51 protein-coding genes (1 of these 51 running past the window's edge) are annotated in these 57,671 nt (G+C 44.1%); 22 read left to right on the top strand and 29 right to left on the bottom strand.

Annotation, left to right across the window (positions count from 1 at the left end):
* The 5 genes from JMX70_RS11855 to JMX70_RS11875 form a co-directional block, all read right to left on the bottom strand.
* On the bottom strand, nt 1-553 hold a 553-nt coding region (locus JMX70_RS11855; protein WP_201590568.1), incomplete at its 3' end, for a GTP-binding protein.
* 220 nt (nt 554-773) lie between these two features.
* Entirely contained in the window at nt 774-2,900 is a 2,127-nt protein-coding gene (gene fusA, locus JMX70_RS11860; RefSeq protein WP_191692399.1) for an elongation factor G, read from the bottom strand.
* 407 nt (nt 2,901-3,307) lie between these two features.
* Entirely contained in the window at nt 3,308-3,781 is a 474-nt protein-coding gene (gene rpsG, locus JMX70_RS11865; protein WP_068405119.1) for a 30S ribosomal protein S7, read from the bottom strand.
* Nucleotides 3,782-3,986: 205 nt separating this feature from the next.
* Nucleotides 3,987-4,361, bottom strand: coding sequence for a 30S ribosomal protein S12 (gene rpsL / locus JMX70_RS11870; protein WP_011281154.1), 375 nt, complete (start codon nt 4,359-4,361; stop codon nt 3,987-3,989).
* A gap of 438 nt (nt 4,362-4,799) precedes the next feature.
* Entirely contained in the window at nt 4,800-6,014 is a 1,215-nt protein-coding gene (locus tag JMX70_RS11875) for an EcsC family protein (RefSeq protein WP_227671263.1), read from the bottom strand.
* A 528-nt stretch (nt 6,015-6,542) separates the two neighbouring features.
* On the opposite strand from JMX70_RS11875, the gene JMX70_RS11880 reads away from it, so the two are divergent.
* Together JMX70_RS11880 and JMX70_RS11885 are read left to right on the top strand one after the other, a co-directional pair.
* Entirely contained in the window at nt 6,543-7,778 is a 1,236-nt protein-coding gene (locus tag JMX70_RS11880) for a beta-ketoacyl-ACP synthase II (RefSeq protein ID WP_198328637.1), read from the top strand.
* Between the two features lie 2 nt (nt 7,779-7,780).
* Entirely contained in the window at nt 7,781-9,487 is a 1,707-nt protein-coding gene (locus JMX70_RS11885; protein WP_201592331.1) for an anthranilate synthase component I family protein, read from the top strand.
* 115 nt (nt 9,488-9,602) lie between these two features.
* Here the strand turns inward: JMX70_RS11885 and hisC are convergent, their stop codons facing one another.
* The 8 genes from hisC to JMX70_RS11925 all read right to left on the bottom strand — a co-directional run bounded on the left by hisC (nt 9,603) and on the right by JMX70_RS11925 (nt 17,672).
* Complete coding sequence (hisC, locus tag JMX70_RS11890; RefSeq protein WP_201592335.1) at nt 9,603-10,736, bottom strand: histidinol-phosphate transaminase; 1,134 nt, start codon at nt 10,734-10,736, stop codon at nt 9,603-9,605.
* An 85-nt stretch (nt 10,737-10,821) separates the two neighbouring features.
* Complete coding sequence (gene hisD, locus JMX70_RS11895; protein ID WP_201592338.1) at nt 10,822-12,126, bottom strand: histidinol dehydrogenase; 1,305 nt, start codon at nt 12,124-12,126, stop codon at nt 10,822-10,824.
* Between the two features lie 302 nt (nt 12,127-12,428).
* Complete coding sequence (gene hisG / locus JMX70_RS11900) at nt 12,429-13,124, bottom strand: ATP phosphoribosyltransferase (RefSeq protein ID WP_102077686.1); 696 nt, start codon at nt 13,122-13,124, stop codon at nt 12,429-12,431.
* 95 nt (nt 13,125-13,219) lie between these two features.
* Entirely contained in the window at nt 13,220-14,488 is a 1,269-nt protein-coding gene (murA, locus tag JMX70_RS11905; protein ID WP_144297769.1) for a UDP-N-acetylglucosamine 1-carboxyvinyltransferase, read from the bottom strand.
* A gap of 104 nt (nt 14,489-14,592) precedes the next feature.
* Complete coding sequence (locus tag JMX70_RS11910) at nt 14,593-14,844, bottom strand: BolA family protein (protein ID WP_082894293.1); 252 nt, start codon at nt 14,842-14,844, stop codon at nt 14,593-14,595.
* A gap of 100 nt (nt 14,845-14,944) precedes the next feature.
* Nucleotides 14,945-15,919: an alpha/beta hydrolase gene (locus JMX70_RS11915; RefSeq protein ID WP_201592341.1), complete on the bottom strand. Its 975-nt coding sequence runs from the start codon at nt 15,917-15,919 to the stop codon at nt 14,945-14,947.
* A 270-nt stretch (nt 15,920-16,189) separates the two neighbouring features.
* Nucleotides 16,190-16,978 (bottom strand): BON domain-containing protein, encoded by a 789-nt coding sequence (locus tag JMX70_RS11920; RefSeq protein ID WP_201592343.1) that lies wholly within the window; start codon nt 16,976-16,978, stop codon nt 16,190-16,192.
* A gap of 244 nt (nt 16,979-17,222) precedes the next feature.
* Nucleotides 17,223-17,672 (bottom strand): YraN family protein, encoded by a 450-nt coding sequence (locus tag JMX70_RS11925; RefSeq protein ID WP_191692408.1) that lies wholly within the window; start codon nt 17,670-17,672, stop codon nt 17,223-17,225.
* Nucleotides 17,673-17,830: 158 nt separating this feature from the next.
* Here JMX70_RS11925 and rsmI point away from each other — a divergent pair, with 158 nt between their 5' ends.
* Nucleotides 17,831-18,790 (top strand): 16S rRNA (cytidine(1402)-2'-O)-methyltransferase, encoded by a 960-nt coding sequence (gene rsmI, locus JMX70_RS11930; RefSeq protein ID WP_201592345.1) that lies wholly within the window; start codon nt 17,831-17,833, stop codon nt 18,788-18,790.
* A 57-nt stretch (nt 18,791-18,847) separates the two neighbouring features.
* On the top strand, nt 18,848-19,867 hold the full coding sequence (locus JMX70_RS11935; protein ID WP_201592347.1) for an adenosine kinase: 1,020 nt from the start codon (nt 18,848-18,850) through the stop codon (nt 19,865-19,867).
* Between the two features lie 292 nt (nt 19,868-20,159).
* Here JMX70_RS11935 and JMX70_RS11940 read toward each other — a convergent pair whose 3' ends face one another.
* Together JMX70_RS11940 and nfuA are read right to left on the bottom strand one after the other, a co-directional pair.
* The gene (locus tag JMX70_RS11940; RefSeq protein WP_068405138.1) at nt 20,160-21,464 is read right to left on the bottom strand and encodes an O-acetylhomoserine aminocarboxypropyltransferase/cysteine synthase family protein; all 1,305 of its coding nucleotides are present in this window, start codon (nt 21,462-21,464) and stop codon (nt 20,160-20,162) included.
* 390 nt (nt 21,465-21,854) lie between these two features.
* Nucleotides 21,855-22,538, bottom strand: coding sequence for a Fe-S biogenesis protein NfuA (gene nfuA / locus JMX70_RS11945; protein ID WP_068405139.1), 684 nt, complete (start codon nt 22,536-22,538; stop codon nt 21,855-21,857).
* A 404-nt stretch (nt 22,539-22,942) separates the two neighbouring features.
* On the opposite strand from nfuA, the gene JMX70_RS11950 reads away from it, so the two are divergent.
* The 5 genes from JMX70_RS11950 to JMX70_RS11970 all read left to right on the top strand — a co-directional run bounded on the left by JMX70_RS11950 (nt 22,943) and on the right by JMX70_RS11970 (nt 28,407).
* Nucleotides 22,943-23,932 (top strand): alpha/beta fold hydrolase, encoded by a 990-nt coding sequence (locus JMX70_RS11950; protein ID WP_201592349.1) that lies wholly within the window; start codon nt 22,943-22,945, stop codon nt 23,930-23,932.
* Nucleotides 23,933-24,061: 129 nt separating this feature from the next.
* On the top strand, nt 24,062-24,697 hold the full coding sequence (locus tag JMX70_RS11955) for a glutathione S-transferase family protein (RefSeq protein ID WP_201592351.1): 636 nt from the start codon (nt 24,062-24,064) through the stop codon (nt 24,695-24,697).
* Between the two features lie 270 nt (nt 24,698-24,967).
* Nucleotides 24,968-26,032 (top strand): bifunctional nicotinamide-nucleotide adenylyltransferase/Nudix hydroxylase, encoded by a 1,065-nt coding sequence (locus tag JMX70_RS11960; RefSeq protein ID WP_201592353.1) that lies wholly within the window; start codon nt 24,968-24,970, stop codon nt 26,030-26,032.
* A gap of 129 nt (nt 26,033-26,161) precedes the next feature.
* Entirely contained in the window at nt 26,162-27,559 is a 1,398-nt protein-coding gene (locus JMX70_RS11965; protein WP_201592356.1) for a nicotinate phosphoribosyltransferase, read from the top strand.
* Nucleotides 27,553-28,407, top strand: a complete 855-nt coding sequence (locus JMX70_RS11970) for an SGNH/GDSL hydrolase family protein (protein ID WP_201592359.1) — start codon at nt 27,553-27,555, stop codon at nt 28,405-28,407. Before JMX70_RS11965 ends, JMX70_RS11970 begins: the two co-directional genes overlap by 7 nt.
* Before the next feature lie 116 nt (nt 28,408-28,523).
* Here the strand turns inward: JMX70_RS11970 and JMX70_RS11975 are convergent, their stop codons facing one another.
* Nucleotides 28,524-28,802, bottom strand: a complete 279-nt coding sequence (locus JMX70_RS11975) for a type B 50S ribosomal protein L31 (RefSeq protein ID WP_068405148.1) — start codon at nt 28,800-28,802, stop codon at nt 28,524-28,526.
* Nucleotides 28,803-29,164: 362 nt separating this feature from the next.
* Nucleotides 29,165-29,599 carry a COG4315 family predicted lipoprotein gene (locus JMX70_RS11980; protein WP_068405150.1) on the bottom strand — a complete coding sequence of 145 codons (435 nt, stop codon included), beginning with the start codon at nt 29,597-29,599 and terminating at the stop codon, nt 29,165-29,167.
* A 608-nt stretch (nt 29,600-30,207) separates the two neighbouring features.
* Here JMX70_RS11980 and JMX70_RS11985 point away from each other — a divergent pair.
* Nucleotides 30,208-31,749 (top strand): FAD-dependent oxidoreductase, encoded by a 1,542-nt coding sequence (locus JMX70_RS11985; RefSeq protein ID WP_201592363.1) that lies wholly within the window; start codon nt 30,208-30,210, stop codon nt 31,747-31,749.
* A gap of 102 nt (nt 31,750-31,851) precedes the next feature.
* Here the strand turns inward: JMX70_RS11985 and JMX70_RS11990 are convergent, their stop codons facing one another.
* A complete protein-coding gene (locus JMX70_RS11990) occupies nt 31,852-32,529 on the bottom strand; it encodes an LOG family protein (protein WP_201592366.1) in 678 nt (225 codons plus the stop codon).
* Nucleotides 32,530-32,925: 396 nt separating this feature from the next.
* On the opposite strand from JMX70_RS11990, the gene JMX70_RS11995 reads away from it, so the two are divergent.
* Nucleotides 32,926-33,813 carry an alpha/beta hydrolase family protein gene (locus JMX70_RS11995; RefSeq protein WP_201592368.1) on the top strand — a complete coding sequence of 296 codons (888 nt, stop codon included), beginning with the start codon at nt 32,926-32,928 and terminating at the stop codon, nt 33,811-33,813.
* A 54-nt stretch (nt 33,814-33,867) separates the two neighbouring features.
* Here JMX70_RS11995 and JMX70_RS12000 read toward each other — a convergent pair whose 3' ends face one another.
* Entirely contained in the window at nt 33,868-34,566 is a 699-nt protein-coding gene (locus tag JMX70_RS12000) for a putative quorum-sensing-regulated virulence factor (protein ID WP_201592378.1), read from the bottom strand.
* A gap of 190 nt (nt 34,567-34,756) precedes the next feature.
* On the opposite strand from JMX70_RS12000, the gene JMX70_RS12005 reads away from it, so the two are divergent.
* Entirely contained in the window at nt 34,757-35,365 is a 609-nt protein-coding gene (locus JMX70_RS12005; RefSeq protein ID WP_201592379.1) for a M23 family metallopeptidase, read from the top strand.
* A gap of 49 nt (nt 35,366-35,414) precedes the next feature.
* Here JMX70_RS12005 and dtd read toward each other — a convergent pair whose 3' ends face one another.
* Nucleotides 35,415-35,867 (bottom strand): D-aminoacyl-tRNA deacylase, encoded by a 453-nt coding sequence (gene dtd, locus JMX70_RS12010; RefSeq protein ID WP_201592380.1) that lies wholly within the window; start codon nt 35,865-35,867, stop codon nt 35,415-35,417.
* 128 nt (nt 35,868-35,995) lie between these two features.
* Here dtd and asd point away from each other — a divergent pair, with 128 nt between their 5' ends.
* Nucleotides 35,996-36,829: an archaetidylserine decarboxylase gene (gene asd, locus JMX70_RS12015; protein WP_191691972.1), complete on the top strand. Its 834-nt coding sequence runs from the start codon at nt 35,996-35,998 to the stop codon at nt 36,827-36,829.
* Nucleotides 36,830-36,916: 87 nt separating this feature from the next.
* On the opposite strand, the gene JMX70_RS12020 is transcribed toward asd, so the two are convergent.
* From JMX70_RS12020 to fadB, 5 genes are all read right to left on the bottom strand, one after another.
* Nucleotides 36,917-37,522 carry a DUF1287 domain-containing protein gene (locus tag JMX70_RS12020; RefSeq protein WP_201592381.1) on the bottom strand — a complete coding sequence of 202 codons (606 nt, stop codon included), beginning with the start codon at nt 37,520-37,522 and terminating at the stop codon, nt 36,917-36,919.
* A gap of 103 nt (nt 37,523-37,625) precedes the next feature.
* Nucleotides 37,626-38,270: an HD domain-containing protein gene (locus JMX70_RS12025; protein ID WP_201592382.1), complete on the bottom strand. Its 645-nt coding sequence runs from the start codon at nt 38,268-38,270 to the stop codon at nt 37,626-37,628.
* 240 nt (nt 38,271-38,510) lie between these two features.
* A complete protein-coding gene (locus tag JMX70_RS12030) occupies nt 38,511-39,086 on the bottom strand; it encodes an isochorismatase family protein (RefSeq protein WP_191691966.1) in 576 nt (191 codons plus the stop codon).
* Between the two features lie 247 nt (nt 39,087-39,333).
* Nucleotides 39,334-40,506: an acetyl-CoA C-acyltransferase FadA gene (gene fadA, locus JMX70_RS12035; protein WP_201592384.1), complete on the bottom strand. Its 1,173-nt coding sequence runs from the start codon at nt 40,504-40,506 to the stop codon at nt 39,334-39,336.
* 144 nt (nt 40,507-40,650) lie between these two features.
* Nucleotides 40,651-42,810 (bottom strand): fatty acid oxidation complex subunit alpha FadB, encoded by a 2,160-nt coding sequence (gene fadB / locus JMX70_RS12040; RefSeq protein WP_201592386.1) that lies wholly within the window; start codon nt 42,808-42,810, stop codon nt 40,651-40,653.
* 702 nt (nt 42,811-43,512) lie between these two features.
* Between fadB and JMX70_RS12045 the strand changes: the two genes are divergently transcribed.
* From JMX70_RS12045 to JMX70_RS12055, 3 genes are all read left to right on the top strand, one after another.
* On the top strand, nt 43,513-44,640 hold the full coding sequence (locus JMX70_RS12045; RefSeq protein WP_406947879.1) for a polyprenyl synthetase family protein: 1,128 nt from the start codon (nt 43,513-43,515) through the stop codon (nt 44,638-44,640).
* 40 nt (nt 44,641-44,680) lie between these two features.
* Nucleotides 44,681-45,499, top strand: coding sequence for a DUF72 domain-containing protein (locus JMX70_RS12050; RefSeq protein ID WP_201592389.1), 819 nt, complete (start codon nt 44,681-44,683; stop codon nt 45,497-45,499).
* 98 nt (nt 45,500-45,597) lie between these two features.
* The gene (locus tag JMX70_RS12055; RefSeq protein WP_201592392.1) at nt 45,598-46,185 is read left to right on the top strand and encodes a hypothetical protein; all 588 of its coding nucleotides are present in this window, start codon (nt 45,598-45,600) and stop codon (nt 46,183-46,185) included.
* Nucleotides 46,186-46,260: 75 nt separating this feature from the next.
* On the opposite strand, the gene JMX70_RS12060 is transcribed toward JMX70_RS12055, so the two are convergent.
* Nucleotides 46,261-46,890, bottom strand: a complete 630-nt coding sequence (locus JMX70_RS12060; RefSeq protein ID WP_201592395.1) for a superoxide dismutase — start codon at nt 46,888-46,890, stop codon at nt 46,261-46,263.
* A gap of 428 nt (nt 46,891-47,318) precedes the next feature.
* On the opposite strand from JMX70_RS12060, the gene rdgB reads away from it, so the two are divergent.
* From rdgB to JMX70_RS12090, 6 genes are all read left to right on the top strand, one after another.
* A complete protein-coding gene (gene rdgB, locus JMX70_RS12065) occupies nt 47,319-47,987 on the top strand; it encodes an RdgB/HAM1 family non-canonical purine NTP pyrophosphatase (protein ID WP_227671264.1) in 669 nt (222 codons plus the stop codon).
* Nucleotides 47,988-48,370: 383 nt separating this feature from the next.
* Nucleotides 48,371-49,708 carry a trigger factor gene (gene tig / locus JMX70_RS12070; protein ID WP_201592400.1) on the top strand — a complete coding sequence of 446 codons (1,338 nt, stop codon included), beginning with the start codon at nt 48,371-48,373 and terminating at the stop codon, nt 49,706-49,708.
* 626 nt (nt 49,709-50,334) lie between these two features.
* Complete coding sequence (clpP, locus tag JMX70_RS12075) at nt 50,335-51,012, top strand: ATP-dependent Clp endopeptidase proteolytic subunit ClpP (protein WP_406947880.1); 678 nt, start codon at nt 50,335-50,337, stop codon at nt 51,010-51,012.
* Between the two features lie 166 nt (nt 51,013-51,178).
* On the top strand, nt 51,179-52,453 hold the full coding sequence (gene clpX / locus JMX70_RS12080) for an ATP-dependent protease ATP-binding subunit ClpX (RefSeq protein ID WP_068407781.1): 1,275 nt from the start codon (nt 51,179-51,181) through the stop codon (nt 52,451-52,453).
* A 260-nt stretch (nt 52,454-52,713) separates the two neighbouring features.
* On the top strand, nt 52,714-53,751 hold the full coding sequence (locus tag JMX70_RS12085; RefSeq protein ID WP_201592411.1) for an SDR family NAD(P)-dependent oxidoreductase: 1,038 nt from the start codon (nt 52,714-52,716) through the stop codon (nt 53,749-53,751).
* Between the two features lie 516 nt (nt 53,752-54,267).
* Entirely contained in the window at nt 54,268-55,245 is a 978-nt protein-coding gene (locus JMX70_RS12090) for a c-type cytochrome (RefSeq protein WP_201592414.1), read from the top strand.
* Between the two features lie 126 nt (nt 55,246-55,371).
* Here the strand turns inward: JMX70_RS12090 and JMX70_RS12095 are convergent, their stop codons facing one another.
* The 3 genes from JMX70_RS12095 to argS all read right to left on the bottom strand — a co-directional run.
* Nucleotides 55,372-56,469 carry a PTS transporter subunit IIC gene (locus JMX70_RS12095; protein ID WP_265089136.1) on the bottom strand — a complete coding sequence of 366 codons (1,098 nt, stop codon included), beginning with the start codon at nt 56,467-56,469 and terminating at the stop codon, nt 55,372-55,374.
* 101 nt (nt 56,470-56,570) lie between these two features.
* On the bottom strand, nt 56,571-57,404 hold the full coding sequence (locus JMX70_RS12100) for an SPOR domain-containing protein (RefSeq protein ID WP_201592416.1): 834 nt from the start codon (nt 57,402-57,404) through the stop codon (nt 56,571-56,573).
* A 138-nt stretch (nt 57,405-57,542) separates the two neighbouring features.
* On the bottom strand, nt 57,543-57,671 hold the 3' end of the coding sequence (argS, locus tag JMX70_RS12105; protein WP_200663472.1) for an arginine--tRNA ligase. The gene runs 1,701 nt beyond the window's last position; only the last 129 of its 1,830 coding nucleotides appear in the window; its start codon lies off the right edge, out of view — the gene reads right to left on this strand; its stop codon occupies nt 57,543-57,545.

A 57,671-nucleotide genomic window follows, 5' to 3' on the forward strand; every position in this document is an offset into this window, starting at 1 on the left:
GACCTTCGTCGCCTTTAAGGGCTTGGGTAGCTGAACCTTTTACGATTGGGGTGTCGTCGCCTGGGAAGTCGTAGTCGTTAAGAAGTTCACGAACTTCCATTTCTACTAGCTCAAGCAATTCTTCGTCATCAACAAGGTCACATTTGTTCATGAAGACGATGATGTACGGTACGCCAACCTGACGTGATAGCAGGATGTGCTCACGGGTTTGTGGCATTGGGCCGTCAGTTGCTGATACGACTAGGATTGCGCCGTCCATTTGGGCTGCACCGGTGATCATGTTTTTAACATAGTCGGCGTGACCTGGGCAATCAACGTGGGCGTAGTGACGGGTTGGGGTGTCATATTCTACGTGTGAGGTGTTGATGGTGATGCCACGTGCTTTTTCTTCTGGTGCGCTATCAATCGCTGCGTAGTCTTTGGCTTCGCCACCAGAGGTGATTGCGGCTACGGTTGCGATAGCGGCAGTTAATGTTGTTTTACCGTGGTCAACGTGTCCGATGGTACCGACGTTGACGTGTGGCTTGCTGCGTTCAAACTTGGCCTTTGCCATGGGTATTTCCTCTTTATTTGGGGTCAAGTAGTTAACTGCTAAACATGCGCAAGTTAAGGAATACTGACCACATTAAGATAATTGTTAAAAGGTTGCACATACAATGTGCAGATATTATAAGAAAATCGCGACCAATAACAAGTCTTTTAACCAATTATTGGCGCAATCTCTACGGACAATAGAGAGATTGACTCAATATTGTCCTATTAATACGTAATATTTACTCGTCTTCATCTTTAGAGTTGAATTTAGAGATGATAGATTCTGCAACTGATTTTGGAATCTCAGCGTACTTTTGGAATTCCATTGAATAGGTTGCACGGCCTTGCGACATAGAACGCATTTGCGTGGCGTAACCAAACATTTCTGCTAATGGTACTTCTGCACGAATCTGCTTAGTGCCACCAGGTAAGTCTTCCATACCTTGAACCATACCACGGCGGCGGTTTAAATCGCCCATGATATCGCCCATATAGTCTTCAGGCGTTTCAACTTCTACTTTCATTACTGGCTCAAGTAGAGTTGGGTTTGCTGCCATGAAGCCTTTACGGAATGCAATAGAACCAGCCATTTTAAATGACAACTCATCCGAGTCAACATCATGGTAAGAACCATCATACAAGGTCGCTTTAACGCCAACAACTGGGTAACCTGCAAGTACGCCGTTTTTCATGCGCTCTTGGATACCTTTGTCGACTGCACCGTGGAATTCTTTTGGTACGGTACCACCAACAACTTCTTCAGCGAATTCATATAGAACGTCGCCCGCTGGGTCCATAGGCTCAAGACGTAACCAAACGTGACCGAATTTACCACGACCACCAGTCTGACGTACGAATTTACCTTCTTGCTCAACCACGTTACGAATAGTTTCACGATAAGCAACCTGCGGCGCACCGATGTTTGCTTCAACGTTAAACTCACGTTTCATACGGTCAACAAGAATCTCTAGATGCAGCTCACCCATACCACTGATAATGGTCTGACCAGATTCTTCGTCAGTATGGACGCGGAATGATGGATCTTCTTTTGCCAAACGGCCCAAAGCAATAGACATTTTTTCTTGGTCAGCTTTGGTCTTAGGTTCAACCGCTAGAGAGATAACTGGATCTGGGAATTCCATACGCTCTAGCGTGATGACGTTATTTTCGTCACATAGCGTATCACCAGTAGTGACGTCTTTCATACCAACTAAGGCTGCAATATCACCCGTGCTGATTTCTTGTAGCTCTACCTGAGCATCTGCCATCATCTGAACGATACGGCCAACACGCTCGCGCTTCATTTTAACAGGGTTATAAACGCTACTACCTTGTTTTAGAACACCTGAATACACACGAACGAAGGTCAAGTTACCAACGAACTTGTCGTTCATGATTTTGAACGCTAGTGCTGCGAACGGCGCATCATCAGAGGCTTCACGCGTGCCTTCAGTTTCATCTTTGTCATCAAGGATACCGCGGATAGCAGGTACGTCCATTGGCGCCGGCAGATACTGAATAACCGCGTCCAACATCTTTTGTACACCTTTGTTTTTAAAGGCAGTACCACAAAGAAGTGGAATAATTTCGTTGTCGATGGTCAATTGACGAATAGCGTCGTTGATCTGCTCTACCGTCAATTCGCCATTTTCAAGATACTCATTCATGAGTTCTTCTGAGGCTTCAGCAGCGTTTTCTACTAGATACTCACGGTACTCTTCCGCTTTTTCTTGTAGTTCAGTTGGGATTTCGCGCTCTTCGTACTTCATCCCTTGAGACGCTTCGTCCCAATAGATAGCTTTCATGGTCACAAGATCCACAACGCCTTCAAAGTCGTCTTCTTTACCAATTGGAATAACCAACGGCACTGGCTTGCCACCTAGACGAGTTTTGATTTGTTCTACCACACGGTAGAAATCAGCACCAACACGGTCCATTTTGTTAATGAACGCTAAGCGTGGTACTTTATATTTGTTTGCTTGACGCCATACGGTTTCAGACTGTGGCTGAACCCCGCCTACCGCGCAATAAACCATACAAGCACCATCAAGAACACGCATAGAACGCTCAACTTCAATCGTGAAGTCAACGTGGCCTGGGGTGTCAATGATGTTGATACGGTGTTCAGGGAACTGCTTTGCCATACCTGACCAAAAACAAGTCGTCGCCGCAGAAGCAATGGTAATACCGCGCTCTTGTTCTTGCTCCATAAAGTCCATGGTAGCTGCACCATCATGGGTTTCGCCAAGCTTGTGGCTAACACCGGTATAGAACAAAACACGCTCAGTAGTGGTCGTCTTACCAGCATCAATGTGCGCTGAGATACCAATATTGCGATAGCGCTTTAGGGGAGTTTTACGAGCCATAGTGTTTTCCTAGGGAAATTCGTGTATATATTAATGTGTTGTGTCTCTACCTCATACTCTATGACAAAGCCATGAGACCATGAACTTTGTTATATTACTTACTGTTTATTGGGCCAAATACGGACAAAAAAAGAGCAAATATTAAGAATAGTGCGGCATCAAATTTAGGAGACTTTTTTAAGCGGTGCATATTTTTTGCAGGCTTTATAGAAAAGCATCCCTTACAAAACAGCATCTTGACAGATGTCCGCCATCTAAATTATTCAATACATTCTCAGCTTTTGAGGAAAAATTAAACAACCCAATAATGATGGCGGCAATCAATAGAATAAATCAACAATATCAGGATTAACTGATCGAAACCGTTAATCCTAAGCATTTAAACCAGTTTTAAAAATAAAACCAGCTTAGAAGCGGTAATGAGAGAATGCTTTGTTGGCATCTGCCATGCGGTGAACTTCGTCACGCTTTTTCATAGCATTACCTTTACCGTCAGCAGCATCATTCAATTCGCCTGCAAGACGCAAAGCCATTGATTTTTCAGAACGCTTAGCAGCAGCTTCAGCTAACCAACGCATAGCCAAGGCAGTACGACGGGAGGGGCGTACTTCCATTGGTACTTGATAAGTTGCACCACCAACACGGCGAGCTTTTACTTCGACCATTGGGCGGACATTCTCTAAAACTTCTTCAAAGAAAGCGACTGGATCTTCGATGTTGCGCTTTTGGCCTACTGTCTCAAGAGCACCATAAACGATACGCTCAGCAGTAGATTTTTTACCATGACTCATGACATGGTTGATGAATTTTGCAACAGTTTGGCTACCAAACTTAGGATCCGGTAGGATCTCACGGGCAGCAACGACGCGACGTCTTGGCATAATAATAATCCTTTTCTTCAGGAGTGTCTGACATTCACAACCTCGCACCAATTACTATTGGATGGCGTTATATCGAGTTGTCAGTCAGCCTTACTGCATGGCGGTATGTTATAGCGTCAATTAATAACTTAAAAATACCGCTAACACCAGTCCCATGCACAGTTAATGGGTGATACAAATCAGCTTATTTAATAGCAATTAGCTATTAAACTTTAGGCTTCTTCGCACCATATTTAGAACGACCTTGCTTACGGTCTTTTACGCCTGCGCAGTCAAGTGCACCGCGGACGGTGTGATAACGTACACCTGGTAGATCTTTCACACGACCACCACGGATAAGAACAACACTGTGCTCTTGTAGGTTATGACCTTCACCACCGATGTAGCTTGATACTTCATAGCCTGAAGTCAAACGTACACGACATACTTTACGCATGGCTGAGTTAGGTTTTTTAGGGGTAGTAGTATATACGCGAGTACATACACCACGGCGTTGTGGGCACGCTTCCAACGCAGGAACTTTTGACTTTTCCTTGATGGTTTTGCGACCTTTACGAATCAATTGGTTAGTTGTTGCCATAAGGCATCCTTCTCCCGTTTGGTATAAAACAAAAAAATGGGCTAATGCGCCAGCAATCTGACATTAACGACAGATTTCGGAACACCCATTTTTAGGACAGTGTATTATAAAGAGTTGTTGCTGCTATTTCAACCACTTATGAGCGGTTGTCCTTTACAACATTCGATAGATGTGCATGAGCAAAGATTGTAGCAGACTTAACGGTAAGCAACAGATTTTAAGATGAGCAATTATTTCATTGCAAGATGGTAAAATCGATGTTTCCTATTAATGGAGTTGGTTATTTATTTTTCAAGGCAAAATTTGAATTTTAGATACTTTTTTAGCCTTAAAACCCCTTCATAAAAAAGACATATTTATAAAAAAGGCATAAGCCGATTTATATCAGCTTCTGCCTTCATACAGTAAATTATAGTTAAACCGCTATAGACTAAAACGTTAATCTTTTTTACTTGCCTGAGCTTTTTTGTAGTTTTCATCTACTGATTCTTCATCCGTAGTTTTTGACACAGGTTCTGAGGCAGCTTTTACTTTACTTTCTGTTTGGTCAGCTTTAGATTTATCGTCGTCAGCCTTGGATTTGTTGTTTTCAGCTTTGGTCTTATCGTCTTTTGCCTTATCTGTGTCTTTTTTTGCATTGTCAGATTTAGGGCTTTGCTCTTCATTCTTACTGTCGGTATTTTTCTTCACCTGCGCTTCGCTACTGCTATCGTCGGTAATGGCGCGGTTAGCAAGTTTGGCTTCTGGGGCAAATGTCGCTTGTGCCACGCCAATCACTTCATCAATCAGCTGACTGTTGTAACGCATACCAACGATGACGGCAGTGGCTGGTAAAAAGCGGCGTACCCATGATAAGTTGATGTTATCTAAGTTAATGCCAATTTGGCTGGCAATATTATCTACTTGTTCAGCGTAAAAATTGACGTTTTTATTTTTTAGACCAAGGTTTTTAAGCTCACTATGCAAACCATTGCTTTGCGCATTATCAAGCAAGCCTTTACCAATACCGATACCCGCTAATAAAGCCTGCTTCTCTTGCATTTTGCTCAAATCGGCACTTGCCAGTAATTCATAAGCCATTTTGACACCTTGCTTACCAGTCAATGGCTTATTATAAATAGCGCCTAGCTGATAAACGGTACGTAATGAGACAAGTAACAACCACAAAGTATCAGCAAGTAAGCCTGGTAGGCCTGCTAATCCTGTTAAGCCGCCCAATGTCGCCAAAGCGCGGTTTTGATTGGCGATATCCGTTGCTAGAGCATAACGCTGCTCATTATCTAAGTTTGCAATATTGGCAAAGCGATGCTGATTTGGCAGGTCAATCTGACTCCAGTTTGAAGCAAGCTTGGCAATCTGCGCAAAAGCGCCATCGACCGTCGAATCAAACAAGCTGTTTGGCACTATTTTTTTGGCATACTTGCCATAAGTAGCAAAACGCGTACCCAATAACTGCTGGGTAGCTTTTAAGGTTTGCTCGCGAAACAAATCCTGCTGATAATCTTCATCGCCGAGATTTACTGCTTTAAATTGGCGCGGTTTGCCGCTTTTGGCATTGACGCTATCAATCATTGCGCCCATGCGTTCCAAATTACCACGAGTAAAAGAACCAACGCTGCTGATGCCTTTAAATAGTGTGCTAGGCTTTGCCATCTTTATATCCTTAATGTGATGAGTGTTTGTTATTAATATTATTTATAAGAGCTTGTTATCAGAACTTTGCAAATTGACTGCCATTTTAGCCAACGCTTACGATAACTGTCAGTGCCAACAATGTTATCACTAGCGTCAATTTTGTATCTAAAAGTATCGCTTATTTTAAACCATAAATAGCGTCAACATATATTAAATATGTCTTAGCTAAAAATAATTTTTACTCTGTTAACGGAAATTTTACTGCCATTGCTGCTTTAACACGGCCAAAAACTTTACCTGCTTTGATAATAAGTTCATTTAAAAATAAAGACCATTTTGGCGTTATTTTACACTTACGCCAAGATTTTAAACCGTCGATACGTTATTATATGCCATCACTCAAAGTACAGTTGTACTTTTATTTATCAAACAGCATTTAAGCAGCCTATTGTAGGTTTTTGCGCACTAAAATGACTGTCAAATAAGCATTTAAAAGCGATTGTTAAAGGTCATTATCAAAAAATCGTTACTCATAAGGAATAGAATATGCGCCGCGTTGTTATCACTGGAGCAGGGATTGTCTCTTGTATCGGACATGATTTGGCGACTGTCACCGATGCTCTTAAACAAGGGCGCTCAGGTATTACGTTCAATGAATCGTATGCTGAGCACGACTTTAAATCACAGGTTAGCGGTAGTATTGATCAAGCAGAACTTGATACCTCGGGCATTGACCGTAAATTGAAGCGTTTTTTTAGTGATGCCAGTCTTTACGCTTATGTCAGCGCGTTAAACGCCATTGAGCAGTCGGGATTGCCGCTTGAAACCATTAACAATAACCCGCGCGTGGGTGTGGTCGCAAGCTCGGGCGGTGCGTCAACTGAAAACATCGTCAATGCCGTCGATGCAATGCGCGAAAAAGGTTTGCGCGGTGTCGGTGCGATGGCGGTACCAAAAACCATGGGCAGCTCGGTATCAGCGGCGCTTGCAACGGGGTTAAAAATCCAAGGGATTTCTTATTCATTGAGCTCTGCGTGCGCAACGTCGACGCATTGTATCGGTCATGCCGCCGAACTTATCCAACTTGGCAAAGCCGATGTGATACTTGCTGGCGGTAGTGAAGCGGAACATTGGACGCAGTCGTGTATGTTTGATGCGATGGGTGCGGTCAGTACACAGTATAATGACACGCCAACCCTTGCTTCTAGAGCCTACGATAAAGACCGCGATGGCTTTGTGATTGCCGCAGGCGGGGCAATGGTGGTGGTTGAAAGTCTTGAGCACGCCCAAGCGCGCGGTGCCAATATTTTGGCTGAAATCGTCGGTTATGGCGCCAGCTCCGATGGTGCTGAAATGGTTGCACCAAGCGGTGAAGGCGCTGTTCGCTGTATGCAACTCGCCCTTGCTGAAGCAGGCTTAGAAAGCGTTGACTACATTAATAGCCATGGTACCAGTACGCCGCTAGGGGATGTGACTGAGCTTAAAGCCATTGCCAAAGTATTTGGTGATGATGTTAGTCAAGTACCTGCTATCAGCTCAACCAAATCAATGACCGGTCATAGCTTGGGTGCAGTCGGCGCGCAAGAATTGATTTATTGCTTACTGATGCTACAAGAAGGCTTTATCGCGCCAAGTATCAATATTACAGAATTAGACCCTGCTGCCAAAGGCTTTGATATTGTCACTGAAAAGCGTGATATTGAGCTTAAAACGCTTATGAGCAATAGCTTTGGCTTTGGCGGTACTAACGCCACTCTTATTATTAAAAAGTTTGATGCTTAACTATGCCTCTAGCTCCGCCTGTTAAAACTGAGCAGACAGCATCTGCCCCATCGCCAGCTACTTATCCTAGCTGGCGTTTTGGTGGGCTAACTGCTGCCGAATTAATGCCCCGTCTACAACGTTACTTATATGTACAAAAACCTAATGTAAATTGGCAACTGGTTTGGCTGAATAACGACGGAAGACCTGTCATCGGTTTATTACCAAAAATGAGCTGGTCGGTTTATCCTCTTTCTAATGATGCAGCAAACTCTAATAAGCCAGCGCCTATTTATAAAGTTATAAGAACTTACCGTGATGGTTTAGATAGCCATGCTAAGACCAATCAAGCGATTATTAGTAGCTATATGAGTTATAGCGACTGGCAAGAGGATTTAATTGCTTATAGTCAGACTTATGACATAGATGATACTTGTGATAATAACTCGTCCTCAACTACAGAAATCGAGCAGCAGCCAAGTTATCAGCATGGATTAATAGGCTTTATTGGTTATGATATTGCCGCTTATGAGCTTAGCCCAAACGCGCGAATAGAGCTCGCAGTGCAGCCTTGTGCCGCCTTAGGGCATTATGATATTTATCTAACACCAAACGCTGAGCAAACCAGTTGGCAGCTCACTATAAAAGACAGCGTCACTGATACTGATAACGAACAAAAAGGCGTACTGGTTAAAACGCTTATCTCATATTTAGATATAATGGATAAGGAATTATCTAACCAAGCTTTAGAAAAACCAGCACTTGAAACGTCCTATAAAACCACGCCTTTATTATTAAAAGCACAATGGAGTAAGCGAGATTATCAGCAAGCTTTTGATAAAACGCAATCCTACCTGCAACAAGGTGACTGCTATCAAATCAATCTCACCCAAGCATGGCAAGGCGCTTTTAATACTCTAAGTGATAATGGTAGCGGAGTAAAACTGATTGATTACTTACCTACCCTACATCGTAATACCCAAGCGCCGTTTGCAGGATATTTAGCGGTTAATCATATTGATAACGAAATAAGCGTTGATACGCAAGATTATCAATTTGAATTGTTAAGCTGCTCGCCTGAACTGTTTTTTACCTTTATCAAAGACAATAATAGTGGCAAACACCATATACGCACCAAGCCCATTAAAGGGACGATGCCGCGCGGGTTAAATACTGCACAAGACAACGCTTATAAACAGCAGCTTATCGATAGCGAAAAAGACCGTGCCGAAAATGTCATGATTGTTGATTTATTGCGCAATGATTTGGGTAAATATGCCAAGATTGGCAGCGTCAAAGTGCCGCAATTATTTGCGATTGAAAGCTTTAGCAATGTGCATCATATGGTCAGCACCATTACCGCTGAGCTAAAGACAGATAGTCATCCGCTCAAAGTATTGTTTGGCAGTTTACCTGCTGGCTCTATCACTGGCACGCCAAAAAAACGCGCTGTTGAAATTATCTCAGAGCTAGAAGGTGCCGCGCGCGGTGCGTATTGCGGCACACTGGGCTATATGAACTTTGATGGTAGCGGTCAATGGAATGTATTAATTCGTACTTTGCAAGCCAATACCTTATCGAATGATAAGTCAGAACAAGAAAGACGTGTCAGCTTATGGGCAGGCGGTGGTATCACGGTTGCTTCTGATTGCAATGCTGAATATCAAGAATGTTTGGATAAAGTCGGCAACCTGTTAGGCGTTTTAGCTCAAAACAATATAAAGCAATAAACTTACGCTTTATCTAAAAGGCAAATTAAAAACCAATAGAAAGCCTGCTTAACATAACGTTAGCAGGCTCTTTTATTTATATAACTTGTTGTTTTGGCTTTACATTATTAAGGTATTACTCAGTAACGCTTTCAGCCTCTGTTTGTAGCGATTTTAAGGCATCAATCAAACGCTTATTCTGCGCTGCCGTACCAACAGTAATACGCAAGTAATCATTGATGCGCGGTTTCTCAAAATGACGCACAATGATACCTTGCTCGCGTAAATCAGCTGCCACACCTTTGGCATCGCCGTTTTTTGGACGCGCAAAGACAAAGTTGGCGTGCGATGGTAACACCTCATAATCGAGCGCTATAAGATCAGCGCTGAGCGCTTGGCGTAAATCAATGACTTGCTGACAGGTCTGGGTAAAATATTCGACATCTAAGACACTTGCGGTTGCTCCTGCTTGCGCCAACTTATCGAGCGGATAGCTATTAAAGCTATTTTTCATACGCGTCAGTGCTTCGATTAACGAGGCATTACCAAACGCCATACCGACCCGTAAACCGGCAAGCGAGCGTGATTTTGAAAAAGTTTGCGTGACAAGGATGTTATCGCAGTCATTGATTAGACTAATCGCCGACACTTCTGCATCTGAATCATTTTCTTGTTTCTGCGCAAAATCGATATAAGCTTCATCAATCACAACCACTGAGTTTGAATGCTCGCCAGCAAGTTTACGAATATCAGCAAGCGATAACAGCATACCCGTTGGCGCATTTGGGTTAGCAATAATGATACCGCTACAAGGCTGACGATAAGCATCAGGGCTGATACTAAAATCGGCTTCTAGGGCGATTTGTACCAACTCAATACCAAAGGTATGAGCGTAAACCGGATAAAAACTATAGCTAATATCAGGCGCTAAAATAGGGCGCTCTTTTAAGAAAAAGCTGGCAAATACCAATGCCAATACTTCATCTGAGCCATTACCGACAAACACTTGATTGATATCAAGGTTATATAACTCTGCTAATGCGGCACGCAAATCATCCGATTCAGGCGCAGGATATAAACGCAGCTCATCGGCTTGCTGCGCTAAGACTTTTGCGATGGCCTCGCCGACTTTTGGTGACGGCGGAAATGGGTTTTCATTGGTATTTAATTTGCACAAATTTTCATGCTGAGGCTGCTCGCCAGGGACGTAAGGTGACAGATTTCGCGCTTTAGATGACCAAAGTCTGGTGTCTATCTTTAACTCACTCATAAGTTATCCTACTCATTAGCCACATAAATGATTAAACGTAAATATTAAAATTAGCTTATTAAAACTCAACTACCTAACTGGATTATTAACTATCTTTTTGGTAGCGATAGCGGGCTGAGCGCGCATGGGCTTCTAAGTCCTCGCGCTGCGCTAAAATATCCGCCGTCGCAGCCAGTGGTTTACTACCCGCCTCACTACAATAAATAATCGAGGATTTCTTTTGGAAGTCATAAACACCGAGCGGAGAAGAAAAGCGCGCGGTACCAGAGGTCGGCAACACATGGTTGGGACCGGCACAGTAATCGCCAATCGCTTCAGGTGTATGACGACCCATAAAGATAGCGCCCGCATGACGAACCTCATTTAGCAGTGCATCAGGATTATCTACAGACAGCTCTAAATGCTCAGGGGCAACGCGATTAATCACCGCCATACCTTCCGCGCGGTCTTTGACCAAGATCAGCGCGCCGCGGTTTTTTAGTGAATCACGGGCGATATCGGCTTTTGGCAATTCTGCTAAGGCTTTTTCAATTTCCTCTGCTACTTCTTCTAACTGCTCTCTACTTGTCGTGACAAAGATAGCTTGGGCAATACAGTCATGCTCCGCTTGCGATAACAAATCCATCGCCAACCAATCGGCTCGATCTTGTGCCTCTCCTTCTGCATAGACCAATACTTCAGAAGGACCGGCAATCATATCAATCCCAACTTGACCAAATACCGCCCGCTTCGCTGCAGCGACATATTTGTTACCAGGACCTGTGATTTTATCTACGGCTGGTATGGTCTCGGTACCATAAGCTAAGGCAGCAACCGCTTGTGCTCCGCCAATGGTAAAGACGCGGTCAACTTGTGCCAAATGCGCCGCTGCCAACACTAATGGATTGAGCACGCCCTTTGGCGCTGGCACCACCATGATTACCTCGGCAACGCCAGCCACTTTAGCAGGAATCGCATTCATCAATACCGAAGATGGATAAGAGGCCAAACCGCCGGGCACATAAATACCGACACGATCAAGCGGCGTGACTTTTTGACCTAAACGATTGCCAAGCTCATCTTCATATTGCCAAGTTTCTTGCACTTGGCGCTCATGGAATGTTTGCACGCGTGTCGCTGCTGTCATTAACGCCTTTTTTACCTCATCATCAAGATTGGCAAACGCGTCAGCAAGCGCTTGTTTAGACAGCTCTAACTCTTGTATCGCCTTCGCTGGATGCTGATCAAACTCTTGAGTCAACGCCAATACCACGCTGTCGCCACCATGACGTACCTTTGCAATGATATCATCAACGGTTTTTAATAACTCAACATCGTTGACGGTTTCAAAAGCGAGAAGCTGGGTCAATTGACTGTCAAAATCAGCATCTTGGGTACTTAGTTGGCGCATGACTGAATCCTATAGGTGAGCATAAAAGTCGGCTATAAAAAAATAGTTTGGATAAAAGAGCAAATAAGAAAAGTTTGGTGGGTCTGCTTATTTCCGCTTATTTGTACTTATTCTTAGTTATCTCACTCAGATTATACTGAGCTTTTATTTTCTAGCAAGCAAATACAACAAAACCAGTTTAGCACGCTATATCTATCCTAGAGCGCCAAACTGGTTTAAATTTTTGTATAGTCATGCTTGATATTATCAATGATTGCTAACGTTTAATAACAGTATTTTATCAAAATTGAATAAACGCTCATTTAAGAAGCGCTAGCAATACTATTTTTAAAACTGTCTAAAATCGGCTCAAGCAGAGCAAATTTACGTTTGTAGCTGACTTGATTAACAATAAGGCGTGACGACACATCACAAATATGGTCGCGCGCTTCCAGTCCATTGGCGCGCAGCGTATTGCCGGTATCGACGACGTCAACAATCAAATCGCCCAGACCAACCAATGGCGCAAGCTCCATCGAACCATACAGCTTAATCACATCAACTTGCTGTCCTTGGCTGGCAAAGTAAGCGCGGGCAACATTGACGTATTTGGTCGCGATACGCAGACGACGATTTGGCAGCGGCGCACCTTTCACACCAGCGGTCATCAGCTTACACTGGGCAATCTGTAAATCGAGCAATTCATAAACGTGATTGGCGCCATGCTCAAGCAGCACATCTTTACCCGCCACGCCAAAATCAGCAGCGCCGTGTTCAACATAGGTTGGTACGTCACTGGCGCGTAAAATTAATACGCGTACATTTGGGTTAGAAGTTGGGAAAATAAGCTTGCGCGACGCTTCAGGGTCTTCTAGTAATTCAACACCAGCAGCGCGCAGTAAAGGCATCGTCTCTTCTAAGATACGACCCTTTGATAGCGCCAATGTCAAACCTGAAAACGCCTCATTTACTTCATTTAATAAACCATCATTTGGTAAGCTGTTACTTGCTTCAGTCATAATGACTCGTGTCCGTGTACAGTTAGCTGCCTTAGTTAACAGGCATTATTAATTTGTTATATGTCCATACTAATAACAATGGTTAGTGAATCAATTTAGTCATTAGTATTAATACGCTCGATATTGACCCCAAGCGCGCGCAGTTTTTCTTCGACGTGCTCATAGCCACGATCAATATGGTAAATACGATCAATCAAGCTCTCGCCTTCAGCAGAAGCCGCCGCCATGACCAGTGACATCGACGCGCGCAAATCTGTTGCCATCACTGGGGCCGCAGTAAAATGCTCGACGCCTTTAACCACAGCTGTATGACCGTCTACTTGAATGGAGGCGCCCAAGCGGTTGAGTTCTGGCACATGCATATAGCGATTTTCAAAGATATTTTCGATAAAGGTGCTGGTACCGTCAGCGAGGCAGGCAATCGCCATGACCTGCGCTTGCATATCGGTTGGAAAACCTGGATGTGGCTGGGTACGAATATTGACTGGTAGTGGGCGACCTTGCATTTGCGCGCGAATCCAATCATCGCCTGTAGTGATAATCGCTCCCATATCTTCAAATTTTTCTAACACAGGCGCCAATAAAAGTGCCGAAGTGTTTTTGGTCAGCACATCACCGCGCGTCATCAAAGCACCGGCAAGATAGGAGCCGGTTTCGATACGATCGGGTACGACTGAATATTCACAGCCATGCAAGCGCTCAACGCCTTCGATGGTCATGGTTGCCGTACCAATACCGCTGATTTTAGCACCCATAGCTACCAGCATATTGGCCAAATCGACCACTTCTGGCTCAAGCGCACAGTTACCGAGTACGGTCGTGCCTTTTGCCAATGCCGCGGCCATAATAACGTTTTCCGTACCGCCAACCGTCACCATATCAAATGAAAAATTACAACCGATAAGCTTGCCGCCTTTTGGCGCTTGCGCTTTGACATAGCCATTTTCGACGCTTATCTCAGCACCCATGGCTTCAAAGGCTTTTAGATGCTGGTCGACAGGACGTGAGCCGATAGCACAGCCGCCCGGTAAAGACACTTCGGCTTCGCCAAAACGCGCCAGCAAAGGACCTAAAACCAAAATCGAGGCGCGCATGGTTTTGACCAAATCATACGGCGCATAGAAATTATCGATATTCTTGGTATCGCAAACGACAGTGTCACCCTGCTTTTGAATATCAATGCCCATGCCAGCGATCAATTCAATCAAGGTGCGCACATCTTGTAACGATGGCACGTTGTGCAATGTCGTTGGGGTCTCGGCCAAAATCATAGCAGCGAGTAACGGCAGAGCGGCATTTTTGGCGCCTGAGATAGTGACTTCCCCTGCGATACGACTGCTACCGGTGATTAAAAATTGATCCATAAAGGTGACAACCTAGCGATAAATATAAAAAATATGAAAAACCAGAAATGATAAAACCAGCAATATCCATTGCCGGTGCGACAAATTCTAGTCATAAAAAAAGCTTAGCCTTGCGATTGAACTTCCCATTCGGCAGGCGTTAACGCTTGAATATTGAGCGCATGAATATCACCGCTGGCAATTTTGTCATTGACCAATGCGTAAACGGACTGCTGGCGTTGTACTGCGCGTTTACCTTCAAAACTGGCATCAACTACCCGTACATCAAACTTAGTACCTTGATTGGCAGCTTGAATAAAAGCATCAGGAAAGTGAGTTTGTAAAAATGCAATCAAATCGTCAGCGTTCATGCTCATAGAATATTCTGCCTTAAAGGTTTAATAGGTGGATATAAAGTTAGCCATTATAACAAGAGTTTGACCATCTTACAGTACTGTCTTCTACAACTGCCTTTAACTATTGCAGCGTTTTATCCAAATAGCTGAGCACTTGCGCACGTACATTATTGACCCAGCGTAAAGGTGGCGCCATCGCCCCAATACTGGTGGCATGGCTAGCACCTTTAATTTCGCCTGTTTCAACCTTAACGCCCGCCGCTTTTAACGCCTGTGTCATTTTAACAGTATTGCTTATATGGACGACTTTGTCTTTTTCAGCAGTCAATAATAGATATGGCGGCTGTGCGCCTTTGATATTGCGGTCTGGCATGATGTTATCGGGCGTGGCGTTTGCCCCAAAAGCGCTGGCACTACTGAATTTACGAAAGTCATAACTATAAGGCCCTGCGATGCCAATCACAGCGCTAATATCGTTTGGTTTTACCCCATACGGCGCTAAAAAATCTTCATTAGCGACGGCAGCAACCGCGTTAAATGCGCCAGCAGAATGCCCTATCACCGCCAAGCGCTTGGTGTCAGCATGTAAACTTTCGGCATTCTTATAACTCCAAGCGATGGCCTGCGCGGCATCTTGCACGTAATCAGGATAAACGTGCTCAGGTGCTTTACGATAATTAATCACTGCCGTGACATAGCCTGCTTGTGCCAAACTCTGACCAACAAAGGCGTATTCATCTTTACTGCCGCTTTCCCACGAACCGCCATGGACAAAAACCACCATCGGATAACTGTGGTTAATGAGGTTATCAGCAGTCGCTTTTTTTGACTGCATGGCTTTTGCTAAAGGTTTGGGATAATAAATATCTAAATCCTGCAAAGGTTTGTCGCCATACAAGATATTTTTACTGACACCAACGCCGCCATTTAAAGTGATACTATTCACAACAGCCAGTGCCGATAATGCTTGTGCTTGCTGAGTCGCGAGCGCAATACCGCCGACAGCCAATGCTGCTGTCACACCTACGCTGATAGGTTTAGGTAGGCGATTTTTTCTTGGTGCAGGCTGTACGGTTGCTTTACTTAAATCCTTCATCGCCAGTATTCCTATTATAAGCTTGTCGTTGGGTCATAGTTGATTAAAACTCAATAGTAGAGTCACGGCTTTTTCATTTTTTATTATTTTAATTAGCGCGTTTTTGGCTAAAGCCACACTTCTACTTTTTACGTTTTATATCTTACTGGCAGACTGAGGATTTATCGTTCTGTTCCTGTTATGAGTGTTTAGGTTTCTTGTGTTTATTAGCGAGACAAGACTTTTGATAAAGGTAAACATAGCAACTTGATAATGGCAACTTAATGACGGCTAATTAACGGGCGCGCCATTCTCGTCGACGATAATTGGCGTAGCGTTAATCGGTGGCTCTACTACACTTGTGACCTCAGGCGCTGCCCGACTATCGAGCGCTGGCCCTCTGGTAGGATTGGCTAAATTCTCTTCATACATGATATCGTCCTCGCCTATCTTCACCCCTCTATCGTCAACGACGGTGGTCAGCAGCACCAGCTCTGTAATGCCGACGGTATTATTGGCAATATCAATCAGGTGGCTTTGCTGCGTCGGCGTCATGCGACCCATAATATAAACCACGCCATCATTGGTGACCGCCTTTATTTGCGAGGCTTTTACGCCATTACTAGAGGCTATTTTTGCCAGTAGTTTGGAGGTAATATAACCATCGTGAACGGTTGAGCTATAGCCCCTTGAGGCGCTCACATTAAGCTCATTATAAACATGACGAACATCTGGCATAGAGCCAACCACTTTTTCAATTTCTGTCTTAATTTCTTGCGTTGGCACCTCACCGGTGAGTAGCACCTCACTATTAAAACTATCAATGCTCATACGGCTGATTTGCTGCAAATTTTCTTGCAGACCATAGACGTTAATCTTGACGGTATGCTCGATACTGCGGTCGAGCAGGCGCTGCGGAATGGTGCGCTCGGTCATCGGTACGCCATACGTTCCTTCTGTACTATTGGTCAAATAGTTAGTGGTACAACCTGTGGCGACGATGCTGGTCAATAGCATAACGCCAATCGCCTTACGGCGTGATGAACCAAAAATAGCAGTGCACAAATGCATCCGTGTCATGATTTACCTCTTAGAACATGATGTAGTGATTAACTGGTGAGTAGCTGGTAATTAATAGTGTGACGCTTGATAATAATGGTGATAGCTTTATGTAGTTAATGACTTTTTAATGGCGCTACTTTACTGAATATTTACCCGAGGCGTTTAGGCTTTTGGTAACGGTAACTTGATACGCTTATTTATTTTACTTTTTTAGCTGAGTTATCGGGCTTAATTTTTTAAAATACTCACGCTAAAAAACCTATTACCAAGCCGAGGCAATAAAAGCCCCTTGCAGCCATTCTGGTTGAGTGTTTTTTGACGTCGTTTCTTTAACGTCCCTGCTGTTATTTTTAGTATTGGTATCATAAGCTATCACATCAAACCGGCACTCATAATCATTATATTCAGGATGCTGCTGCAAAAAATAGCGGGCTGCTTTGATAATTTTATACTGCTTACTTTTCGTCACGCTAAGCGCCGCATCACCAAATCCTGAACGCTGCCGCTGCCGCACTTCAATAAATACCAGTATCGACCATGCCTGCCCTTTTTCTAGCATAATTAGATCGAGCTCACCCACTTTTGGTTGTTGCCAATTTTGCGCAATCAATATCAAGCCTTGCGCTTGTAAAAACGCACACGCCTGCTGCTCAAAACGGCTGCCTTGACGCTGGGTCGGCGAAGTCAGGGTTAGAGGTTTGTTATTTACCATCACGGGCTTTTATTATCATGGCTATCGATCAGCGGAACATTTGAGAATTATCATAGCACATCATGCTAAACTAACCACTTTCGCGTTTTCATAATCGCTTTTCATATGCGTTTTTAATGTTCTTTCTTAAGATAATTTCTTAATACTCCGAGGTTTTCATGTCTAGCCCTACCGCGATGCCAGCTTGTCTTTATATCGTTGCCACGCCGATTGGTAATTTAAGCGACATGACACCGCACGCAATCGATGTTTTAAAGCAAGTTGCCATCATTGCCTGTGAAGACACCCGCACCTCAGGCAAACTGTTATCACATTTTGGCATTAATACCAAAGCCAATAAGGTTGAAGATAGCGAAGAAGGAACGGCTTATTATAATAGACATGACGCCGAAAACGAGTCTGATGGCGCTGCCAAACAAAAAGGTCATCATAAGCTTTGGGCGTATCATGAACACAATAGTGCCATTCAAACGCCCAAAATCATTGAGATGATTCAGCAAGGTCATTCGGTTGCGCTGATTAGTGATGCTGGTACGCCGCTGATTAGCGATCCCGGTTATCAATTGGTGCAAGCCGCCCATGCCGCTGGCGTTCGCGTCTCCCCTATTATTGGTGCCTCTGCTGCCATTGCCGCGCTATCGGTTGCAGGATTGCCATCAGACCGCTTTAGCTTTATTGGTTTTTTAGCGTCCAAAACCCACGGGCGCCAAAAACACTTAACGGCTCTCCATTCACGTACCGAAACTTTGATATTTTATGAAGCGCCGCATCGTATTGTCGCTAGCTTAGAAGATATGGCGGCTATATTTGGGGCAGAGCGCGAAGTGACGTTTTGCCGTGAATTGACCAAAACCTTTGAAACCGTGCATAAAAGCACGCTTGGCGAATTGGTTGAATTTGTCAAAGCCGATGACAATCAGCAACGCGGTGAAATCGTCGTGGTCGTCGCCGGGGTAAATGCAGCGCAGGACGATGATGATATCAGTATCCACGATAAATTATTACAGCGTTTATTAGAGGATTTATCGGTTAAAAAAGCCGCCGCTTTGGCCGCTGATATTACAGGCGTTAAGAAAAACGCACTTTATCAACGCCTACTTGAACTGCAAGCAGAATAGTTTTCAGCTAAAAAATATAGGTTAAAAACTGATAAATTTATTGAGGAGAGAAGCAGTATGTACGATGTGATGGCGATAGGTAATGCCTTGGTTGACCACGAATATCTGCTGTCAGATGCAGCGCTAGAAGAAACTGACCTGACCAAAGGCAATATGACGCTAGCAGGAATCGAAGAGCAGCAGCAGTTATTGGCATATTTTAAATTGGCAGAGATTAAGCCATCAAAACAAGCGGGCGGCGGCTCAGCGGCCAATGCAATGTATGCCTTTGCAAGTTTGGGCGGCAAACCTTTTTATGCTTGCCGCGTCGGCGATGACAAACAAGGCGAGTTTTACCTAAAAGACTTACACGAAGCGGGCGTCGCCACCTCCCCGCAGTCGATTCATGCAGGCGGTGTGACGGGCTCATGCGTGGTAGCAGTGACCGAAGATGGTGAGCGTACCATGCAAACTTTCCTTGGTACCTCAAGCGATATCACCGCTGATAACGTCGATTTTGAAGCATTAACGCAAGCTGGCTGGTTATATTTAGAAGGTTATTTGGCGATGTCTGAAGGTATTCAGCCTGCGATGACCAAACTACGCCAACAAGCTGGTATCCATGGTGCCAAAATTGCCGTCAGCTTTGCTGATCCTGCGGTCGTAAAGTTTGCCAAAGAAGGCTTACTCAACATGCTTGGCAATAAAGTCGCGGTGATATTTTGTAATAGTGAAGAAGCAAAATTATTCACCGATAAAAAACAGCATAAGGCAGCAGCGCGTGCCTTACTTGAGCATTGTCAGACAGCAGTCGTTACCGATGGTCCCAATGGCGCTATCATCGCCCATAAGCCAAATGATGAGTCTGATATTGAAATTTATGAGATTCCGACGCCAGTTGTTACTAATGTTATTGATACCAATGGTGCCGGCGACAACTATTCTGGGGCCTTTTTATATGCTTTATCACAGCATTATAGCTTACCAGAATGCGGACGACTTGCCAGCGAAATCGCCGCCCAAGTGATTCAGCAATTCGGCCCACGTTTATCATCGCAAGAGTATCAAGATATCTCGCGCCACGTTTTAACAGTTTAGTGGCTGGATTATTTGATTACTAAAGCGCTAAAATCTAAGTTTCTAAGTGTCTGAGATGGCGTTTCTAGTTTACTCCTAATAAAGGATAGTGCTGCTGGGATAAATTTCGCGCAGCCTCTGGAGCGACGAAGTCGCACAGCAAGCAAGGAAAATTTGTACCAGTAGCACTTTATAATATTTTCGCGCTTTTATTTAGGATTGCCTACAAAACTTTAGCATCTAATAAGCAAAAGCCCATGTCATCGGATATGGGCTTTTTAGTATTCATTTATAAAACAAAATAATCGCTCAATTAAACAGCGGCAAGTGCTTGCTCTAAATCAGCTTTGATATCTTCAATGTGCTCAATCCCAATTGACAGACGCACCATATCCGCACTAACACCCGCGTTCTCTAGCTCTTGCTCGTTAAGCTGACGATGGGTCGTGGTCGCTGGATGACAAGCGAGCGACTTAGCATCACCGATATTGACCAAGCGCGTAATCAGTTGCAGTGCATCAATAAAGCGCGCGCCTGCTTCGAGGCCACCTTTTACCCCAAAGGTCAAAATAGCAGATGGCGTGCCCTTCATATATTTTTTAGCAAGCTCATGCTCAGGATGGTCTGGCAAACCAGCATATTTTACCCAGGCGACTTTGTCATGGTCGCGTAGATATTCAGCAACTGCTTGGGCGTTTTGGACATGACGCTCCATACGTAAACTTAACGTCTCCATACCTTGCATGATACCGAAGGCATTGAGCGGGCTGATGGCCGCGCCGGTATTACGCAGTGGCGCGACACGAGCACGGGCAATAAATGCCGCTGCGCCGACGTCTTTGACAAAGTTTACGCCGTGATAGCTTTCATCTGGGGTGTTTAATAATGGGAAGCGCTCAGGATAATCGCCCCAAGGGAAAGTTCCGCTATCAACAATCGCGCCACCAATCGAAGTACCAGTACCGCTCATATATTTGGTCAATGAATGAATGACGATATCAGCGCCAAACTCAAATGGACGGCACAGCGCTGGCGTCGCAACCGTACTATCAATCACCACTGGCACGCCATATTCATGGGCGATGTCACTCAGAGCTTGGATATCGACGATATTACCCAGTGGATTACCGATACTTTCTGCAAAGACCATTTTGGTTTTATCATCAATTAAATCACGAATCGCTTCAGGGTTTTTATGATCAAAAAAGCGCACTTCGATACCTTGACGCGGCAGCGCATGGGCGAATAAATTATAAGTGCCGCCGTATAGCGTTGATACGGCGACGATATTATCACCTGCTTCACAAATGGTTTGAATCGCATAAGTAATAGCCGCCATACCTGAGGCAACCGCTAACGCCCCGATACCGCCTTCAAGTGCTGCAACGCGCTCCTCTAACACCGCCGTCGTCGGATTCATGATACGGGTGTAAATGTTGCCAGCAACTTTTAAATCAAATAAATCGGCGCCATGCTGGGTATTATCAAAGGCATACGAGCTGGTATGATAAATAGGCACGGCGACCGCTTTGGTGGTTGGCTCGACGCTATAGCCAGCGTGAATGGCTAAGGTTTCAAGGCGCTGAGTATTCTGCTTGGCTGGTTGTCCGTCACTCATAAGGTGCTCCTAAAATTTTATGGGATATTTACAGGGGTATTAATAGGTTATTAAACCCATATTTTTTTTATCAAAATTAGTTATAACAAAAAGTCATAAAAAAAGCTGAGTTAATCATAACCCAGCTTCTTTATTAAAAGAATAGCAAATTTTTTATCTCTTAATGACAAATATTCATAAGCAATTTTTATAAACAAAGAAACTAATAAACGCCAATCTCAACTTATCGTAGGCTTTTGATTTTTATAGAATTTAAAATTTTAATTGTTTTAACTGAAATTTTAAAAACTAAGTAAACCAATACCTTAGAAAAACAAGTTGAGAGTGGGGTACTAATAAGCATATTCTTAGATGATATCGGCGCTATTTTTTATAACGACTTGTCATTTTCTATTTATAATAAGCGTTTTCTGTACGTGTGTGGTCGGTTTCATCGATGACTTGGGTCAGCTCTGGAATTTGTTGTTTCAGCTGCACTTCAACACCTTGACGTAAGGTCATATCAACCGCTGAACAGCCTTGGCAACCACCACCGAATTTCAGTATAGCAGTCAGACCAACGCCTTCTTCTTCAACCAATTCAAGCAGCTGGACATCACCGCCGTGAGCGGCCAAGCTTGGATTAATCTCCGACTGTAAGACATAATTGATACGTTCTTCGACACTGGCATCGGCACCAACTTTTGGCACTTTTGAGTTTGGCGCACGGAACGTCAACTGCCCACCAAAACGGTCTTTATTATAATCAATCACCGCATCTTCTAAATAAGGCACGGACGCCGCTTCAATAAATGCCGAAAAATCGTCATAAGTCAGTTTTAAATCAGCGCTGTCTTCTTCGCCCGGCTGGTTATAAGCCATACAGCATTCGGCACGCGGTGTACCTGGATGTTCGACGAAAATACGCACGCCGATACCATCGGTATCTTGCTTCGCCAGTAAATCTGCCAAATACCCTTGCGCCGCTTCAGTGATGGTAATGTTACTTTTAGCTTCGGTTTGCTCAGTATCTAATGCTGACTCGTAATCGGCAGTAGGGTCTACTTGAGTATCAGTTGGATTGTGTTCACTCATAATGCTTCCTATGTGTTATGACACAAGCGTTATATTGTCCACGTCTACTGTGTCGTCTATGTGAGGTTGGGACTAATGAAATCACCATCATTTTGGCTTATCGTTTTAATGCTTTGACCGTGATGAAAACTTCTTTATGGCTCTTTATGGTGTCTATTATAGCGCACTTAACGCATAATTCCGACTGGGCTAGTGTGAATTGGCAGTAGCGATTTTTAAGCGCTGAGGTTTTAAGCGATGGCTATTTTTAATAAGGCTTACCTATAGTAAGCTGCCTTTATCTTCATAGTATATAAAGACGGCGTGCAGACTTATCAAGTCTAGCGGGCGTAGAATGCACTAAAGAGCTTATGAAAATTTTAAAAGAATAAATATCAGAATCTTAACTATTTTGAGAGAGCAGTATGTTGACTGAGAATCTAAATTTTGTGACCACCAAAGATGCCGTACAAATCGCTATTTGGGAAGTTTTTGATAATGAAAAAAGCCATCAATTATCTATCGTTAATGCTCATAAAGGTCAAAATATCTTCTTAACCCATGGCACTTTTTCGGACAAAAAAACCTGCTTAAGAATCGCTGAATACCTAGCTGGACTTGGCCATCATTGCTATATCATGGAATGGCGCGCTCATGGTGCAAGCTCAAACCCCACAGACCAATTCAATTTCGAAACTGTCGCCACCTATGATTTTGCCGCCACTTTTGATTATTTATTTAACGAATTAAAGCTCAGCAATTTACACTGCGTCACCCATAGTGGCGGCGGCGCTTGCTTAACGATGTTTCTCATTCAAAATCCGCAGTATATCAATAAAATAAATAGCATCAGCATGTTTGCTTGCCAAGTGTACGGCGCCATCGTCAATCTGAAGAACTATTTTAAAATAGTCGCCGCCAAGATGTTTACCCGTCTATTTGGCTATATACCCGCCAGAAAACTCAAACTGGGACCCATCAATGAAAACCATCACACCATGAATCAATGGTATGAGTGGAATTTGCATAAAAACTTCCACAGCAGTTTTATTAAACAAAGTGATATAAATGCGAATGGTGTTCAGAAAAGTACTTTTGATAGCCACACTCGCCAGCAAAATACTCCTGAAAGTGCGATTTTTGATTATCGGCAGTATATGCCGAATATTACCGTACCCATTTATGCTATCAGCGCCAAGGGTGATAAATTCATCTCGCCAACTCGAGGTTGCCTGTCACTTTTTAACGACTTTAATCGCTCGCTCAACAAAAACTCTGCTAACGTTTTTCGTGAATACGCGCGAAGTCATGGTGACTTGGATGATTATACCCATAGCCGCATTTTAAACAGTCGTACGGCTGCCAAAGAGATCTGGCCAACGGTGGCGGAATGGATTGAGCAACATGCAGGATGACGCATGCAAGATAAAGTTTGTATGATAATGCTACATCTCCTAAAACTAACTTCACATAACATAACTGACTTGGCCAGATCGGCTGTTTAGACTGGATTGAACGCCATAACAAATTCAAAAGAGTAATTTATGCAGTTATATGTCATACCAGGAACTTGCGCCGTTGTACCGCACACCGCCCTCGAATGGACGGGCGCAGATTACGAGCTCAAGCTATTAAATCATGATTCGGTTAAATCAGAAGAATATCTACGTATCAATCCGCAAGGCGCGGTACCAGCTATCGTCGATGGCGACACTATCATCACCCAAAACATTGCCACCCAAGTCTATATCGATGCCAGCTATCCAGATGCCAATATCTTTGGCTCAGATACCTCACCGGCTGGTAAAGGTGAAATAATGCATTGGCTAGGGTTTTTGAATGCCGATCTGCATAAAGTCTTTGCCCCGCTCTTTGGCCCTGATGGCTTCGTTGAAGGCAATGCTGCACAAGAAAACTTAAAGCAAAAAGCCAAAGAAAAAATCGCCCATTTGCTTAGACTGCCCAACGAGCAGCTCGGTAAAACCGACTATCTAACAGGCAGTAAAACCACGGCTGATATTTACTTATACATCACCCTAACGTGGGCGAAAAAGTTTGAGATCGATCTATCTGACTATAAAAACCTTGATACCTTTGTCAAACGTATTGAAGAAGATAAAGGTTTGACCGCCGTCATTGAGCAGCAAGGCTTAGAAAAAATCAAAACACTTGAGATTTGATATTTTTAATTTTCCAAGCTTTTGCAAAAACCTTTCTAACCTTAACCTTTCTAGCATTTAGAAGGGTCTTTGCTTTTATATCTATAAAAATATTGTCTTTTAAAATAACATTCATAGCGCAAAAACCAAGCGCTAAAATTCGTTAAAGCGATAAAGTCACGGCACTAAACATCTTTATACTTGTCAGCCAGATATAGGCTGTGTCAGTATTAGCCTCTTTGAGACATTTTAAATTGATAATTAATAGCAGTAAGTTAGGAGTTGGCCGTTATGAGTGAATCAGCAGAGCAAGGTTCGGATAAAAGCTCGGATAAAAATAACAGTAAAGACTACCGTTATTTGGTATTTATTGGACGTTTCCAGCCGTTTCACTGCGGGCATAAGGCAGTGGTCGATGAAGCATTAAAACGTGCCGATAACGTCATTATGCTGATCGGTTCTGCCAACCTGCCGCGCAGTCTGCGTAATCCATTTAGTGTCGATGAACGGGCGGCGATGATTAAGAACACCTACTTGCCAGCAGAAGCGGCGCGAATTCACTGTGTCGGCCTCGACGATGCACTCTACAATGACACGCGTTGGCTGCAATATGTGCAGACGGGCGTCAAATCCGTCACCGGCGACTTACAGGCTGATATTGGGCTGATTGGTCATTCAAAAGACAGCTCATCTTATTATTTATCCTTATTCCCAAATTGGGCGTCGGTTTCTGTACCCAATTATCACAATTTATCCGCGACCCCTATTCGTGACAGTTATCTAATGGGCGCCACACCAACGCCTGAGCGCACCCCCGAATCAACCCGCAACGTCCTCAATGACTTTAAAAAGACTGATATTTATCAAAACCTGCATGAAGAAGCCGATTTTGTCGATAAATATAAAAGACAATGGGAGTCTGCGCCTTATCCACCAACCTTTATGACCACTGATGCGCTCGTCGTACAATCAGGGCACATTTTATTGGTTGAACGCCGCAGTATGCCAGGACGCGGGCTATGGGCATTACCGGGTGGTTTTTTGAATCCAAAAGAAACACTCTTTGATGCCTGTATCCGCGAGCTACGCGAAGAGACGCGCTTAAAAGTGCCTGAACCGGTGCTACGCGGCTCTTGTCATAGTCAGCATACCTTTGACGACCCGTATCGCTCAGCGCGTGGGCGTACGATTACCCAAGCTTTTTATTTTCAGCTTAAAAATGACCCAAAAGGCTTGCCAAAAGTAAAAGGTGGCGACGATGCAGCTACCGCGTTTTGGCTGCCACTCGCTGAGCTTGATGCGACCATGATGTTTGAAGACCATTATGCGATTATCACCAAAATGGTTGGTTTGTAGGCGTTTATCAGGCGACTGTGCAATTTTTATTAACCTTTTTTCACGCCAGCGCCGATAGACGGCAATGGCTCACCGCCGCAGCGGTTATTAAAAAACAGCTGCGGCATCTCAAAGCAGAGGAGTTCTGTGATGTACACCAGCAATTTAAACAATTTAATCTTAAATAGCGACAGCTATAAAACCTCCCATTGGGTGCAATATCCAAAAGGTAGCGAGTATCTATCAAGCTATATCGAAGCGCGTAAAGGTGACTACGATGTGGTATTTTTTGGCTTGCAAGCCTTTATCAAAGAATACCTTAGCACGCCGATTACCCATCAAGATATCGATGAAGCCGAAACGGTCATTCAAGCCCATGGCTTAACCTTTAACCGTGCCGGTTGGGAGCTGTTAGTCGATAAGTATGGCGGCTATCTGCCACTGCGCATCGAAGCCATTCCTGAAGGCAGCGTCGTTCCAGCATCCAATGTGGTCTGCCAAATTATTAATACTGACCCTGAGTTCTACTGGCTACCAAGCTATATCGAAACGGCGCTACTGCGTGCGATTTGGTATCCCTCAACCGTCGCTAGCGTCTCGCACTATTGCAAAGGCATCATTCGTCAGGCACTAGAAAAATCTGCCGACAATACCGAGTCGCTGATTTTCCGTTTGCATGATTTTGGTTCGCGCGGTGCGTCTAGTCAAGAATCTGTCGCCCTTGGTAGTCTTGCGCATTTGGTGAACTTTGCTGGTACCGACTCGATGACGGCCTTGGTTGCCGCCAGCCGCTGGTATCACATGGACAAAGAGATGGCAGCCTTTTCTATCCCTGCTGCTGAGCATAGCACCATGACGGCGTGGGGTCGCGACGGAGAAACCGCCGCCTTTGCCAATATGATTGAACAATTTGGCGGCGCTGGTAAAAGTTTTTCTGTGGTATCTGACAGCTATGATTTATGGAATGCCATTGATAATATTTGGGGCGGTAGCCTAAAAGACGACGTCAAAAATATGGGCGGAACTTTGGTTATCCGTCCAGATAGCGGCGATCCGGCAAAAGTGGTGCGCGAAGCCTTAGAGCGCTTGGCGGTAAAGTTTGGCACCACCATAAATAGCAAAGGCTATAAAGTGCTGCCCGACTATGTACGCATTATCCAAGGCGATGGTATCAGCCCGCAAAGCTTAGGCAAAATCATCGATGTGGTCTTAAACGCAGGTTTTAGTGCCGACAACATCACCTTTGGCATGGGCGGCGGGCTACTACAGCAAGTCAATCGCGATACCATGAGCTGGGCGATGAAAGCCAGTGCCATCTCTATCGATGGCGTATGGAAAGATATCTATAAAGACCCTGTCACCAGTCGCTCAAAACGCTCAAAAAGAGGCCGTTTGACACTCATAAAAAACAGCAAAGGCAAGATAGAAACCATTAAAGCGGATGATTTAACGACAGCTGAAGATAACCTACTACGCGATGTATATATCGATGGTAAATTACTTATTGAAGACAACCTCACTACGATTCGGGAGCGTGCAGGATGGTAGCTACTAAAAAAATGCAAAATCAAATAACCGCTGCTGCCAAGGACGTGCTGCTTGCTCCTGTTTACCTTTATCAAGGGCACAAAATCAAGCGTGATACTGTACGCCTACCTGAGCCAAATGGCGAGCGTCATGGACAGGTTCAGCTCAATAACTCGCCTATTACCTCAAAGGGTAAAAGCAATAATATATTGAACCTGATGGTCGTTGGTGATTCGGCAGCGGCTGGCGTCGGTAGTCAGACCCAACAAGAGGCGCTGGTCGGTCATTTGATACCTATTTTGACTGAGCAGGCAGCTATCCAAAGCGCTTTTGATACCTTAAACTGGTCGTTACAAGCGACCACGGGGCATACCAGCTTTGATATTTTGCGCAGGCTTTATGTGTTGCCTGCACCGAGCCAACCTATTGATGTGATGGTATTAAGTGTCGGCGTTAATGACACCACCTCCAAAGTCTCTGCGGCTCAATGGCAACAGCAGATTGAAAATATCATTGCTATCGCCCAGCGTAAATTTGGCGTACGCGAGCTGGTTTTTTTAAGCTTACCTCCGATGGCTCAAATGCCTGCGATACCTGCGCCATTGAATAACTTCGTTGGCGCCAAAGCCGCTATCCTTGATAATAGCTTGCAGCAAATCTGTGCCGCTCATGACAATGTCACTTACATGGCAACGAACTTTGCGCGCATGATAGAAGAACATTCTAACGGCACGCCGATCGATATCAGAGTGATGTTTGCCAGCGACGGTTTTCATCCAAGCAGTTTGATGTATGGTTATTGGGCGCAGCAAGTGGCAGAATTGATTGTGGAGTTGCTAGATTCGTCGACTACTAAGTTAAGTAGCTGAGTAGTGCAAATACTGAACATTAAAATTTAGATAAAAAAAACCGCTGAATAGTCAGCGGTTTTTTATTGCTTAGCAAAAGACTGCTTCGCGACATATATTTATACCATAAGTATAAATTATTCAGCAGAATCAGCAGCTTTCTTGCTACGGCCACCAAACGCACCAAAGCGTTTGTTGAAGCTTGCAACACGGCCTTCAGTAGACGTTTTGCGTTGTTCGCCAGTATAGAATGGATGCGACGCACTTGAAATATCAAGTGGGTAGTATGGGTATTCTTTACCTTCGTATTCACGAGTAGCTTTGGTATTAACGGTTGAGCGAGTTAAGAAAAACACGTCAGCGTTGGTATCATGGAACAAAACTTCTTGGTAATTAGGATGGATATCTTTACGCATAATAAACTCTCTATGTCCGATGTATGGTAAGCATTTTGATTAATAGCCTCTTTAGCTATTAAGCACGCTCACATACGTAACTGAGGCACTAAGGACATCTGTCAGTCTGGCAATTACGTCACTGGCTTATTCCAGCACCCAACACCACACCGCTGCTCACTTAGCCTTTCCCCAGCGGGAAAATCAAACCGCGATTTTAACGGTTTTTGCTACTCGATGCAAGCCGCTTCTACGATAAAACCATGCCATGAACTCGACTTAACGCCATTATGTTGAGTCGAAAAACCTCATAAATAATCATAAAAAAGCAGCCACCCTAGCTGCCTTTTTTATGGAAAACTTATTTTTGGAAAAATGGAAAGTTATTTGGTTTTTACGATATGCCAAACGCCAAGTTTGTTGTCGCCATCTTTATCGCCAACCTTGGTATCATTGGCATAAAAGTATAACGGTTTACCATTCATCGCCCATTGATATTTGCCATCTTCACGTTTAAAGGCGGCAAACTGTCCTGAGGCTTTGGCATTACTTGGTGCCAAAAACGCTGGCCAAGCAACCAGACAAGCTGAGCCACATTCTGATTTATTCATAGAATCTTTATCAAAAGTATATAAGGTCATATGATTGGTTGCATCGACCAACATGCCATTTTTACTGGCAACTGGCGCGGTATTTTTAGTGGTCGCTTGCACCTCATGCATGCCAGAATCGTCCTTGCCCAGCATATTGTTAAACGTAGAACAACCGCTAAGCGCCAATGCACCAGAAATAACAGATAACATAAGTATGTGTTTCATAGTAACGTCCTTGTTAATAGTGGTTTTTTTAAATTGCTTCTTGTGGTCTGCAATCCTATACCTTAAAGCATAAAACGGCTTGAAGCTTACCGTAAGTATTTTTACTATAGCACAGACATAAAATCAGTTATTTTTCGCACCATATAAATTTACAAAAGCGTATAAAGTTTACAAATTAAATAAAGTTTGCTCTTCGATTTTCTAAAAATGCTTTTATAAAGCTGTGTTTTAGTCGCTCCTTGTTTGCCATCCTTTGACAAAACTTATGCATCTACTTACGTTTTTGCCATGCTAATTTGAGTAATTTTTTCGTAGAATAATCCATCTAAATTAAGAACTACTACACAATAAGAAATATGACTATAGCGGTTTAAAATGACTGTTGAACTTAGGGTTCGCTGTACGCATATCGGTAGCCTTGCATGAAAAAACATACGCATTAGAAAAACACGTTATTTAACATATAAGCGCGGCGAATATAAGACACTTAAAAAACGAAATATAGAAACTTAGTAGTTTAAAGACTTAACAACGAATTATTTCACAAAGACGCCGAGCCATTCCTACTAACTGAATATAGGAATGCGACTAAGGATATAACAACGACAATGACTCATTCTGTTATGAACAATCAAGTGCCTGCTAGCAAACGGGTTGGTATTCTCGGTGGCGGTACAGCGGGTGCAACCATCGCGATTCGCCTTGCGGCATTGGGCCTTGAGACGTATTTATTTGAAAAAAACACCTCGCTAATTGACGGGCCGCCGATGTGTCATTTGCATGCTGGCGGCAATCTATATCGTGAAATACCTGATGAAGATTGCGTTGCCCTACTCAAACAATGCATCGATATTCTGCGCCTTTATCCTTATACCATTGATGTACGCCCAACGGTATTTGCAGTACCGACGCGCGATGAAGGTTTGCCTGAGGATTTATTGCCGCGTTTAGATATTTTGACTGACGCTTATCGCGACCTTATCGCCGAAGATGCCAATAATAAAGTGCTCGGCGAACCTGAAAACTACTATCAGCTTTACAGCCATGAGCAACTGATTGCCTTATCTGAGCGCGAGCAAGTCGCGGTGCCGCGCACGGTTGATGAATGGATGATACCAGTTGCTAAGTATTTGGATTTAAACAAGGTCAAATTTCCGCTGATTGTCGTACAAGAATACGGCTGGAATATCTTCCGTTTGGCAGCGTCTGCACAATTGGCTTTAGAAGGCTATGAGCACGCGCATGTCTTTACCGATACGCAGGTAAAGCAAGTGATGCCAGTCGATTGTGAAAACTGCTCAAATGCTGACCATCATGTGACCAAATGGCGCATTGATTATCAACAAGCAGCGAGCTCTGATACTGATACTGAAGCCAAAACCGATTCTATCGAAGTTGATTATTTAATCAACGCTTGTGGTTTTCGTACTGGCATCATAGATGATATGGTCGGTGTCAAAGTCACGCGCATGGTCGAGTTTAAATCCTCTTATATCACTCATTGGGGCGATACTGGCGGTCAAATACCAGAAATTATCGTTTACGGTGAGCGCGGCACACCGGAAGGCATGGCGCAGCTAACACCCTACCCTGATGGTTATTTTCAGATACATGGTATGAGTAAATTTATCACCTTATTTGATGATGGATTGGTCGCCTCTAACAAAAATAGCGCGCAACCGAAATTGCCGTCGCAATATTTGCACTATATCGAAGACGGCTGGGATAAAGCGCCACTACAAGCGCGTAGCCAGCAAGCGATTGATTATGTTGCCGAATTCGTTCCGACCTTTCATAGCGCGCGAACAGTTGGCAATGCGCTCTATGGGGGTCAGCAAATACCTGGGCAAGACGATACCCTGCGCGTTGCCGATGTGAGCTTATACTCTAATATTCGCTATGCGCGGGCAGAAAACATCAAAGCCTCATCGACGCTGATTGCTGCCGATCAAATCGTTGATGAATTGACGACGCTTGGTTTGGTTGCTGATGAAGCGCCAGAAAACCATCAGCGTTATGCGCATGAATGGGCGTATTTGGCACAAAATAATAGCGAAGCAATTGATAAGGTCGCGCGTCATTTAGCGCAAGAGCGCAGCTTTCCAATGGCAATGGCGGGCGTAAATCATAGTATTCATGAGACTAATTAAAATGATTTAAATGTTAATAAAGTCAAAGCAAAAAAGAGAGCAAGGCTTAATGTTAGCCTTGCTCTCTTTTTTATATTTAGTTATTGATAAAAATACCTGCTGCTAGTTTCCCGCCATTTTCTCAGTATCAACGGCGTCATCTATTTTTACGACGGTTTTTAGCATGGCAATCGCTTCGCCAATGGTATTACAAACGACCAAACGCTCAAGGTCTTGTTGCTTCATAAAGCCTTGCTCAGCGGTGTATTGTAAATGTTCAATCATACAGTCATAAAAACCATTGATATTAAGAATAATCATCGGTTTTTCATGCTGATATAGCTGACGCCAGGTGGCAATTTCCATAATTTCCTCTAGCGTCCCAAGCCCGCCCGGCAACGTAATAAAGGCATCGGCGTACTCTGCCATCACCGTTTTACGGGTATGCATGGTATCGGTCAAATGCAGGCGCGTCAGCTGCTCATGAGCAATTTCATGCTTGAGCATAAAGGTTGGAATCACGCCGATCGCTTGTGCGCCACCTCGGATGACCTCATCAGCGACTGCGCCCATCAGCCCGATGCTCGCTCCGCCATAGACCAAACCCATGCCATTATCAGCAAGCGCACTGCCAAGCTCACGCGCCGCCTGCTCATAAACGTCATTATTGCCCAAACGTGAGCCACAATAAACCGCTACCAGTGGCATGGTGAGCGCTGATTTATCCACGGCTTTTTCAATATTGGTAATGTCTTGACTGGTAATGACTTCATAAGTGTCATTGTTAATTTTCATTTGCATAGAGTTTCCTTAATTTTATATACATTGTTCTTATTAAATACTTAACTATTAAAACATGATTAGTTATAGATGTTGTTTTTTTGATGTAGGTTAATTGCTCAAAATATACAACGTCGAGCTTGCTCATAGAACTTAGAAGTCATTTTTGCCTGCCTTCCTTACTAAGATTTATTTTACCATAAGCAGTGTTACTGCAAAGTCATCATGCGGTGATCACCCAGCTAAGCTATAAAGTAAGCAACCAATCACGGCTTAATGACTGCACGCTTAATATTGATTATTAAACGCTGGTTTTTAAACGCTGTGCGCCTAGCAAGCGTTTTTATTTACCCAAAGTCTTTACTTATAAGAAAACTCTTACTCATAAAAATGACAAAAATACATGAAGGTTAAACCATGGAAAATCCGCACAATCAAACAGATATTTATGCCCTAAGCATCATGACTGAGCGCAATCGAGCATTGGCAGCGACCGTTTATCGCCCTAGAGACGAAGTAAAAGCCGCAGTCATGATCGCGCCGGCTACTGGTATCAAACGCCAGTTTTATCATAATTTTGCCACTTATTTAGCAGCAAGCGGCTTTGGGGTCATAACCTTTGATAATGAAGGTATCGGTGAATCGCTATCGTCTGATTTGACGAAATGTGATGCTTCTTTAATCAGTTGGGGTCGTCATGACATGCCAGCCGTCCTTGATGCCTTACAAGACGAATTTGCCGATGCCACTTATCATTTGATTGGACATAGCGCCGGCGGTCAGCTGATAGGTTTGATGCCAAATTATAAGGCGCTTACTTCAGTATTTAATGTTGCTTGTTCATCAGGGCAAATCAAAAATATGGACATGCCTTACAAGCTCAAAGCGATGGGTTTTATGGACGTCTTTATTCCGCTCACCACCTTAACGCTAGGCTATACGCCAGCGGATAAAATCGGCATGGGCGAGCCACTACCACGTGGCGTCGCTCGTCAATGGCGCGAGTGGTGCAATGGCGCAGGCTATATTAAAACCGCGTTTGGCAAAAGTATTCACACCCATTTTTACGATGAGATTGATATGCCTGCGTTGTGGCTCGGCTTTAGCGATGATGAGATTGCCAATAGCAACAATATGGACGATATGATTCGCGTATTTAGCAAAATGCCAGTCGAAAAACGCTATTTTGACCCCGAAGAATTTGGCTTAAATAGTATCGGTCATATGCGCTATTTTAGTAGCAAAACCAATGCTAAAGCCCCGCAGCTTTGGCAAATGGCAATCGATTGGCTAGCCAAGCAGTAATAAGCTTTGTTTAGTGCAGCTATTCAAGCGCATGCCATTCAAGCGCAACTGTATTTAGTCTTGCGTGATTTTTGCTGCTTGTTCTGCTTGTTCTGCTTGCACACGCTTGGTCAACGCAGAATACAGCGACGGCTGCATATTATGAATGTTGCCTAGCATCCATTTTACGTAGCTAATTGGCACGTCTTTAATCAACGTACCCTTATGTTTGCCAAAGGGCATTTTGCTCAGTGGATTGGCTTTATTGGCGATAGCGTGCGCTGCTGCAAAATCTGTCGGCGCAATCTCTAGGCGCTCGCAGCAGGCCTGATATAGCAGATAACACATGCGCGCATCGCCCAGCGCATCATGAGCAGCAATCGTCATTTTACCTGCCTCGCCTTTACCTAATAATTGCTCGATACATTTCGACTGCCCATAGGCGCTCCATTCTGGAAAGGCCACGCGCGCCAGCCGCACCGTACATATCAGCTTAGTAGTCGGACTACCAATCACCCGCCAATCAAAGCGCACATTATGGCCAATCAAATACTGCGGCAACTCAAACGCATCCAACTCAAAGCGCTCAAGACCGGCGACATCATCATCGGTAATACCATGAATTCTAATGACCACGGGTGATATCGGGCGCCCACTATTAAAGTATTTCATCCACTCAAATCCTGTCGCCACATTAATAGTCGCCACTTGAATCGGACGCGGATCACGACCTTGGTCGGTTTCGGTATCGATAATCAGCGCAGTGTCGATCATAAAGATTTGGCCATCATTATTTGAAAATAGGTAGTAATATCAGTTTTCTATATATACCTAAAAAATAGGTGATTTTTAAAAACTACGTTATATTTATGGGGATAAAAGCTAAAGATAACAATGGTATACAAAAAATAGCGGTGATAGCTCTTATACTATCTATGAGCGTTAATTTAAAAAAGAGATATCAATGCTAGCAGATGGCAATAATCCGCAGCCAAGCCCAAGTAAAAAACCAAACCTTTTACGCCGTGTACTAAGTGTATTCATCAAGGCGACGGTGTTACTGATGCTGTTATTTGTCTTTGACAAGCTCTTACCGAGTATCAGCAAGCAAACTCAGTCGTTTGTACTGGCAAAATGGCAACAGCTCAGTTTATTACAACAAGCATTACCGACAGAAAATAGCTTACCTAGCCCACTGCCCGAACAACACTTAACGGATACATGGGGCGCGGCGCGTAGCCAAGGTCGCTCTCACGAAGGCATCGATATATTTGCCAAACGAGGTACGCCGATACAAGCAACGACACAAGGTATCGTCAGCAAAGTTGGCGAAAACAGCTTAGGCGGGCGCGTGGTGGTCATCATTGGCCCGGGCGGCGCCGGACATTATTATGCCCATTTAGAGGATTATGCCGATATCAGCCCGAACGACTGGGTCAATGCCGGCGATATCATCGGTTACGTCGGCGACAGCGGGAATGCCAAAGGCACGCCGCCGCACGTCCATTATGGGATTTATATCAATGGCAGCGCGGTCAACCCTTATCCACTTTTACAAAAGCCTGAACGCTAGCTTTTAAATTTTTAGCCTTTAAAGCTTTAACGTCTAAAACGTTAAAGCTCTAAACTTCTAATAAAAAATTTAACGGCCCATCATTGACACTCGACACTTGCATATCAGCGCCAAATTCACCAGTTGCTACATGGGGATGTTGGGTTTTGGCGTAATTTACCAGTTGCTCAAATAACGCTTGCGCAGCATCAGGTGCCATCGCGCCGCCAAAGTCAGGACGGCGACCTTTATCGGTTTTTGCCATTAAGGTAAATTGTGACACCAATAATAAACCACCGCCTACCTGCTGGACATTTTTATCCAATTTACCAAACTTAGCAGGATCATCGTCATTCTCAAAAATGCGATAAGTAAGGATTTTATCAATCATACGCTGCGCACTTTGCAAGTTATCCTCATGACCCAAGCCAATATAAGCCAAGACTCCATGCTCAATCGCACCAACGCAGTGCGCATCGACAGTGACGCTGGCGCGCTCCACCCTTTGTATCAGTGCTCTCATTTACAGCCTTCCTTATTTATAAATCGCTTACAGTTTATGGTCATACAATCATACCCTGACCATGATAAAATACCGCCATTAACTTGCCTATTAATAATTACATCGAACCCTATTTTGGTAACCTTATTATGAATTTATTTGCCACCCTTCAACAATTTGTACCGCAGCAGCAGCTGAGTAAAGTCGCTGGACGTCTGGCCGCCAGCCGCCACCCTTATGTCAAACGTGCGTTTATCCGCAGCTTTGCCAAAGCTTACAATGTCAGCTTAGATGAATACGAGCGCCAAAGTTTCAATGCTTATGAAAGCTTTAATGACTTTTTTACCCGTGAGCTAAAAGACGACGCGCGGCTCATCGATAGCCGCGCAAATGGAATTGTCAGTCCTGCCGATGGCATTATCTCGCAGTTAGGGCAAATCCGCGACCATAAATTACTGCAAGCCAAAGGTCGTCATTATGACATCGGTCAACTACTCGCTGATAGCGAAGATGGCAGTTATTTTGCTGATGGTAGCTTTGCCACTGTATATCTCGCGCCGAGTAACTATCACCGCGTGCACATGCCATTTGCTGGTACCTTGACCAAGACCCGTTATATACCGGGTACCCTATTTTCTGTCAATAATGTCACGGCGGCAAACGTGCCGGATTTATTTGCCCGTAATGAGCGTTTGGTCTGTTTATTTGATACAGAGTACGGCAAAGCGGCGGTGGTGATGGTTGGCGCTATGATTGTCGCTGGTATCGAAACCGTCGCGACGGGTAAAATCAGCCGCACTGAGGATATCCAAGAAATGGTTCACAATATGAGCTTTGCCAAAGGCGATGAGCTTGGACGCTTTTATTTAGGTTCAACGGCGATTGTCGTTCTACCAAAAGGCGCAAAAGCCGATTGGCAAGACAGCTTACAAGCCAACAGTATGGTAAAAATGGGACAGCTATTGGGTGTTGCGAATAAATAGCAGTTGTATGAAGGCTATAAAAACCTCTACGTATAAGCCTAGTTAAGCCACTCAGCTTAGCTAGGTTTTTTATTAGACGTATTCAATCTAGTACCGAAAGTGCTTGTGAATAGGATACGCAAATAAGATGTTTTCTTCTTGCGTTCCGCGTCCGATATTATGAATAATCAACGGCGAGCCATCAGCGGCGACTTTATTAGAAACGATGCCCATATGCGGTAAATTGCCGTTCGGCAGCCGCCACGTCACTATATCACCGGCTTGAAAGCTAGATTTATCAGTGGTAGATAATGTTTGACCATGACGGCTAAAAAACACCTCAAGATTCGGCACACGGCGGTGATCGATATTTTTATTGGTTGATTTTAGTCCCCACGTCTTTGGATAGGCCGACCAATTGGACTTCATATCTTGATTGACCAACTGCTGTAAATCGATATTTTGCAGACGGTATGCCCGTACGACAACATCGGTACAAACGCCGGTTTCTATCGGTACATCGCCACGCGGAAAATCCAGCTGACGATAGGTAGGATCATAGCTAGTGGTCACACCTATCTGTTTTTTGGCATCATAGGCCAATTTATCGCCCTTACCAACAGACTCGGTCGCCTGCGCCAATTGCGCCAAACTTAGTACGCCAAGAAAAACCAGTGATTTCGCGAATGTTTTATAAGTACCAGCTATTTTCATGTGACCGTCTCTTTGCGTGATTGTCCCTAATATAAAGGCTTTAGTGCAGGAAGATAATGAGTAATTTGTAAACAGCTGACAGGCAAAAAAAACTTTTAACCACTTATCTATCAATCAGCCAGCCTTGCTCGGTTGCATACTCAACCTGTTCCCATAGCCATTGATGAATACTCGGAAAGCTGTCTTTAATAAACCTTATGACGCCAGTCACTTGCGAGCGTGTCACCTCATGATCACTCCATGTTTTCCCGCCCGTATTTAAATTTAACAAAAATGGCAAAATTCGATCAATCACTCTCAGCAGCTCAGCCTCTTTGCTCCTGCCAGTTTCTTGCGCTTCCCAAATCTCACTTAAGTTTTTGATACCATTGCCGCGCTCAGCTCGTAATCGAGCGATGCCCTCGCGCTCTCCAGCGTGAGCGTCAGCTCTACTATTGGCAAATAAAAATGTATCACCGGCATCAACTTCACCCAAGTCATGTATTAATGCCATCTTCAGCAATTTTTCATGATTAACATCAATCTCAAACTGTTCAGCAATTGACCAACAAGCCATCGCCAAATGCCAAGAGTGCTCGGCAGAATTCTCCAACCGATTTGTTTTCGTCACATAACTGCGCCGATTGACGCGTTTTAGCGCATCCAACTCTAATAAAAAATGCGTTACATCGTCAATATCAATATTTGCAGCAGTCGCAGGGTCGGTCAACGGTGTATGGTTGACACCATTAGAATAGGGTAACGTCATGATTCTCTCTAAATAACTGATAAATTTGAGCGCTGTCTTTTCACGCAAAGGCAGATATTATAGTAAATATTTAAGCACTGCGGCATTGATAGCCGTTATAAAAACCGTAAACAACTTGCTTCAATATAATTTTTCGATAAAAAAATAGCGCCGATAGTATTGAGCGCTATTTTATTTTTGAGAGTTATTAAGAAACTATTTTTAATAATTAAATTTGCTTAAGCATGAGGCTTAATTAGGCTACTTAATCAAATTGCTAATGGTTTTAAACGCTGGGTCTTTACTGCTGCGACATAACTCAAAAAGAATGGATTCTACCGTGCTAATGACCCCACCAGCGCGGCGAATACGGCGAATCGCTTGCTTTTTATCATAAGGAAAGCGTGAGCCGACCGCATCACCAATAATCACGGGCTGCATGCCATTATCAAGTAAATCAAGCGCCGTTTGCATCACGCAGACATGCGCCTCTACCCCAAACAATAAAACGATACTACGATTTTGCTGGGCTAAATAATGCCACGAATCATCGTTATCGCAGGCGCTAAACGTCACTTTCTCAAAGCTTTTGGCATTGTCACCTTCTAATACATCGCGTATTTCAGGCAAGGTATCGCCAAGTCCCTTTTTATACTGCTCATTGAGCATGATAGGAATATCGAGCGCTTGCAAACCCTTAATCAGAGTGACGGTTTTTTTGACGATATTTTCGTGGTCATAGATATGTGGCGTCAAGCGTTCTTGAATATCGATAATCATCGCTTGGGTATTTTCGCGGGCGATACGATAAGTGCGATCGGTAATCATGGTAGACATAGTACACTCCTTGTACGACTGACCTTATTATTAAAGGCTATGTTAGATTTATCATGGGTGTTTTCGTTATTGTTCTTATTCTTATTTAGTCATAGTTTGCTAAGCGGGTCAATGAAGATAAATCTTATTAACAATTATGAACAGGATATTATAAAACCAGTTTTTAATTGACCAACACAAAAACCCCTAGTCTTCATGACTAGGGGTTTTTTTAAAGATATAAAACTAAAAAGATTTATTAAAACGCTTAAACACGCTCAATTACAGTCGCGATACCTTGACCTAGACCGATACACATAGTGGCAAGACCGATTTCAGTATCCATTTGCTCCATGGCGTTTAGCAAAGTAACTGTGATACGAGCACCAGAACAACCGAGTGGATGACCTAGGGCAATTGCACCACCATTGACGTTGATGATGTCTTGCTTGTCGGTCAAGTTCAAGGCTTTAAGTACCGATAGTGCTTGAGCTGCAAACGCTTCGTTAAGCTCGATGGTTTGCATATCATCGATGCTCATGCCAGCGCGTTTTAGAGCTTTTTGGGTCGCAGGAACTGGGCCATAACCCATGATAGCCGCATCACAACCAGCAACTGCCATGCTGCGAATACGCGCACGTGGTTTTAGACCCAAATCTTTGGCTTTTTGCGCGCTCATGACCAGCATCGCTGACGCACCGTCAGATAGTGCAGATGAGGTCGCAGCAGTGACCGTACCGCCTTTTGGATCAAAGGCTGGACGTAGCTTTTGCATTTGCTCCATCGTCGCATCTGGGCGAATCACTTCGTCAACAGTACATAGTTGTAAACGACCGGCGGCATCATGACCTTCGATACCGATGATTTCATTGTCAAAACGACCTTCTGTGGTGGCAGCCCATGCACGGCGATGCGACTCAAGACCAAAGGCGTCTTGCTCTTCACGAGTGACGTTATTCATACGGCCCAGCATTTCAGCGGTCAAGCCCATCATGTTTGACGCTTTTGCATAGTGCTTTGAAGCTTCAGGGTTTAAGTCAACGCCATGCATCATACCAACGTGACCCATATGCTCAACACCACCGATGATGAAAACCTCACCTTGGTTGGTCATAATTTGCGCCGCAGCTGTATGAAGCGCCTGCATAGATGAGCCGCATAGACGGTTCACCGTTTGGCCGCCCGCAGTCTTTGGAATACCAGCCAGCAGACCGATATTACGACCGATGTTTAAACCTTGCTCTAAAGTCTGGTTCACACAGCCCCAGATGATGTCTTCAACATCACGTGGGTCAAAGTCGTTACGCTCAACTAAGGCACGGACCAATTCAGCAGAAATGCTATCAGCGCGAACGTGGCGGAACATACCGTTTTTAGATTTACCCATTGCTGAGCGTACGCCATCTACGATGACCACGTCTTTTGGACTTAAAGTTGTCATACTATCTTCCTTTTCAATTTTTATTGTCAGTGGCAATACCATAATGCTCGTCATATTTGATGTAAAAGATTATTGATAATAAATAAACCATCAACAACCTTATCAAGCATGGGTACAGCACTTCATCCTAGTAATGACCGACCATTACGCAGTGGCGTAAAAAGTCTCGCCTGCGGCTGCCATATCGCGAATCTTTTGCGGCGCCTCATAAGCTTTGCCAAGGTGCGCGTATTTTTCGCATAGCGCCAAGTAGTTATCTAGACCCATTTGGTCGATATAACGGCAAGGGCCACCACGGAATGGCGGGAAACCAACGCCCATAATCATCGCCATATCGGCTTCAGATGGCGTGCTGACGATGTTGTCTTCTAGGCAGCGAACCGTTTCATTACAGAACGCCAGCATAGTGCGGTCGATGATGGTTTGATCATCAAAGGTTTGCTTGTCGCTATCCGTGGTCGCTTTTAATAGCTCATAAGTCGCTTCGTCAGCCACTTTCTTTGGCTTACCGCGCTTATCAGTCTCATATTTATAGAAACCAACGCCGTTTTTCTGACCTAAGCGTTTGTTTTCATATAGATGCTCGATAGCACCTTTATAATCAGGCTTCATGCGATCAGGGAAACCTTCTGCCATCACTTCTGCGCCGTGTACGCCCGTATCTAAACCAACCACGTCGATCAGATAAGCAGGACCCATTGGCCAGCCGAATTTTTCCATGACTTTATCGACATGAGCAAAATCCGCACCTTGCTTAAGCAGCAAGTCAAAAGCACCAAAGTATGGAAACAACACACGGTTGACCAAGAAACCTGGGCAGTCATTGACGACAACCGGCACTTTGCCCATTTTAGACGCTAGCGCAACTGTAGTTGCAATCGCTTCTTCTGATGATTTTTCACCGCGGATAACTTCGACGAGTGGCATACGATGTACTGGGTTAAAGAAATGCATACCGACGAAGTTTTCTGGACGCTCAAGTGCTTCTGCTAAATAAGTAATAGAAATCGTCGAGGTGTTTGACGCTAGGATACAATCGTCTTTAACCAAACCTTCAACTTCTTTAAGTACCGCACGCTTAACGTTTGGATTTTCTACGACTGCTTCGATAACGATATCAGTCTCTGCAAAATCACCATAGTTCAAAGTTGGACGGATACGGCTTAAGGTTTCACCCATTTTCGCTGGGGTCATCTTTTTGCGTTCGACCATTTTACCAAGTAGCTTGCTAGCTTCGCCCATGCCAAGGTCTAATTGCTCAGACTTGATATCTTTCATGATGATTGGCAAGCCTTTGCTAGCTGCCTGATACGCGATACCGCCGCCCATGATACCGGCGCCTAGTACGGCTGCTTCAGTAATTTCATGTGCTTTTTTGCTGTGCTGCTTGGCAAGTTTTTTGACCAATTGATCGTTTAAGAACAGACCGACCAAGCTTTCTGCTTGTGGGGTTTTCGCCGCTTTGGCAAAACCAGCCGCTTCGACTTCGATTGCTTTATCACGTGGCAAATTGACGTGTTTTTCAATGGTTTCGATAGCGATTGCTGGCGCTGGGTACTGCTTAGGATTGGCTTTGGCAAAGATCATACCTTTGGCACTGTTAAACGCCATCGCTTGCTCAAGCTGGTTTAGCTTTACAGGATTCAGCTTCTCTTCACGCTTCGCTTGCCAATCAAGCTCACCTGAGATACATTTTTTGACTAGGTCAATGGCGGCATCTTGCAAGTCATCGGCAGGAACAGTCGCATCGACTAGGCCTAATTTTAGCGCATCAAGTGGTTTTTTTGGCGTACCAGTGGCAATCAATTCAAGCGCATTGTCGATACCAATCACACGCGTACTACGCACCGTACCACCAAAACCTGGGAAGATACCGAGCTGGGTTTCTGGTAGACCGATAATGGCTTTGTCGCTCATGACACGGTATTCACAAACCAAGGTCATCTCACAACCACCGCCAAGCGCTGCGCCATTGATGGCCGCTACTTTTGGAAATGGCAGGTCTTCAAAGCGGTTGAAAGCGTCATTGATATTAACGACCCAATCTTTGATTTCGTTTTCTGGATTCTTAAATGAACCGACGAATTCTGTGATGTCCGCCCCAGCGATAAACACGCCTTTGCTTGAGGTGACGATTAAGCCTTTCACGTCATCCGCTTTTTCTAGCGCTGTCACAACTTCAGCAAATTGCTTATTGGTTTCAGCATCAAACTTGTTCACGCTCTCATTTTCGGCGTTGTATTGCATGTTGGCGATGCCATCCTCTAGCATTGTCACCGTAATGCGATTTCCTTGGTATACCATTTGAAACTCCTTGCTATATAACGAAAGCTACGTTTTAAAATTAAAAGCTTTAAAATTAAAGGTCATAGTCAGTTATTGTTAGTAAAACGAGTAATAACACTGCCAACATACTGCTTTAAAAGTCAGTATATGAGCAGTGCAGATGTCTTTATTATCCAACGCTCATGTTTGTATTCATTTTTTGCAACGCTATCAGGTAATAGCAAATATGAATACGGCGCTTCATTTATATACGTTTGTTACCGGTACTGATGTTATAAACACTGACTGAACATTGAGATGATCAGTCACTTAAATCAGGCTAAAAACCTATGCGCTAAGTGCCAGACCATTTTCACGCCAATTAGTGTAGGGGATTATGCCCCCGACTGTCACAAGCTAATACCATACTCGCAAGTCACTCTTAAGTCGACACCAACCCTTTACCTTGCGGCCAAGGTGCTTTAGGTGTCCGCCTGTATACTGAGATTTAAGATAAGAATTAGCCTTTATTATCAAAACACATCTAACCGTCAAGTTAAATCAATAATAGGTAACAAGGGTTTGTTGCATTATTACACCTATTCAACGGGCTTTTTTACGCCAATTTTTAACATTAAACCGCCAAAAATACGTCATTGATAATACTCGTAGCATAAGGAATATAATCTATCATGCTACACTAGCGCTATTTTTATTATTCACCTGATTAATGGTTGGATTATGACTGTTTCCCCTGCTTCTACTTCTATGCCAAGCCCTATGTCTTCAACAACAGCTTCAAACACTGTTTCAACAACGGTGCCTTTTGCGAGCTTTAATAATAATACTGAGCAATTTCATAGCGCCGTGCGCGCGCAACTGGCGCAAGATATCGAGATGCTATTTGCTTACGCTGAGCTGCCAAGTCCGCTGCTTGATGCCTGCCGTTATGTGATGACCGGTCAGGGTAAATTGGTACGGCCGTTATTGGTCGCCAGCGCCTTTGATAGTGTCAATCGAAGCAATGCGAATGACGACGTTAATAGGGCTGATGAATATGTCGATAAAAGCACTGATAAAGAAGCTAAGCAAATTCAGCAAAATAGCGATTTAGAATCACTACTAGAAAACGACTCCGATTACGATATGGCGCGCCGTGCAGCATTGGCGGTAGAGCTGTTGCATACCTATTCACTGGTGCATGATGACTTGCCCTGTATGGACGATGATGAGCTGCGCCGTGGTCAGCCAACTGCCCATATCGTCTTTGCAGAATCGACCGCCCTGCTCGCCGGTGACGTGCTACAAACACTTGCTTTTGAAGTACTAACCGCTGAGCTGCCAACCTTTGCGCCCTATGACTCTGCTATCGCAAGCCAGCTGATCGCGATATTCGCGCCGCGTGCCAGACGCATGGTTTCTGGGCAAATGCTCGACCTCAATGCCGAAGCCAGCACTGATATCACGCAAAGTGATTTAGAAGCCATCCACCGTGACAAAACAGGTGCGTTGATTGAAGCGGCGATGCTCATGGGCGGCATCTGTGCAGGTGCGACGGCGCCGCAGCGTATTGCTTTGCAAGATTGCGCCCAGCATATTGGTCTGGCTTTTCAAGTCCAAGACGATATCTTAGATGTGACCACCAGCACCGATACCCTCGGCAAACCTGCGGGCAGCGATGAAAAGTTAGACAAATCTACCTATGTGAAACTGATGGGCGTTGAGCAAGCGACCCACTATGCGCAATCGCTATTTAATGACGGCCGCGCAGCGCTTAATCGTGAATTAAATAGTCGTGAGTTAAGCGCTAATAAGGACACCAACGCCTTATTGGCACTCATTGAATGGCTATGGTCACGTAAAAAATAAGTTCAGCAATAAACATTAAAAACGATAAAGGGTGGTCAACATGGAAAGTACCCCTACTCAGCGTATCTACCTCGGCACGGGCGGCTATAGCGATACCGATCTGCTTGGTACGCTGTACCCAACTGGCACCAAAAAGACCGACTTCTTACGCGAATACGCCAAGCAATACGGCGCGGTCGAGATTAATAGCACCTTTTACGCTCCCATTGGACAAAAAGCCTTTGCTGGTATGGTCGATAAAGCCTACGTGCAAGCAGACAGTGAGTTGAAATTTGCCGTCAAGCTGCATCAAGACTTTACTCATGCACGTAAAGGCACAAGCGAGCATGCGCAAGCTTTTATTACTGCCCTCACGCCACTTATCGAAGCCAATGCGCTCGCGCCATTACTACTACAATTCCCACACGGCTTTGATCGTACCCGCGAGCATCGTCTATATCTGGCAAACCTTGTCAGCTGGTTTCAGGATTATCCACTAGCCGTTGAGTTTCGTCATAATGGCTGGCACACCCCGCAAGTGGTTGATAGTTTTGTCAAACAAGGTCTGATTTGGTGTAGCGTCGATTATCCAAAAGTCAGCGGTCTTCCACCGTCACGATTGATATTTACTCAGCGCACGGGCTATCTGCGCATGCATGGTAATAACTTAAACTGGTGGGATGCCATGAGCGCTGCTGACCGCCATGATTATCGCTATAGCGAAGCGGAGATGCAGGACTGGGCGCAGGCGATTGCCAATCAGCGTCAACACTTTGATACGCTGTATATCTTCTTCCAAAATACCGTCAATGCTCATGCTTATTATAATATTGCGATGTTAAGGGAAGCGTTGGGTAAGTTTGGGTTTGAGGTGTTGTGATTTATATGCTCGCTTTGAGCAAGGTAGTATTCTCAATAAAAATAGTTTTATAAAAGTAAATTTTAGATAAATTTGAATTAATTTAGCGGAGTAATTTAATGTACCCTGAAATAGTAAAGCTAGATATTAAGCACGAAATAGATGGATTCGAACGAACAGCTCTTACTCGGTTATTTAACAGTTTTGAAGGCATTGAGTTAGAAGCAATAGAAAGAAGAAAGGCCTTCCTAAAAAATAAAGCGAAGAGCTTCGACCCTGATGTAGACGATGAAGCACATATAGAAGAAGATGCTTATTTCAAAGAAATTAACCATCTTTCAATTGAAAAACAGTTAAAGCAAGAGTTTTTAAACTCTACAGCAACTTGGTTATTTCATTTGTTTGAAAAACAGAAAAAAAGAGTGTTAGGATCAGATAAATCTAATATATTAAAACCTCAGTTAGCTAAAAATAATTATGACCTTAGCGTTTGCCCAAATTGGAAAACACTAAATAAAGAGCTAAGAAACGCAGCTAACGCAATTAAGCATGGCTTAGATGGTCAAGCTGGAAAAAACCTCCAACTGGATTTTCCATATCTTATAGTAAATGGAAACGTTGTTTTATCCGAAATGGATATTCAGCGTTACATCGGAGCTTTAAGAGGTTTTTGGGTCGAGGCATTAAGAAACAAAGTAATAACGTAGAAGCCCTATCTAAAACCAAAAAAAGGACGCCTCTCAGCGTCCTTTTTTATTAATCAAATGCTTAAAAGTTAAAGATTACTCTTCAACACCGGCATCTTGACCTTTATATTTCGCATTTGCGTAGTCCCAGTTCACTAGCTTGTCTAGGAACGTATCAACATAGTCAGGACGACGGTTACGATAATCGATGTAGTACGCATGTTCCCATACGTCACAAGTCAATACTGCTACTTGACCATGTGCCAATGGGTTATCAGCGTTACCAGTCTTAGCGATTGATAGTTTGCCACCGACTTTATCAGCCACTAGCCAAGCCCAACCAGAACCAAACTGTGAAGTCGCTGCATTTTTGAACTCTTCGCGGAATTTGTCATAGCTACCGAAATCTTCTTCGATTTTCGCTTTCAAATCACCAGTAGGTTCGCCGCCACCATTGTCAGGTGTCATGCAGTTCCAATAGAACGTATGGTTCCATACTTGCGCTGCTTGGTTAAACATGGTTTTTTTGCTGTCATCTTTCGCAGTCGCTACGATGATTTCTGGCAATGTTTTGTCTTCTAGACCAGAACCCGGGAGCAATTCATTTAGCTTGTTTACATAAGCGGCATGGTGCTTGTCATGATGGTATTCTAGCGTCTCAGCACTGATATGTGGCTCGAGCGCGTCTTTTGCATAAGGTAGGTCTGGTAAAGTAATATTTGACATAGTTATTTTATCCTTGCTGGTTTAGCCATTAGTATTAGGTATAGCTTAAATCAACGCTATAAATTATTGGACCAAATTGGCTTAGTTTATTGTTAGTGAAAGTCATTACTCAATATGCTAAACATATTGCGGTAAACCTAAAAGGCTTGCATGCTAAAATTATCTCAAGCGCGAATCACTTATTCATTAATAAACTTATAAATATATAATGGGCAAAAACCATGATAAATATTTATAAGAATTATTAATTAAAAGTTCACAAGCTATAAGATATAATTCACTGTAGCTTGTCGCCTATTATAGCAAGAGTGGTGACAAATATCAGTTACCAAATGTTATGAATCAACGATTCGTTATGCTAATTGGTAATTTAGCTCATGCTAGCCTAGAATATAGCAGTATTAGCGAATCAATGACGGACAAAAAATATGACGCAAGCCAGCAGCGCAAACCTTACTCCACAAGAGCATTTAACGCAAACAAAGCTCGCCAATCAATGGGTGCTTGCCAGTAATAATAAAGGCAAACTTGGTGAGTTTAAACGCTTATTTGCAGCGGCAGATTTGGCTGTGACGATTGTCCCGCAAGGTCAGCTTGATATCGATGATGCCATCGAGGACGGTTTGAGCTTCATTGAGAACGCTATTATCAAAGCGCGGCATGCCAGCCGAGCAAGTGGCCTACCGGCGATTGCGGATGATTCAGGGCTTTGTGTGCCTGTATTGGGCAATGCGCCCGGTATCTACTCTGCCCGTTATGCCGACGAGCATGGCAATGACGCCAAAAACAACGCCAAGCTTATCGCTGACTTGCAGCCTATTCGTGCAGCCAAGCCAGATACCCCTATCAAAGGTATGTTTGTGTGTATACTCGCCATGGTGCGTCATGCCGATGACCCACTACCGATTATCGCCCAAGGTTTATGGCACGGCGAGATTTTAGATGCGCCACATGGTGATGGTGGTTTTGGTTATGACCCGCTGTTTTGGTTGCCAGAATTACAAGCGACGGCGGCAAGTCTCAGCGCTGCGGACAAAAACAGCATCAGTCATCGTGGTCAGGCCATTGAGCAGTTATTGGCGCAATTGCCGTTATAAGCGTATTTATAATAAGTAGGCTATTACAATGATAGCTAAACCTATAAATCCTCGACGGGGCGATTAAACAGATAATTTTTACTTTAATAAACAGATAGATTATACTGTTCTACTTTTAAAATTTTGTTGAAAGCCGTTATTTGTCTGTATAATTGAGCAAAAAGCGTTATTATGCGGGCGATTAGCAGTTAATATTGATATCTGAGAGCGTTTATTTAGAATAAAGCGTTTCATATTTTTGTGTCGGCAGCGATTGCTACGCTCACAGATTGCGAAATCGCGCGCTAGCAATATCCCCTATTTATTCCAACGGCAACCAGTAGCACACGCGTATTTTGCAGCCTGGTTGTCTATTTCTATTTAATCCTAAAGGTGTAACGAACATGGCTACAGATTTACAAGTCACAACCAACAAGCTGTCTAACAAAGAAACTCAGCTAACGGTTAAAGTACCCGTTGAAAAAATTCAAAACAAAGTTGAAGGCCGTATCAGCCAAGTGGCGAAAACCGCCAAGATTGACGGTTTCCGTAAAGGTAAAGTACCGATGTCGCATATCCGTTCACAGTACGGTGCCGGCATTCAGCAAGAAGTCATCAACGATGTGATCCGTGATACCGTATTTGAAGCGATCAAATCTGAAGATATCCGTGCTGTTGGCATGCCAAACATCGACGACGTCAAACTTGAAGACGACTTCTTGGTTTATCAAGCGACTGTTGAAATCTTCCCAGAAATCGATGTCCAAGGTATCGATGAAATCGAAGTTGAGCGTCACACAGCGACCGTCAGCGACGAAGACGTTGACACCATGATCGAAAACCTACAAAAGCAGCGTCAAGAGTTCGTTGAGAAAAAAGGTAAAGCGGCCAAAGACAACCAAGTGACCTTTGACTTTGAAGGTTCAATCGACGGCGAAAAATTCGAAGGCGGCTCTGCTGAAGACTTCAAGTTGGTTATCGGTAGCAATCAGATGATTCCAGGCTTTGAAGATGGTATCAAAGGTATGAAAGCGGGCGAAGAAAAAGTCATCGACGTCACCTTCCCAGAAGATTACCAAGCTGAGAACTTGGCTGGTAAAGAAGCACAATTTAAAATCAATGTAAAATTGGTTGAAAAATCAAAGCTTCCAGAAATCGACGAAGAATTCCTAGAGCTATTCGGCGTGAAAGAAGGCGGCGTTGAGAAATTAAAAGAAGACGTACGTAAAAACATGGAACGCGAAATCAAAAATGCCGCGCGTAGCCAAGTAAAACAAGCGACCTTTGACGCACTATTAGAAAAGAACGAGTTTGACGTACCAAACGCTATGCTAGAGCAAGAAATCGATCGTCAACGCAACATGATGATGCAACGTTTTTCTCAGCAGTTCGGCGCCAATGCAGATAGCTTCGATAAAGACATGCTGCCAAATGAGCTGTTTGAAGAGCAAGCGCTACGTGCTGCCCGTCTTGGCATCATCGTTGCTCGCGTTATCGACACCAAAGGCTTAGAAGTCGACCAAGAGCGTGTTGAAAGCTTTATCAAAGAAGCCGCTGAAAACTACGAAGACCCAGCGGAAGTCATCGAGTACTACACCAATGACAAGCAGCAACGCGCTAACATTGAGTCAGTAGTGCTAGAAGACCAAGTGGTTGATTATCTAATCGAGCAAGGCAAAGTAACGGACAAAGAAGTGAGCTACCAAGACCTACTAGCCGCTCAGCAGCAACAAGCGATGTAATAATGTAATTTAGCGTTTTGCCAGTCGATATTGGCTGGTTTAATACCAAGCAATAAAAATGCCCTGACACATTTGTTAGGGCATTTTTATTGCTTGGTTATAAACTACTTTCTTAATATAGTGAGTGAAAAGTACTATTGATACATCACACACTGCTGATATCAATTTTTCTTGCTTGCTGTGCCTGCGCAGACAGAGACTACAAAAAATTGATGTCAGCAATACCGTAGCGTGTTTAGAATATTTTGAATATAGCATTTTTTATAAACAGATTATTCATGCTGCCCTTGATAAGTGCGCACAGACGCCTTATTAATAGGGAGTCGTTTATCATTTGTCACATTAAACCGTTATTATTGCTGTGATAAAAAAGTTACCATTGGCTCACTTATTTCTAACGGCGACCAATATTTATTAGCGGTTATTTTAGCAGGCATAGCCAATCTGCTTGATTGAGTATATTTTGGCACCGGATTAATTTAATAAAATGTATGCGCGAATAGGTTTTATTTTCTAGTAGGTTTTATTACCAAGCGATAATGTTTACAATGATAATCATCAATAACAATGTAGCCAACAGCTAGCTTCTATTTTTTATTTTATGGACTTATAAACAGGACATCTTTATGACAGATTATGATCGCATCACTGCTAACCCGCGTTTTGATATGTTGATGAGTGCGCATGACAATGTACAAAGCTCGACTCAAGCCGCATTGGTTCCTATGGTGGTTGAGCAATCAGCGCGCGGTGAACGCTCGTTTGATATTTTCTCACGCCTATTACGTGAGCGTGTTATCTTTTTGACCGGTCAAGTTGAAGACCACATGGCCAATCTTATCGTGGCGCAGCTATTATTTTTAGAAGCCGAAAACCCTGATAAAGACATTCATTTATATATCAACTCGCCCGGCGGCTCAGTCAGTGCAGGTTTGGCTATTTTTGATACCATGAACTTTATCAAACCTGAAGTCTCAACCATTTGTATGGGCGGCGCGTATAGCATGGGCTCATTCTTACTGGCAGCGGGCGAAAAAGGCAAACGTTATGCCCTAGCCAACTCGCGCGTGATGATTCATCAGCCTTCAGGCGGCGCGCAAGGTCAAGCAACCGATATCGAAATTAATGCGCGTGAAATCCTAAAAACCCGTGCTCGCTTGAACGAGATTTTGGCTGAGCGTACTGGTCAACCGGTTGAAAAAATCGAAAAAGACGTTGAGCGTGACTATTGGTTAGATGCTAAAGAGGCCAAAGAATACGGCTTGGTTGACGAAGTATTAGAGCGTCGCCCTGATTCTTTATAAGCTTTAATTTCTTTATAAGCTTTGATAATAAACGTCTAAAAGACTTTAAAACATCAGTGGCCTAAATGCGCTAAGGTAAGTGAGAATATATCCATTGCCCTACGCTTTGGCGCTGATGTCCATAATCAAAACATTGATAAGCATTAAATTTTAGGAGTGCCTGTATATGGCAGAAGATAACACCCCGCATTGTTCGTTTTGCGGCAAAGAAAAAAGTGAAGTAAAGCAGCTGATTGCCGCTGACGACGCCAATATCTGTAATGAATGTATCGAGCTATGTACGGACCTGATTGCTGATAGCGCCGAAGATGGCGACGACGACAGCGACATTGATACCTCTTGGGTCAATAAAAAACTACCAACGCCAAAAGAGCTGCGTGCCAAGCTTGATGAATATGTCATCGGCCAAGATGCGGCGAAAAAAGCCTTAGCGGTCGCAGTTTATAACCATTATAAACGCCTAAAAGTCAGCCAAACGTTGGCTAGAGATAGCAAAAAAGCCAAAATCGGTGCTGATGACGCCATGGTTGAGTTGGCAAAAAGTAATATCTTGCTGATTGGCCCAACGGGTTCTGGTAAGACCTTGCTTGCGCAAACACTCGCACGCTTACTTGATGTGCCGTTTGCGATGGCAGATGCGACGACGTTAACGGAAGCCGGTTATGTCGGTGAAGACGTTGAAAACATCGTGCAAAAGCTCTTGCAAGCCTCCGACTATGATGTTAGCAAAGCTGAGCAAGGCATCATCTATATTGATGAGATTGATAAAATCAGTAAGAAAGGCGACAACCCTTCTATCACTCGCGACGTGTCGGGCGAAGGCGTACAGCAAGCGTTGCTGAAACTTATCGAAGGCACGGTTGCCGCTATCCCGCCACATGGTGGTCGTAAGCATCCACAGCAAGAGCTGATCCAAGTCGATACCAGCAATATCTTGATTATCGTTGGCGGTGCGTTTGCCGGTCTTGATAAAGTCATTCAGCAGCGAACAGAAAAAGGCGGTATTGGTTTTAACGCCGATGTCAGCTCAAAAGATGACAGTCGCCGCAGCTCTGATTTGCTGCAGCAAGTCGAGCCAGAAGATTTAATCAAATTTGGTCTCATTCCTGAATTGATTGGTCGTCTGCCTGTACTTGCAGCGCTACAAGAGCTTGATGAAGAAGCTTTGGTACAGATTTTGACAGAACCGAAAAACGCATTGGTAAAACAGTATAAATATCTGTTTGAGATGGAAGGCGCTGAGATTGAGTTTACCAAAGAAGCGCTTGATGCGATTGCCAAAAAAGCTATGGAGCGTAAAACCGGTGCTCGTGGTCTGCGCTCTATCGTCGAAAACGCTTTGCTTGAAACCATGTACGAGCTGCCATCGATGAAAAATGCCAAAACGGTATTGGTTGACGAGCAAGTGATTAACGAAGGCAAAACCCCTAAAATTGCATAAGTGATGATTGGGTAAAAGCGCTTCATCATGTTTGACGGGCTATATGCTTAACAGGCTATTGATTTAAAAAGCGTCTGATAGTTATTCAGGCGCTTTTTTGTGTCTGTGATTTATCATCATAGGCTGGCTAAAAATGACAGCTGCGTTTATCAATCGATAGCAGCCAAAGGGACAAATCATGCTAAGGTAAAGCGACTTTTATACGTTATCCTTATCGACCAACAAACTCTTCAAATCAATGATACAAAGGACTGTTTATCATGCTTAACCACGTTTCTAGCAATGTCTCAACTATAGCGAATTCACTGCGCCAATATCTACCTTTTCCCTCGCAGCAAGACCACGATATTACCCCTTATTATGCCAATCATGTCGCCGCTATCACTGGCGCAGGTTCTGGCATGGGGCGCGAGCTTGCCTTGCATTTAGCAAAAATGGGCTGCCATCTGGCGTTATCGGATATCAATCCTGAACAATTAGCGCAGACCAAGGAGCTACTGGTCGGCTATGATGTCAAAGTTACTACTACCGTACTCGACGTCTCGGACAATAAAGCTGTCGAAGCGTGGGCGGACAGCGTGATGGCGGAACATAGCAAAGTGAATTTTATCTTTAATAATGCAGGCGTGGCGCTCTACTCTTCCGTTGAAGGCAGCAGTATTGGCGAGCTTGAATGGGTAATGGATATCAATTTTTGGGGCGTGGTTTATGGCACCAAGGCGTTTTTACCCCTAATTAAAAATAGCGTCAAAGAAAGCGAAATTGATACTGGTAAAAAAGACAGCAAGCCACGCCAATTTAACGAACATGGTCATATCATCAATATCTCAAGCCTGTTTGGTTTGACCGCGCAGCCGTCACAATCTGCCTATAACGCCAGTAAATTTGCGGTGCGCGGCTTTACCGAAAGCTTGCGCCAAGAGCTAGACATTCAGCGCTGCGGCGTGTCGGCAACTTCTGTGCATCCCGGCGGTATCAAAACCAATATTGCCAATAGCGCACGCGGTAACGACAGTATCAGCGACCTCGGTATGCGTAGCGGTAGCAAAGCCATTCGTAGCTTTAATAAATTCTTAAAATTCGATGCCAGTAAAGCGGCTTGGATTATTTTACACGCCGCCGCCACCAACCAGCCACGCTGTTTGATTGGCAACGATGCCAAAATGATGGATGCCGTCCAGCGCGTATTCCCGTCTCGTTATGGTCAGGTACTCAATGATATCAACAAATTATCGCGTAAATTAAAAGGCAAAAAGCGCGCGAAAAGTGCCAACCGTAAAGCGGTAACTACTCATTAATATAGCGGCAAATACACGACGATAAGTTAAACTATTAAACAAACATGCTTAGCAAAAAGCGCGTGAATACTTCGCTATTCACGCGCTTTTTTAGTAGAAAACAACATATAGTCAAAATATCCTAAAAACGCGACGGTATTGCTGATATCAATTTTTTGTAGCCTCTGTCTGCGCAGGCACAGCAAGCAAGTAAGAAAAATTGATATCAGCAGTGCGTAATGTAGCGATATTACTTCCCACTCACTATAGATACTTTGGTTTGCGCTTCAGCTTTCTTTAACTTGGTTTGTCACGTTATGTTTTATTTTCAATTTAAAATCACTTTACGTATTTGTATTTGATACCATCATGTTACTGATTGATTACCCCGTAGTTTTTGATGAACAAAGTGGAGCGTATACGCAAAGTCATGCTGTCGTTTTTATCTAAACCACAGCATAAGTGCTGCCATCATTGCTGCTAAATTGACACATCGATAGATTTTTATATATTATATTTTAAGATAATGACATTCCAATGAGAAAGTTTTTACGCACTAAGTCTTCTATTTTAGTAGCGTCTATCTTTGCTCTTGGTGCAACCGTTCTCACAGGTTGTGATAATAGTAGTGAAACTAAGGCAGTTGATCGCGTTGAAGAGGCAGCAGCCCTAGCACGCGTAAAGGATCTTGAGGCACGTGCAGACGCCTTAAAAGGTAACATGCCTGCTGCCAATGATATAACTGTAGGCGGCGCTGATGCTGCAAGCGGTAAGCCGTCCATTAAGATGCCAGATGAATTGACCATTCCAGATGATGAGTATGGCGCTGCCGTACGGCGCGGTCTACAGCTTGCCAACCATACTTATAAAGAGCTGCCGAATAACGTTGGTAACCAGCTTAACTGTACCAGCTGTCACCTAGGCAATGGCTCAGAAGCGTCTGCCGCGCCTTGGAACAATATGCCCAGCGTCTATCCGATTTATCGCTCACGTGCAGGTCGCGTCGATACCATACAAGAGCATATTAACGGTTGTTTTGAGCGTTCGATGAATGGTAAAGCACTTGTTCTTGATTCAGATAATATGAATGCGATGGTGTCTTATATGAGCTGGTTGTCGCAAGATATGCCATTTGGGGTATCACCTGAAGGTCGCGGTTTTGTAAAAGTGGATAAAGAGTTAGAGCCAAACCCTGAAACCGGCAAAAAGCTGTTTGCAGAAAAATGCAGCGTTTGCCACGGTGCTGATGGCGAAGGTCAATACAATGCTGATGGTACTTACCTTTACCCAGCAGTCGCAGGCGACAAGTCTTTTAATGATGGCGCAGGCATGGCGCGTACATATACCGCCGCGGCCTTTATCAAAGGTAAAATGCCGTTCGGTCAGGGCAATACACTAAGCGATCAAGAAGCGGTCGATATTGCCGCCTACTTTACCCATTTGCCGCGCCCTGTCAAAGCCAATAAAGACAAAGATTGGCCAAATGGCGATGCACCAAAAGATGTGCGTCGTTAATTGAAAAACTTATGAGTTAGACCATAAAAAAATCCAGTTATTGAATAGCTGGGCTTTTTTATCATAGATAGTTAAGACAAATAGTTAGGAAAATTGGCGTGCTTTAGCTTTAGCCTTACTATTCATTTAGGGCAATTTCATATCGCCATCGACCAACCAGCCAAGGCGACGCATCACGTAAGCGACCACACCAGCAATGAGCGCTGGTAATACAAACATCAATAAGATAATCGCCGTCCACAACTGAGCACTGCTCATGATTTCTTGTGATGCTTCAATGACGCCAAACACCCCAACCAGTCCTGCCGTGCCCATACCAGCACCAGTTGCTGTGCAAGCTAGCCCAAAGCCAACGGTTGCGATAGGACCAACGATGGCGCTGGCAATCACAGCAGGCAATAGTACGAGCGGTTTTTTAAGGACATTAGGAATCTGTAGCATACTGGTGCCCAGCCCTTGGGATATGACACCACTGACGCCGTTGTCTTTAAAACTGGCCACCGCAAAGCCAATCATATGTGCCGCGCAGCCAACTACCGCTGCCCCACCTGCTAAGCCGCCAAGTCCAATAGCGATACAGATAGCCGCGCTTGAGGTCGGTAGCGTCAATAAAATACCCACGACGACTGCTATCACGATACCCATGAGAAGCGGCTGTAATTCAGTCGCTGCTTGAATACCCTGACCAATGGCGTTGACCGCAGCGACGACTGGAGGATTAAGTAGCGCACAGACGATGAGTGCCACCGTACATACCACTAACGGTATCAGCAAAATATCGAGCTTGGTCTTGCCAGCGACCCAAGTACCAGCGCGATAAGCAAATACTGAAGCCAAATAAGCACCAATTGGATTACCGGGCACAGCAGCGAAAGTTGCCGGACCTGCCTCTTGCGCGATAAATAAATTGCCCGCCATCAAAGCTTCAGAATGCGCGCCAAGCATCCCTGCAACCAAGCAGCTTAGCATCACCAAAGTTGGTGCTTTGAGGTAGTAGGCGATACCAACACCGATACCTGCGCCCATTAATACTGACGCCAGCTTGCCGACCGCTACCAAGGCTGGCAGGCTTAACCAACCACCAATTTGCGAGATGATAAGGCCAGCGATAAGGGTCACAAACAACCCTAACGCCATGCCGGTAAAAGCATCGATAAAATACTTTTGAAAAAAAGCTTTCATCATACCAACGGGCGCAGTTTCTGAAGGAGTCACAGTCATCATGATGCTCTTATATTGAGTTTGCGGAAAGGAGCTAAGAAACATATCAAAAAAAAGGGATAAAAAAAGCGTCCTCTGACGCTTTCTTTATCAATGCTTTAGGTTTAACGGCGCTGCTCAACGATAATAGAATCAATACCGTTATTTTGCAGGCGCTGCTGAGCGGTGGCAACCGCTTGACGATTATTCATCGGGCGTGAAATCACCTGGTAAATAGGCAGGCCATTACTGGTAGTGTTTTTCACCACTCTAGCATCGACACCAGCCATCAACACTTGTGCACGGCGACGGTCTGCTTCATCGGCATCACCAAAGCTGTTGATTTGCAAAATATAAGTCGCCGCAGGCTTCGCTGGCTGAATGCTAGCATTGCTAGCGTTCGCTGTATTAGCTCTGTTTGCAGCCGCGCCTGTATTATTGGCAGCTGGCGTACCATCATAAGTCGCATCTTCTTCGACGATGACAATATCGTCGTCATTACTACTATTTGCTGCATTATTCGCGTTGTTGCTACGACTAGGCTCAATCGTAGTGCTCTCAGAGATACCAAAATTACCCGCATCATTATTACTTGGCGCGGTGTTTTCTGGCTGATTAACGACTACATCTGGCTCAAAATCAGTGATTTGACCGGATTGGCTACTACTACTGCCTTCACCAAAGTCTTCATCAGGGATGGTCGCCATCTCTTGATTTGGCAAAATATCATAGAACTCATAATCACCATTGTCGGTGTCGGTATCGACTCGTTGCTGAACTTGTCTATCAGGATCGGTACCGTCTTCGCTGCCCGCAGGACTAAAATTAAACAATGGTGAAAGGTATAAAAACACCCCAATCATGAGCGTCAATACTGCCCCAACAAACATCCATAATAAGCCTGACACACTACTGGTTTTGCGTTTTTCAGTGGCACCTTTTGGTTTTTTGGCTAACATGGATCTCGTTCTCCCTACTGAATTATCTGTCGTTGTCGAGTTATCGTAATCGAATTGTCTTTATCGAATCAGCACTGTCGATTAGATTAGAATTGAAGAATTATCATCAAATAATGGCTACAGCCGTCTTCCTTTATACTACATGCTAGACGGTGCAGACAAGCCTAATAAGCTCAATCCATTGGCCAATACTTGACGCACGGCTTTAGATAAGCGTAAACGCGCTTGCATCAAATCCATCTCAACTTGGCTTGGCGTTTCACCTGA

The sequence above is a fragment of the Psychrobacter pulmonis genome (assembly GCF_904846465.1).
Taxonomy (GTDB): Bacteria; Pseudomonadota; Gammaproteobacteria; order Pseudomonadales; family Moraxellaceae; genus Psychrobacter; species Psychrobacter faecalis.

What these genes read in the sequence shown, in the direction of transcription:
- fusA (WP_191692399.1), bottom strand. Translation starts at nt 2,900, where the DNA reads ATGGCTCGTAAAACTCCCCTAAAGCGCTATCGCAATATTGGTATCTCA.
- rpsG (WP_068405119.1), bottom strand. Translation starts at nt 3,781, where the DNA reads ATGCCAAGACGTCGCGTCGTTGCTGCCCGTGAGATCCTACCGGATCCT.
- rpsL (WP_011281154.1), bottom strand. Translation starts at nt 4,361, where the DNA reads ATGGCAACAACTAACCAATTGATTCGTAAAGGTCGCAAAACCATCAAG.
- JMX70_RS11875 (WP_227671263.1), bottom strand. Translation starts at nt 6,014, where the DNA reads ATGGCAAAGCCTAGCACACTATTTAAAGGCATCAGCAGCGTTGGTTCT.
- JMX70_RS11880 (WP_198328637.1), top strand. Translation starts at nt 6,543, where the DNA reads ATGCGCCGCGTTGTTATCACTGGAGCAGGGATTGTCTCTTGTATCGGA.
- JMX70_RS11885 (WP_201592331.1), top strand. Translation starts at nt 7,781, where the DNA reads ATGCCTCTAGCTCCGCCTGTTAAAACTGAGCAGACAGCATCTGCCCCA.
- hisC (WP_201592335.1), bottom strand. Translation starts at nt 10,736, where the DNA reads ATGAGTGAGTTAAAGATAGACACCAGACTTTGGTCATCTAAAGCGCGA.
- hisD (WP_201592338.1), bottom strand. Translation starts at nt 12,126, where the DNA reads ATGCGCCAACTAAGTACCCAAGATGCTGATTTTGACAGTCAATTGACC.
- hisG (WP_102077686.1), bottom strand. Translation starts at nt 13,124, where the DNA reads ATGACTGAAGCAAGTAACAGCTTACCAAATGATGGTTTATTAAATGAA.
- murA (WP_144297769.1), bottom strand. Translation starts at nt 14,488, where the DNA reads ATGGATCAATTTTTAATCACCGGTAGCAGTCGTATCGCAGGGGAAGTC.
- JMX70_RS11910 (WP_082894293.1), bottom strand. Translation starts at nt 14,844, where the DNA reads ATGAGCATGAACGCTGACGATTTGATTGCATTTTTACAAACTCACTTT.
- JMX70_RS11915 (WP_201592341.1), bottom strand. Translation starts at nt 15,919, where the DNA reads ATGAAGGATTTAAGTAAAGCAACCGTACAGCCTGCACCAAGAAAAAAT.
- JMX70_RS11920 (WP_201592343.1), bottom strand. Translation starts at nt 16,978, where the DNA reads ATGACACGGATGCATTTGTGCACTGCTATTTTTGGTTCATCACGCCGT.
- JMX70_RS11925 (WP_191692408.1), bottom strand. Translation starts at nt 17,672, where the DNA reads ATGGTAAATAACAAACCTCTAACCCTGACTTCGCCGACCCAGCGTCAA.
- rsmI (WP_201592345.1), top strand. Translation starts at nt 17,831, where the DNA reads ATGTCTAGCCCTACCGCGATGCCAGCTTGTCTTTATATCGTTGCCACG.
- JMX70_RS11935 (WP_201592347.1), top strand. Translation starts at nt 18,848, where the DNA reads ATGTACGATGTGATGGCGATAGGTAATGCCTTGGTTGACCACGAATAT.
- JMX70_RS11940 (WP_068405138.1), bottom strand. Translation starts at nt 21,464, where the DNA reads ATGAGTGACGGACAACCAGCCAAGCAGAATACTCAGCGCCTTGAAACC.
- nfuA (WP_068405139.1), bottom strand. Translation starts at nt 22,538, where the DNA reads ATGAGTGAACACAATCCAACTGATACTCAAGTAGACCCTACTGCCGAT.
- JMX70_RS11950 (WP_201592349.1), top strand. Translation starts at nt 22,943, where the DNA reads ATGTTGACTGAGAATCTAAATTTTGTGACCACCAAAGATGCCGTACAA.
- JMX70_RS11955 (WP_201592351.1), top strand. Translation starts at nt 24,062, where the DNA reads ATGCAGTTATATGTCATACCAGGAACTTGCGCCGTTGTACCGCACACC.
- JMX70_RS11960 (WP_201592353.1), top strand. Translation starts at nt 24,968, where the DNA reads ATGAGTGAATCAGCAGAGCAAGGTTCGGATAAAAGCTCGGATAAAAAT.
- JMX70_RS11965 (WP_201592356.1), top strand. Translation starts at nt 26,162, where the DNA reads ATGTACACCAGCAATTTAAACAATTTAATCTTAAATAGCGACAGCTAT.
- JMX70_RS11970 (WP_201592359.1), top strand. Translation starts at nt 27,553, where the DNA reads ATGGTAGCTACTAAAAAAATGCAAAATCAAATAACCGCTGCTGCCAAG.
- JMX70_RS11975 (WP_068405148.1), bottom strand. Translation starts at nt 28,802, where the DNA reads ATGCGTAAAGATATCCATCCTAATTACCAAGAAGTTTTGTTCCATGAT.
- JMX70_RS11980 (WP_068405150.1), bottom strand. Translation starts at nt 29,599, where the DNA reads ATGAAACACATACTTATGTTATCTGTTATTTCTGGTGCATTGGCGCTT.
- JMX70_RS11985 (WP_201592363.1), top strand. Translation starts at nt 30,208, where the DNA reads ATGACTCATTCTGTTATGAACAATCAAGTGCCTGCTAGCAAACGGGTT.
- JMX70_RS11990 (WP_201592366.1), bottom strand. Translation starts at nt 32,529, where the DNA reads ATGCAAATGAAAATTAACAATGACACTTATGAAGTCATTACCAGTCAA.
- JMX70_RS11995 (WP_201592368.1), top strand. Translation starts at nt 32,926, where the DNA reads ATGGAAAATCCGCACAATCAAACAGATATTTATGCCCTAAGCATCATG.
- JMX70_RS12000 (WP_201592378.1), bottom strand. Translation starts at nt 34,566, where the DNA reads ATGATCGACACTGCGCTGATTATCGATACCGAAACCGACCAAGGTCGT.
- JMX70_RS12005 (WP_201592379.1), top strand. Translation starts at nt 34,757, where the DNA reads ATGCTAGCAGATGGCAATAATCCGCAGCCAAGCCCAAGTAAAAAACCA.
- dtd (WP_201592380.1), bottom strand. Translation starts at nt 35,867, where the DNA reads ATGAGAGCACTGATACAAAGGGTGGAGCGCGCCAGCGTCACTGTCGAT.
- asd (WP_191691972.1), top strand. Translation starts at nt 35,996, where the DNA reads ATGAATTTATTTGCCACCCTTCAACAATTTGTACCGCAGCAGCAGCTG.
- JMX70_RS12020 (WP_201592381.1), bottom strand. Translation starts at nt 37,522, where the DNA reads ATGAAAATAGCTGGTACTTATAAAACATTCGCGAAATCACTGGTTTTT.
- JMX70_RS12025 (WP_201592382.1), bottom strand. Translation starts at nt 38,270, where the DNA reads ATGACGTTACCCTATTCTAATGGTGTCAACCATACACCGTTGACCGAC.
- JMX70_RS12030 (WP_191691966.1), bottom strand. Translation starts at nt 39,086, where the DNA reads ATGTCTACCATGATTACCGATCGCACTTATCGTATCGCCCGCGAAAAT.
- fadA (WP_201592384.1), bottom strand. Translation starts at nt 40,506, where the DNA reads ATGACAACTTTAAGTCCAAAAGACGTGGTCATCGTAGATGGCGTACGC.
- fadB (WP_201592386.1), bottom strand. Translation starts at nt 42,810, where the DNA reads ATGGTATACCAAGGAAATCGCATTACGGTGACAATGCTAGAGGATGGC.
- JMX70_RS12045 (WP_406947879.1), top strand. Translation starts at nt 43,513, where the DNA reads ATGACTGTTTCCCCTGCTTCTACTTCTATGCCAAGCCCTATGTCTTCA.
- JMX70_RS12050 (WP_201592389.1), top strand. Translation starts at nt 44,681, where the DNA reads ATGGAAAGTACCCCTACTCAGCGTATCTACCTCGGCACGGGCGGCTAT.
- JMX70_RS12055 (WP_201592392.1), top strand. Translation starts at nt 45,598, where the DNA reads ATGTACCCTGAAATAGTAAAGCTAGATATTAAGCACGAAATAGATGGA.
- JMX70_RS12060 (WP_201592395.1), bottom strand. Translation starts at nt 46,890, where the DNA reads ATGTCAAATATTACTTTACCAGACCTACCTTATGCAAAAGACGCGCTC.
- rdgB (WP_227671264.1), top strand. Translation starts at nt 47,319, where the DNA reads ATGACGCAAGCCAGCAGCGCAAACCTTACTCCACAAGAGCATTTAACG.
- tig (WP_201592400.1), top strand. Translation starts at nt 48,371, where the DNA reads ATGGCTACAGATTTACAAGTCACAACCAACAAGCTGTCTAACAAAGAA.
- clpP (WP_406947880.1), top strand. Translation starts at nt 50,335, where the DNA reads ATGACAGATTATGATCGCATCACTGCTAACCCGCGTTTTGATATGTTG.
- clpX (WP_068407781.1), top strand. Translation starts at nt 51,179, where the DNA reads ATGGCAGAAGATAACACCCCGCATTGTTCGTTTTGCGGCAAAGAAAAA.
- JMX70_RS12085 (WP_201592411.1), top strand. Translation starts at nt 52,714, where the DNA reads ATGCTTAACCACGTTTCTAGCAATGTCTCAACTATAGCGAATTCACTG.
- JMX70_RS12090 (WP_201592414.1), top strand. Translation starts at nt 54,268, where the DNA reads ATGAGAAAGTTTTTACGCACTAAGTCTTCTATTTTAGTAGCGTCTATC.
- JMX70_RS12095 (WP_265089136.1), bottom strand. Translation starts at nt 56,469, where the DNA reads ATGATGACTGTGACTCCTTCAGAAACTGCGCCCGTTGGTATGATGAAA.
- JMX70_RS12100 (WP_201592416.1), bottom strand. Translation starts at nt 57,404, where the DNA reads ATGTTAGCCAAAAAACCAAAAGGTGCCACTGAAAAACGCAAAACCAGT.